The sequence below is a fragment of the Aquibacillus albus genome (assembly GCF_016908325.1).
Classification (GTDB): domain Bacteria; phylum Bacillota; class Bacilli; order Bacillales; family Amphibacillaceae; genus Aquibacillus_A; species Aquibacillus_A albus.
This window is the reverse complement of sequence record NZ_JAFBDR010000003.1, coordinates 230,686-288,356: the sequence shown is the minus strand read 5'-3', so window position 1 is coordinate 288,356 and position 57,671 is coordinate 230,686. Positions and strand designations below refer to the sequence as shown.

Sequence of the window (57,671 nt, the reverse complement as noted above, 5' to 3'; positions counted from 1 at the left end):
TATTTGAAAGTGAATCGTTATTAAGATGGAAGCAACTTTTGGATAATAAAGCGATTAAAGGGCATTTTCCGATTACTTATAGCATTTACGCTGTTGAGATGGGCTATGATTTATTTACAACCATGCTAACCTTTATCTATTCATCAACAGTGGGTTTAGTGCACAATGCAGTGCGAGCCATACCTTTAGGTCAGAAGGCAGGTATTCAAGTCATTCATCAATTAATTCCGGAAATATCGTACGGAGCAAAAAACGCAATGGATAAACAGTTGAAGGATCTATCTAATCACGCAGTCGGTTTAGAGCTTTCATCGATGCAGCACAAATTTTTACAATCTAGACTTTTTATTTCTTAATTTTAGTACAAAGAAAGGGGAATGAATTATGAAGCCAGTGATTGTCGGAGTTGGGGGACCAGTCGGATCTGGAAAAACGTCCCTTGTTGAACGTTTATCAATGGAAATGCATGAAAAGTATAGCATTGGGGTTATTACGAATGATATTTATACAAAAGAAGATGCTGAATTTTTAATTAAAAAAGGAATTTTACCAGATGACAGAATTATTGGTGTGGAAACAGGTGGATGCCCACATACTGCAATTAGAGAAGATGCATCGATGAATTTTGAGGCCATTGATGAGTTGAAACGTAGATTTGATGACCTTGATCTTATTTTACTGGAAAGCGGTGGAGATAATTTGTCCGCAACCTTTAGTCCAGAGTTAGTTGATGGATATATTTATGTTATTGACGTTGCTGAAGGTGGGGATATTCCTAGAAAGGGTGGTCCTGGTGTAACGAGGTCTGACCTTCTTCTAGTAAACAAAATTGATCTAGCTCCATATGTTGAGGTTGATTTAGATAAAATGAAAGAGGATGCCAAAATTGCTCGGAAAGAACGTCCGTTTGTTTTTACGAATGTGAAAAAGGGTGTAGGTACCGACCAAGTGATTGAATGGATTAGACACTACATGTTACTAGAAGGAAGCGAAGAGGAAAGCAATGCAACCATTAGTCAATAATGCAAAAATCCCATTATCAAAAAGTAATGGTAAGCTAGATTTATCGTTTGAACAAAAAAGAGGGAAAACGATGATGGTTGATTGTTATCAGCATCCTCCATTAAAAGCTAGTAGGGGATTATATTTAGATGGGTCTAGTCATGTAACCGTCTATTTGATGGAATCATCAGGTGGACTCGTAGCTGGTGATCGTAATGATTTTAATATTCAAGTAGGGCAAGGAGCAAATGTCACGCTAAGACCGCAATCAGCGACAAAAGTGTATCCTGCATTTAACAATCAGCCGAGCTCTCAGCAGATAAGTATAAACCTTGAAGCAGGTGCAGAGCTGGAATGGGATCACGAGGAAGTCATTCCATTTAAAGATGCAAGCTTTGAGAGCAAAACTTCGATCCAAATGACTCCAAGCTCTTCTTTGTTATGGGGGGAAATTCTATATCCGGGTAGGGAAAAACGAGGAGAATCATTTGTATTTGATAAATGTCAAACCCATTTAGAAATTTGGGTGGATCACCATTGTATTGCCTATGATACGCTACATCTCAAACCATCAGAACAAAACTTAAAAAAGTTAGGGGCATTGGAGACGTATAATTTTATAGGAAGTCTATGGTTTATTTCACCTAAGCTAGAGGGGAATGACTGGAATGTTGATGGACTGCTGGAGCAGCATGACAACCATAAATCTGGAGTCTCAACATTAAACGGGAATGGAATACTCATTCGTTGGTTATCCAACCGTTTACCGTTATTGAAAAAAGAATTAGAGAATCTATCAAACTATTTTAAAGAAATAGAGAATACAGTTTAGGGGATTTAAATATACTTAGTGTAGATGGACGCTCCACACAAGTTGTGGGGGCTTACCTGTGAAGGAAGTGGAAGAAGAAGCGGAATACAAGAAATATTTGTAAAAATTATGTTGACAGTTATAACCAGTATCTGGTAACCTTAATCCAACAATAAAGATTTTAAATTAAATATCTATTTTTCTTATCCAGAGAGGTGGAGGGACTGGCCCTTGGAAGCCTCGGCAACAGACTTATGAAGAACTGTGCCAATTCCAGCAATTATGATTGATCATAATTGATAGATAAGAAGAGTTGTATGATGATACATTACCTGTAAACTCTTCTTAATTAATTAAGAAGAGTTTTTTTGCATCAAAAAAGTTAATTTTTCCTATTTTTTCCAAAAAAGCATTGCTTCATTTACCAGAAAATGGTAATATGAATTCAAATAAAATAAATCGTGTTTATTCTTATCCAGAGAGATGGAGGGACCTGGCCCGTAGATGTCTCAGCAACCAACCTATTTATGGTACGGTGCTAATTCCAGAAGGCTTTAATGCCTTGAAGATAAGAAGATAGTTTTGATCGTTAAGGACTTTCTTCTTATGAAGGAGTCCTTTTTTTTACGTTAGGAAAGTATAAAATTTTAGCGCTGAAGTTAATCGACGTAGTAAAAATTTTTAGGAACTAAGTATAAGCGCAACTAGGCAATCGCCTGCGCCTAGAGGCTTGGCGCTAGCCTTTATTTTTTAAAAAAGTTGGAAGCTTTTGTTCATCAGGACTTTCCTTAGATAATTTCAAGTTGAGAAGGATGAATGCTATGACAAAACGGAGTATGGAAACCAATTTGGTTCAGCTTGGCAATAAGAGTGATCCGGTTACTGGGGCAGTTAGTCCACCGATTTTTTTATCAACCGCGTATCAGCATGAAAAGCTTGGACAGTCGACAGGGTATGATTATACGCGGACCAAAAATCCAACGCGATCCATCTTAGAAGAGGGAGTGGCACGCTTAGAAGTAGGAGACGCGGCCTTTGCCTGTAGTTCCGGAATGGCTGCCATTCAGTTAATGCTATCCCTTTTTCAATCAGGTGATGAGTTAATCGTGCCTAGAGACATTTATGGGGGAACCTACCGACTGTTTGAGTTTTACTCAAAGGCTTATGGAATAAAAACGTCCTATGTCGACTTTGATGACGTAAGCACGGTGGAATCGCTAATTTCGCCAAAAACGAAGGCGTTGTTTATTGAAACACCTACGAATCCGTTGATGCAGGAAATTAATATTGAGCAATTTGCAGCGCTTGCTGAACAGTATGATTTGTTATTTATCGTCGACAACACTTTTTTAACACCATATTTTCAACAGCCACTTCAATTAGGTGCCGATATCGTCGTACATAGTGCAACGAAATACATCGGTGGACACAATGATGTACTTGCTGGAATCGTTGTTGCTAAAGGAGAAGAACTAGCTGAAAGATTAGCTACTATTCACAATGCTTCAGGTGCTGTTTTGTCTCCGCTTGATTCGTGGTTATTAATTCGAGGGCTGAAGACGTTACCACTACGGATTGAAAAACAGGAGGAAAATGCCAAAAAAATTGTGGAGTATTTAAAGAGTGAGGAAAAAGTTAAAGACGTTTTATATCCAGGAAAAGGAGGTATGCTCTCGTTTCGAGTGAAGGAAAGCGTATGGGTAAGTCCATTTTTGGAGCACCTGCAATTGATTACCTTTGCGGAAAGTCTCGGAGGAGTGGAAAGCTTTATTACGTATCCTGCAACACAGACCCATGCAGATATTCCAAAAGAAGAACGGGAAAAACGCGGGGTATGTGATCGGTTATTACGGTTTTCGGTAGGAATTGAGCTGGTTGATGATTTAATTGCTGACTTAAGGCAGGCCTTTATTGCCTTAGAAAAGGAGGAGTCGTAGGATGGCCTTTAAAAGTGAACATGTAGAGACGAATTGCATACATCCTTTGGCAAGTAAAGCTGGTGATCCAAAAACGGGTGCAGTCAATGTCCCTATTTATCTATCATCTACGTATCATCAAGAAAGCTTTGATGAGTTGGGAGACTTTGATTATAGTCGTTCTGGCAATCCAACTCGCCTTGCATTGGAGCAGACAATCGCTAAATTAGAAGGGGGTGAGCGAGGCTTCGCATTTGCTTCCGGTATGTCTGCAATTGCCTCCGCATTTATGCTCGTTTCTGCCGGAGATCATGTCATTATATCAAGAGACGTTTATGGTGGGACTTACCGATTTATCACAGGAATTTTAACAAAATTCAACATAGGCTACTCGTTTGTGGATATGACTAATCTCAGTGAAATTGCTGCTGCCATCCAGCCTAATACAAACGTGATTTATATCGAGACACCATCTAATCCTTGTTTAAACATTACAGACATTGAAGGAGTCGTAAAGCTAGCGAAGGAGAATAACTGTTTAACGTTTTTAGACAATACATTTATGACACCCTTGTACCAGCGACCGCTTAGGTTAGGTGTTGATGTTGTCCTCCATAGTGCAACGAAATTTTTATCTGGTCATAGTGACATTATTGCAGGCTTGGCAGTGACAAAATCAACGGATCTTGGTGAAAAATTAGCGTTTGTTCAAAATACCTTTGGTGCGATTTTAGGTGCAGAGGATTCCTATCGGTTACTTCAAGGCATTAAAACGTTAGGTGCTCGTGTGAATCAATCATCGGCTGCTGCAGAAAAAATTGCCTGCTACTTACAAGAGCATCCATTGATTGAGGAAGTATTTTATCCGGGCTTGAACACCCATCCAGGCCATTCGGTTCATTTAAGACAGACGAAGGGACATGGCGCTGTTCTATCCTTTCGATTACCTAATCGAGCGTTGACAAAGGCATTCGTGGAAAACATAGAAGTTCCCGTTTTTGCAGTAAGTCTTGGAGCAGTTGAATCGATTCTATCCTATCCAGCAACAATGTCACATGCTGCGATGCCTAAGGAAGAAAGGGAAAAAAGAGGGATTACTGATGGCTTATTACGGTTATCCGTGGGCCTTGAGCATGTAGACGATTTAATTGCGGATATGGATCAAGCGCTGACTACTGCAGCAGTAGTGGGATCGCAAGCCATTGTTAAATAAGTTAGCAGAATAATTAAATATAAAAGATGATGAAAAGAGAGGGAGATATAACATGTCAGTAACATTAACAAAAGCACCATTTAAAGCAGATCACGTCGGGAGTTTACTACGTCCAGACAATTTACACGAAGCAAGGCAGGATTTTAAAGACGGAAAAATAACTGCAGCTCAATTGCGTGAAGTTGAAACGAAAGAAATTAAACGAATTGTTGATAAGCAAATTGAGGTTGGGCTAAATTTAGTAACGGACGGGGAATTTCGTCGCACATGGTGGCATTTAGATTTTCTAGAACATTTAAATGGATTAGAGGGATATGTTCCAGATACTGGTTATTTATTCCAAGGAGGCGTGGAAACAGAGCGTTATAACGTACGCAATACGGGAAAAATTTCATTCAACCCAGACCACCCTTTTATTAAGGATTTTATCGAGTTCAATCAAATCGTTGATGGTAGGGCGGTAGCGAAACAAACGATTCCAAGTCCGAACCAATTATTTAATGCTGGTATTCGCGATGAATCCATTTATCCAGATATTGAAGACTTTGCTGCAGATGTAATTCAGGCTTACCGTGATGCATTACAAGCATTTTACGAAGCAGGGGTTCGTTATTTGCAATTAGACGATGTTTATATCGCAGGACTTTCTGCACCAGACATTCCATTTAATGATACCGGACTTTCTAGGGAATATTTAATTGATTTAGCACTGCGTGTTGTTAACGGAGTATTAGAAGGAAAGCCAGATGATTTAAAGGTAACCACTCATTTATGCCGTGGAAACTATCAATCTACTTGGGCGTTTGAAGGAAGTTATGCGTTAATTGCGCCAACATTACTGGCAAAGGAAAAAGTAAACGGCTTTTTCTTGGAATACGATGACGAACGTTCAGGTGATTTTAAGCCGTTGCAGCACATTCCAAAAGGTGGACCACAAGTTGTATTAGGGGTAGTTACATCAAAATTTGGAGAGTTAGAGGATAAAGAGAAAATAAAAGCACGAGTAAAGGAAGCATCCAACTATGTACCACTTGAGCAGCTGTGCTTAAGCCCGCAATGTGGATTCGCATCTACCCATCATGGAAACAAGTTAACGGAAGAGCAGCAATGGGAAAAATTAAAGTTTATTGTAGATTTATCTAAAGAAATTTGGTAAAAAGCGTTACAAATTTGAAAACTATAAGTATAATAGGAGTAAATTAGGTAAAATTCCACAAAGAATGAGAGTAACTTTATAATATGTGGTAAGTACTCCTATTCACATTTATAAGGGGAGTAAATAGTACAAATAATTACTGGGTGGCTCAGTCCACCCTGCTTTCCATTATTAGAAGGGAGGTAACACTTTGCTGTTGTATGACAATTTTACTGGCGATCCATTTAAGGATTGGAAGCCGACAGATGATACGAAAGGTGCTAGTGAAGTATTGAAGTGGGCGTATCAATCATATGGTGACTCGGTTGTATATGCGTGCAGCTTTGGAGCAGAAGGAATAGTGTTGATTGATTTGATTTCAAAAATAAAAAAAGATGCAAAAATCGTCTTTTTAGATACGGGTCTTCATTTTCAAGAAACATACGAGTTAATAGAAAAAGTGAAACAAAGATACCCAGATTTACAAATCAATTTGAAAAAACCTAATTTAAGTGTAGAAGAACAGGCGCAGCAATATGGTTCTGCATTATGGAACAGGCAACCGGATCAATGCTGTTATCTACGAAAAATCAAGCCTCTTGAAGATGCGCTTCGAGGAGCTACTGCTTGGATTTCAGGTCTAAGAAGAGAGCAATCACCACTAAGGAGTAAAACCAATTTTGTGAATAAGGATGATCGATTTCAGTCGATTAAAGTGTGTCCCTTGATATATTGGTCATGGGATAATATTTGGGACTATATCCGACTAAACGAGTTGGATTACAATGAATTGCATGATAGCGGTTATCCAAGTATAGGGTGTATTCCGTGCACATCAGCAGTGGATGAACAGGGAGACAGTCGTGCTGGAAGATGGCAAGGAACAACGAAGACAGAGTGCGGGCTTCATACTCCAGGAAATTAACAATAAGCGTAAGCACATGAATCGTGAATGTTAAAAGAAAATCTGCATACAAAGTAAACAAAGGCCTCCATCAATGGAGGTATGCCAATTTAGGGAGGTGGGTAATTTTGCAATTACAAGTAATGAACAGTCCTTTTAGTCAAGAACAAGTAGAACTACTAAACCGTCTGCTACCGACCCTGACAGAAAACCAAAAAATTTGGCTGAGTGGTTATTTGGCTGTACCTCAGCCGGGTCAATCTGAAGCAGCAGCAACAACCTTAGAGGATGCAATCGAAGCAGAGCCAACTACTTCAGCTAACACGGAGGTAGAAACCCGAGAAGTAACGATTCTCTTTGGTACGGATACTGGAAATGCGCAGGCGCTGGCGGAGGAATTTTCACAAAAGCTAGAACAACAACAGTTAAAAGTAACTGTATCCTGTTTTGATGATTTTAAGCCAAAAGCTTTAAAGAAGGTAGAGGATTTACTAATCGTAACAAGTACTCACGGAGATGGTGATCCGCCAGACAACGCATTGTCTTTTTATGATTTTCTTCACAGCAAAAGAGCACCAAAGTTAGAAGGTGTTCGTTTTTCCGTGCTTGCCCTCGGTGATAGCTCTTATGAATTCTTTTGTCAAACAGGGAAAGATTTTGATAAACGTCTAGAGGAATTGGGAGCAGAGCGAATTTACCCTCGCGTAGATTGCGACTTAGACTTTGAAGAGCCAGCAGCTGAATGGTTTGAAGCGGTCTTTGATAAATTAGGAGCAAGTAGCAGCAGTACACAAGCATCTGGAATAGATCAGACGGCTGTCGATGATGACCAGCCGAGTTATTCAAGGTCTAACCCATTCAGGGCAGAGGTGTTAGAAAATATCAATCTGAATGGACGTGGCTCGAATAAGGAAACGCGCCATGTAGAGTTAGACCTCGAGGATTCCAATTTAGTATTTGAACCAGGGGATAGTTTGGGTGTTTATCCGGAAAATGACCCTGATTTGGTCGATGAATTGATCGAGACAATGGGGTGGAATGCAGAAGAATCCATCCCTATCAATAAACAAGGTGATTTGTATTCCTTGCGAGAGGCTTTGACCTCTACTTTTGAAATCACCACTTTAACCAAACCGTTACTTGAGAAAGCAGCTCAGTTGACGAACAATGAAGAGCTGAAATCACTTATTCAACCAGAAAATAAAGAAGCATTAACCGCCTATATAGAAGGTCGCGACCTGATTGATTTCGTTCGAGATTTCGGACCATGGCAGGCTTCGGCAACTGATTTTATAAATATTCTTCGGAAAATTCCTGTTCGCCTTTACTCGATAGCAAGCAGTTTAAAAGCGTATGAAGATGAGGTCCACCTAACGATTGGAACGGTGAGATATCATGCGCATGGACGTGATCGAACTGGCGTCTGCTCTGGTCAATGTGCGGAACGAATAGAAGTTGGGGATTCCTTAAAGGTTTTTGTACAGAAGAATCCAAACTTTAGACTTCCAGAAAATCCAGATACACCAGTGATCATGATTGGACCAGGAACAGGTGTTGCACCTTATCGTGCTTTTCTCCAAGAACGAGAGGAGATCGGTGCGGAAGGAGATAATTGGTTGTTTTTCGGTGAACAGCATTTTATGACTGACTTTCTATACCAAACAGAATGGCAGCAATGGCTCAAGGACGGGGTTCTTTCAAGAATGGATGTCGCGTTTTCGCGTGATACAGATGAAAAGGTGTATGTCCAACATCGTATGCTAGAAAAAAGTCGAGAATTTTATCAGTGGCTGGAAGCTGGAGCACATGTGTATGTATGTGGAGATGAAAAGCATATGGCGAAGGATGTTCATGCGACGATTTTATCGATTCTTGAAAAAGAAGGTGGCATGAGCCAAGAGGAAGCTGAAGCGTTTCTAACAGATATGCGTAAACAGAAGCGCTATCAACGTGATGTTTATTAATTTGGTAAACATATTTTAATAGGAAAGGAGTTTTACCATGACAAAAAAATTTCCATATGATGCAGGGCCGCCAGATGCGATGGAAAGAATTAAAGAGGAAAGTAACTACCTCCGAGGTTCACTGGTAGAAAGCTTTGCAGATCCGATTACCGCATCCATTCCTGATGAAGATGCAAAGCTGTTAAAGTTTCACGGCAGTTACATGCAGGATGACAGAGATTTGCGAAATGAACGTAAAAAACAGAAGCTCGAACCCGCCTATCAATTTATGATTCGTGTTCGTCTTCCTGGAGGAGTTGCTGAACCGCAACAATGGTTGACAATGGATGATATTGCAAACCAATACGGAAACGGCACGCTTAAATTAACGACAAGACAAACGTTTCAGATGCATGGGATTTTTAAGTGGAACATGAAAAAGTCGATGCAAGAAATCAATCAGTCGTTGCTAGATACGATTGCAGCATGTGGAGATGTCAATCGGAATGTAATGTGTAACGTGAACCCAGATCAATCAAATGTTCATGCTGATGTACAAAAATGGGCCCAAGAAGTCAGTGACCACTTGTTACCAAAAACAAGGGCTTATCATGAGATATGGTTAGAGGATGAAAAAGTAATCGATAGTCGTGGGAATGAAGAGGAAGTCGAGCCGATTTATGGTGAGCTTTATTTACCTCGTAAGTTTAAAATTGGAATTGCCGTACCACCTTCGAATGATATTGATGTTTATTCGCAGGATATTGGTTTTATAGCGATACAAGAAGACGATAAGTTAATAGGTTTCAATGTTGTAGTAGGTGGAGGCATGGGAAGTACGCATGGAGATACGAGTACTTACCCTCAAGTGGGAAAGGTGATTGGTTTTTGCCCGGCTGAAAAAATTGTGGACGTTGCCGAAAAGATTCTTACGATTCAGCGCGATTACGGTAACCGTTCCAACCGTAAAAATGCCCGTTTCAAGTACACAGTAGATCGATTAGGCAAAGAGTGGATACTTAATGAATTAAATAACAGGTTAGGATGGAATTTAGAAGAGGCTCGTGATTTCCACTTTGATCACAATGGCGATCATTATGGATGGGTGAAAGGAAATGGTAAATGGCACCTTACTCTGTTTATTCAAAATGGCAGAATTGCCGATACAGATGATTATAAGTTGAAGACAGGGCTACGAGAAATTGCAAAAGTTCATACTGGTGATTTTCGCTTGACCCCAAATCAGAACGTGATCATTAGTAATGTCACGAACTACATGAAGCCTAAAATTAAAAAGCTAGTAGAGGAATACGGGCTGACAGATGGAAAGCAAAATTCAGCCTTGCGAAGAAATTCGATGGCATGCGTTGCGTTTCCTACTTGTGGGCTAGCCATGGCTGAGTCGGAACGTTATCTCCCTTCACTTATAGATAAAATCGAGGGAATTCTTGATGAAGCTGGTCTTCGAGAAGAGGAAATTACGATTCGGATGACAGGGTGTCCGAATGGTTGTGCTCGTCCCGCTCTCGCAGAAATTGCCTTTATCGGGAAGGCACCTGGAAAATACAACATGTATTTGGGCGGAGGCTTTAAAGGAGATCGCTTAAACAAAATGTACCGAGAAAATATTGGCGAAGAAGAAATTTTAGCCGAATTAAAGCCAATCCTGTTCCAGTATGCCAAAGAACGAAAAGAAGGAGAAAACTTCGGAGACTATGTCATCCGAGCCGGCTATGTCGAAGAAGTAAAATCAGGATTAGATTTCCATAAAGTACCAGCAAGGTAAGGTGGTGCCTGGCACCAATCGAAATTTGTCGAATGGGACTTGGTGCCTGTTATGACCTGAATTTGCATAGTATGAAAGCATAAATTTTAGCAAAGAAGCTTACTGACGCAGGAAAAAATTTAGGCGCTAAATATAAGTGTAACTAGATATTCAACTGCGCCTAAGGCTTGCACTAGCCAAGGTTTTCTAATCGAAAGAATGGAGGTTATGATCATGGCAATTGATGCACATGGAGGAAAACTTATAAATCGTGAGTTAACTGGGAGTGAAAGAGAGCAGGCTTTAGAGAAGGCTGCATCGCTTACCTCGTTAACGTTATCTGATTGGGCAATTTCAGATTTAGAATTGATTGGAATTGGTGGATTCAGTCCCCTTTCAGGATTTATCGGGAAAAAGGATTATGAAAGTGTTGTTCATAACACACGCCTTGCAGATGGAACGGTTTGGAGCATTCCTATCACACTATCCGTTTCAGATGCAGAGGCGGCCAACTTTCAAATCGGAGATAGTATCGCACTAAAAGGACAAGATGGAAAGATTTATGGAACGCTTAAGCTAGAAGAAACATACAACTATGATAAGCAACTGGAAGCCAAAAAAGTATATGGCACAACAGATGAAGCACATGCTGGTGTCAAAAAACTATATGAGCGTGGAGATGTTAATTTAGCTGGTCCTATTACTCTATTAAATCGCCCAGATCATGGTGATTTTGAAGATTTTTACATGGATCCTAGTGAAACGAGAAAAATGTTCGAGGACTTAGGCTGGAAAACAATTGTCGGTTTCCAAACAAGGAATCCAGTTCATCGTGCACATGAGTATATTCAAAAAAGTGCACTAGAGGCTGTAGATGGCCTGCTGTTAAATCCTCTTGTTGGTGAAACAAAGTCCGATGATATTTCAGCAGCTGTTCGAATGGAAAGCTATCAAGTTATTCTAAAAAACTATTATCCTGAAGAACGAACAAGACTAGTCATTTATCCAGCAGCGATGCGTTATGCAGGCCCGAGAGAAGCAATTTTGCATGCAATCGTGCGGAAAAACTATGGCTGTACACACTTTATTGTCGGACGTGACCACGCCGGTGTCGGTGACTACTATGGTACGTATGAAGCTCAAGAGCTTATTAGTCAATATGAAGATGAATTAGGCATTCAAATCTTTAAGTTTGAACACGCTTTTTACTGCACGAAGTGTGAAAATATGGGTACAGCAAAAACATGTCCACATGATAAATCCAATCATGTTCATCTAAGCGGTACGAAGGTGCGTGAACTGCTGCGCAATGGCGAAAAGCCACCGAAGCAGTTTTCTCGTCCAGAGGTTGCAGAAGTGTTAATTCGAGGAATGCAGGAAAACGAACCTATTAAATAAATGCTAACAACAGACCTTCACTAGTTAATAAAGGATGTTCAAAAGGTCATCCAATAAGTGGTGCTTCTCTTCGTGGGCTCGTTCTTCTTTCCGTCATCATGTAGGGAAAGATGCACGCCAGTCCTTAGAAGCTTCACCGCTTGGATCTGCTTGCTTTTAATATACCGACTTGTTGAACACGCGCTAGTAGAGAAAAAGTTTTTCAGTAAAGGGGGAGATAAAATGAGTCATTCGTCGAATATAGTATGGCATGATTCAAAAGTTACGAAGCAGGAAAGACAACAAATGAACAATCATAAAAGTGCGGTTCTTTGGTTTACTGGACTGTCTGGTTCCGGAAAATCAACTGTATCTGTTGAGTTGGAAAAAAAGCTGTACGAATTAGGTGTTCATACCTATCGATTAGACGGTGACAATGTCCGTCATGGTTTAAATAACAATTTAGGTTTTAGTCCGGAAGACCGTACAGAGAATATTCGTCGTATTGGTGAAGTATCAAAGCTAATGGTTGATGCTGGTTTACTTACGTTGAGCGCTTTTATTTCACCGTACAGAGAAGATCGTGATAAGGTTAGGCAAATATTGGATGAAGATGAGTTCATTGAGATTTTTGTAAAAGCAAGCGTTGAAACGTGTGAGGGTCGTGATCCAAAGGGGCTTTATAAAAAGGCTCGTGCTGGCGAGATTAAAGGATTTACTGGGATTGACGCCCCTTATGAAGAACCATTAAACCCAGAGTTGACTATAAATACCGATGAACAAACCGTTGAAGAATCAGTTTCTGCGATTGTTCATTATTTAAGAGATAAAGGGTATCTAGACTAATTACTATAGGCTTCGACCTAAGCGAAGTGCTCATTTAATTCCGAGTTAATCGATTGAATTAAAAGGAAAAAGGTAGTGAAAGGGGGGCTTTGATGACTTGGGAAATGTTGTTTACTTTTATCGTAGTAATTATTATGATGGTTTGTCTCATTAAAGAAGTTGCTCGTCCCGATATGATTGTATTTGTTGCACTAACAAGTCTGTTCGTTACAGGTATCTTAACACCAAAAGAAGCTGTCGCTGGTTTTTCCAATGAAGGGATGTTGACGGTCGCCTTGCTATTTATTATAGCTGGGGCGATTCAGAAAAGTGGTGTTGTAGAATATGCAATCACTTACTTATTGGGAAAAAGTAAATCGGAAAGGTATTCCTTGATTAAACTTTTAGTGCCAATTACTGGTGCGTCTGCTTTTCTAAACAATACACCGATTGTTGTGACGTTAACACCGATTATTCGAAAATGGAGTGAAGAAAACAACATTTCACCATCAAAGTTTTTAATCCCCCTTTCCTATGCTTCGATTTTGGGTGGAATATTGACGTTGATTGGTACGTCTACGAATCTTGTTGTTCATGGATTAATGATAGAAAGAGGAATGGAAGGCTATTCCTTGTTTACTTTAGCTGCAGTTAGTTTGCCAGCTAGTGTATTAGGTCTTATCTATCTCGTTACCTTTGGCTATAAGTTGCTTCCTAATTATAAAACGTATGGGGAAATAGCTTCTAAGAAAAGTAGAGAATACTTAACAGAAATGATCGTTGAAGAAAATTATCCATATTTAGATAATCCATTAGTCAACAAAACTGTGGAAGAAGCAGGACTTCGAGGGTTAGAAGGCGTATATTTGATTGCCATTATTCGGAATGGCGAGAAAATTTATCCGGTCAAACATTCTACAAAAATAAAAGCAAACGACCAGTTGATTTTTACAGGTGTTCTTTCAAAAATTGCCGAGGTTCAAGACAGAAAGGGATTAACATTAAAAACTGGTACAAACAACACGCTAGAAACACTAAGGAATGGCAATGGACAATTAGTCGAAGTAGTCATTTCACATCAGTCATCACTACTCTACAAGCGGATAAGAGATTCCCAGTTTCGAGCAAAATATGATGCTGGTGTAGTAGCAGTTCATCGAAATAATGAACGAATAGAAAGTAAAATTGGCGATATTGTTTTAAAGCCTGGGGATACACTGTTATTATTAGCGGGCCCAGACTTTGAAGAAAGATCTGAACAATCGAATGATTTTTATGTAGTTACACCAGTAAATAATCATCCGTTGTTAAATAAGATGGATAGGAAAAAGGCATGGTTCTCTGTTTTGACATTAGCATTGATGATCATTTTCGTAAGTATTGATTTACTTTCGATGTTTAAAGCAATGACGATAACAGTAGTTGTTTATCTTTTATTTAAAATTATTACAGCAGATGAAGCGAAACGCCATGTGCAATTTCATGTTTTGTTATTAATCGCAAGTGCTTTTGGTGTCGGGCAGGCACTATTTAAGACCGGAGCAGCCGAATGGTTGGCAGATCAGTTACTGCTTTTATCCGCTCCATTTGGCGGGATAGGTGTTTTAGTCTTGTTATACCTTTGCACGATAACTTTAACTGAAATGATTACAAATAATGCCGGCGCAGTTCTAATGTTTCCGATAGCAATAGAAGCTGCAAACAGGTTAGGAGAAGACCCAATGGCATTTGTCATTTTAATAACAATTGGCGCTTCCGCCAGCTTTTTATCTCCGATTGGCTATCAAACAAACTTAGTAGTCTATGGCCCAGGTGGTTACAAATTTATCGACTACCTAAAAGTAGGACTCCCATTAAGCTGCATAGTCATGCTTACAACCGTTGTGATGGTGAATTGGATATGGATGTAATGGTGCTGTCACCACCTGAATTTTGTCGAAACAGAAAGATGGAGGGATGAACGTTGGGGAAAGTGTATATTGTAGGGGCAGGGCCTGGTGATCCAGACTTACTGACTATTAAGGGTTTAAAGGCAATCGAACAAGCAGATGTGATTTTATATGATCGGTTAGTCAATGAAGAATTACTGGCATATGCACCTGAAAAAGCTGAGCTTATCTATTGTGGGAAAAGTCCTGGCAATCATCTAATCCGACAAGAACAAATTAATGAGTTACTGTGCACTTATGCGGACCAAGATAAAGTGGTTGTTCGATTGAAGGGTGGCGACCCATTCATCTTTGGAAGGGGCGGCGAAGAGGCAGAGGTATTACGTTCGCATGGAATCCCTTTTGAAATTGTACCTGGTATTACATCCGGGTCTGCTGCACCTGCTTATGCTGGCATTCCACTGACCCATCGTAAAATAAGCTCGTCAGTGACCTTCATTTCTGGATATAACCCGGAAAAAGATACACCAGAGTACTGGCAAAATCTTTCAAGCAGTGTGGAAACCCTTTGCATTTATATGGGAATCAAACGTTTCCCGAGTATTTGTGAACGGTTATTGGAAAGTGGAATGAGTCCCGATATGCCAATCGGTATCATTCAATGGGGAACAACAGATCATCAAAAAACAATAACAGCAACATTAGGAACGATAACAGATCGATTACATGAAGTGGAAAACCCATCGATGATTGTTATTGGTGAAGTTGTTCGGCTAAGAGAACAGCTCCAATGGTTTGAAGAACGTGGCTTGGCTGCAATTGAGATGGTGTAGGACTGGTGCCAGTCGTATTTTGCCGAAATGAAGAAGGTTATGTATCATTACAGAGCTATCATTGATTATGGTAGCTCTGTTTAATTTGTCTGTCACTATTTAAAATCACCCGGTTTATACAAAAATCTTTATTCCTCTAGGAGTATGTTTTGGTTAATGTTACAGATAATACAAAAAAGTCATTTTTGAAAGAGGAGGTAGGTGTTACGTATGATGAGATTTTTCAACAAAAACAAGTTATTATTTTCTTCCTCTCAAAATGGGTCTAAGCAAAGTAAGGTCAATAATCACAAAAATAGTCAGAAAATCGAGAAAAAATTAGAATCCAATCTAAAAACAATACAACAAACGTTTAAAAATAGTTCTGATTTGCAATTTAGAGAATTTGAGATTTATAACGCTAAACCGGTCAAAGCTTCTATTTGTTTTATTGAAGGATTAGTAAACGAAGACTATATTAATTTACATATTATGAAATCGTTAATGGAGCCTAATTTTTTACATGAGACGAAAAGTTTACCTGCTAATAATTTACTAACCATTGTGAAAAATAGAGGATTAAGCTCTTCTGGTATGGCAGAAGTTCAAACAATGGACGAAGTAATTAATGGTGTAATAGTTGGAGAAACGGCTGTTTTTATTGATGGCTTTAAGTCAGCACTTCTTTTAAGCACACAGGGTTTTGAATCAAGAAATGTAGAAGAACCTGAAACGGAAGCGAATGTTAGAGGGTCACGGGAAGGCTTTAATGAAGTGTTAAAAGTAAACACTTCGTTAGTCCGCAGAAAAATAAATAATGCCAATTTAGTGTTTGAGGATATGAAGATAGGAAAACAAACGAAAACTACGATACGAATTGGATATTTGGATGGTCTTGCAGATTCAAAAATTATTGAGGAAGTGAAGAATCGATTGCAACGCATTGATACAGATATGATTTTGGAATCAGGATACATTGAACAATTTATTGAAGATCATCCATATTCAATCTTCCCTACCATTGGAAATAGTGAAAAACCTGACAAAGTGGCCGCTAAAATTTTAGAGGGAAGGATTGCCATTTTTTGTGATGGTACCCCTTTTGTTTTAACAGTACCACATCTATTTATTGAAACGCTACAAGTGCCAGAGGATTATTATTCGCGACCATACTTAGCATCGTTAATGAGACTATTCCGAATACTTGCGCTGTTTTTAACGATATCTACACCAGCAGTTTTTATCTCTCTTTCATCCTATCATCATGAAATGGTTCCAGCATTACTACTTACAACCATGGCAGCAGCAGAGGAAAAAGTGCCCTTTCCTGTTTTCATAGAGGCATTGCTAATGGTCATCACTTTCGAGTTATTAAGAGAAGCTGGTGTTCGAATGCCACGTCCAGTAGGTTCGGCGATTAGTATTGTTGGAGCGTTGGTCATTGGAGAGGCCGCAGTTTCAGCTGGTTTAGTCAGTGCACCAATGGTAATTGTAGTATCTCTTACAGCGATAACAGGTTTTGTTGTGACTGCTTTAAATGATGCAGTTATTTTATCAAGATTTTTTCTGTTATTTTTAGCTGGAGGCTTTGGGTTTTACGGTTTGTTGATGGGAACATTGATATTAATTGGCCATTTATGCTCGTTACGTTCCTTTGGAACTCCATATTTAACTCCAGTAGGCCCGATATTTTTTAGTGAGTGGAAAGATGCGATTATTCGCATGCCATTATGGTTCTTGAAATCAAGGCCTCAAACAGTGAATTGGCAAGAATCAAGAAGACAGGGTAATCAAAATAAACCAAGGAGTCCTAAAGGAGAGAGACAAAATTGAAGGTATGGATCATTGTTCTCTCACTTATTCTATTAACCGGTTGTTGGGATAGAAGAGAATTAACGGAAGTGGGAATTGTTGCAGCAATGGCTATTGATATGGATCCTGAAACAGGTGAATATATTCTTACATCACAGTATTTAAGACCTGCGGCAGAGAGCACACAAACTCCAACTCCTGATCGGCCATATTTAATGGTATCTACAACTGGTAAAACAATTTCAGAGGTGATGCGCAAAGCGAACGAAACAATCGATCGGAAGAGTTTTTTTGCTCATAATAAAGTCATTGTTATTAGTGAGGAGATAGCTAAAGAAGGGTTGATTCCAGTTATCGATGCGTTTCAACGTGGAAAGGAAGTCCGTGGCTATGTGTGGCTTACCATTGCAAAAGGTTCGAGTTCGAAAAGTATTATCGAAACAAAAGCAAATAATATTTCGCGTATTCCGGCTGATTTTGTACATGCGTTAATTGAGAATGCAGAGCATAATGCTGCTTTTACAGATGTTCTCAATTATTACAAAAAAGTTTTGGGAGCAGGGATTGATCCGGTAGCTGGGGTATTAACTCGAATAGTAAATAACGAAGAAAAGGCACCTCCTGAACTTGTAAAACTTTCTGGTGGTGCAGTATTTAAAGAAGACAAACTAGTAGGTTTTTTAAACCAAACAGAAACAAGAGGCTATAACTGGGTAACAGCAGAAGGAGAATTTGGAAATAGAGGTGCCTTAATTCTTCCGTCTTTATTAGAGGAAGACAAATATGTAACTATTTTAATGCAGGAATTACATGCTGAAATTAAACCACAAATTGACAATGGGGATCAACCAACTTTCACTATTCAAGTAGATCAGAAAGCACGTGTGACTGGGCAAGAGGCAACTGGTGAATTTAAGAGTCGAAAAGAAGTTACAGATTATTTAAAGAAAATAGAAAAAGAAGCGGAAAAAGAAATCGAAAAGGAAATAAAAATGGTTGTAGATAAAGCGCAGCAGGATTTAGAATCCGATATTTTTGGATTTGGGAGAGCATTAAATAAGAAATATCCAAAGGAATGGGATAAATATAAGGAAAATTGGTCTGATAAATTTGTAGAAGTTGAATATACTCTCAATGTGAATGTTGATTTAGTAGGATCTGGATTAATACAGGGTCCGTTTAAGCCTCAGGAATAAAAATAGGTTGGATGCAAAAGTCCGCTATCTATTGTAGCGGACTTTTACATATTTATATTCGATGTTAACGATTTAACAGTAGCTTAAATAAGTAAAAGATAATCATCAATAAAAGAATTAATGCATAGAGACTACCGCCGATTAACAAAAAAGCTAACAAAGGATCTGCTTTTAAAACTGATACAAAATCGTTCAACAATCTCAATCTCCTTTCGAAGAGATTTTTCTTTTTATTATAATAAGCAATAGTAATAAAACGGGAAGAAAAGAAAAGAGTAAAATACTGTAAATAACCCCCTCTAACCCTTTCCATCTTTGGTCGTCCAATCCATTAAATCGTAAAACAGAAATCAATGGTAAAAGAAGACCAAGAAGAGAGACAATCCATGTGTGATTTTTAACTTGGAGTATCCACTTTATTGCTAAGCAGGACCCAAAAAAATGTAAAGCAGTTTTAAAAAAACCACCAATAAATATAATAAAAACACCAATGCTATCTAAGTTTGTAATAATATTAGCAATATTTACGGAAATTAAGGTTTCTAACAAAGGGATTTCTGTATTTGCAGCTAATTCTGGTCCTAAAACAGAAATAATTACGATTAAAGAAGTGATAAGTAGAAGTGTAGATACACTAACAGAAAGAACTGCTACCTTACGAATGGCTTGTTGTTCTCGAACGTAGTGCCAAAACATGAGAAACAAAACCATTTCTCCGAATGGAAATGCAATTACTGTATGAACCTCTCTTAAAAGAGGTTTAATTCCATCACCTAAAACAGGTAGTAGATGACCAAGATCAAAGTTACCGGATAAAACCATAATTATATAAGTAGCTATTAAGAACAGCAGTAAATAAGGGACTAAAATTTCTGCTGTTCGTGCAAGAACTTCAAACCCTAGACTAAGGATATAAATGACGACAAAAATAAACAAATATAAAATAACTAATAATGGAGTTCTAGGTAATGCCGTCATATTAATCAGTGCACCAAATTCATAAAAATTGTGCGTTGCAACACTTAAGAAATATAAAGCAAAAAGAAAAAGTAATGGTTTGGCTACTTTTGACCCTAGTGCATCATTTAATATCTCAGCAAAGTTTTTATTCGGGTAATATTTAGCGATTTGCGTATAAACCACTAATAGGCATAAACCAACAAGAAATGCGAGCAGAATGACAATCCATGCATCTTGCTTTGCCCCTATACCTAAGGCAAATAAGGTTGTACTGCCGACCTCAAAGGCTAATATGAGTGAAAATAATTGTATGCTTGATATTCGAATCATGGCATCATTTCTCCTTTGGGAGGATAGGGGACTTTTCAATCCGATATCTAACGGTTAAAAATTCTTTACCCACCCACTTAACATTTTCTCCACTATTGTAAGGAGTTATAACAAACTACCTTTCAACGTTTAATAACAACATCATACTCCTTTCGAGGAGGTTTTTCTTTTTAGCATAATAAGCAATAGTAATAAAACAGGAAGGAAGGAAAAAAGTAATATACTCAAAACTCCCCCCTCCAAGCCTTTCCACCTTTGATCATCAAGTCCATCAAATCGGTAAACGGAAAATAGTGGCAAAAGAATGGCGAAAATAGTGATGACCCACCTTTGGTTTTTGTTTTTATGATTAAACAGCCAGCTGAACGCTAAACAAAACCCTGAAAAGTGCAGGGCAGTTTTAAAGAAACCACCAATAAATATAATAAAAACACTAATGCTATCTAAGTTTGTAATAACATTAGCAATATTTACGGAAATTAAGGTTTCTAACAAAGGGATTTCTGTATATGCAGCTAATTCTGGTCCTAAAACAGAAATAATTACGATTAAAGAAGTGATAAGTAAAAGTGTAGATACGCTAACAGAAAGAACTGCTATTTTACGGACGGCTTGTTGTTCTCGAACGTAGTGCCAAAACATAAGAAACACAACCATTTCTCCGAATGGAAATCCAATTACTGTATGAACCTCACCTAGAACAGGTTTTATTCCATCACCTAAAATAGGTAGGAGATGACCAAGATCAAAGTTACCGGAAAAAAACATAATTATATAGGTAGCAACTAAGAAAAGGATTAAATAAGGGACAAAAATTTCTGCTGTCCGTGCTAGAACCTCAAACCCCAGACAAAGAATATAAATAATGACAAAAATAAACATATATAAAATGACTATAAGTGGAGTTCTTGGCAATGCTGTCATTTTGATCAGTACGCCAAATTCATAAAAATTGTGGGTGGCCTGACTATAGAAATATAATGCAAAAAGAAAAAGTAATGGTTTTGCTATTTTCTTTCCCATGGCACCTTCTAATATTCCAGCAAAATTTTGATACGGGTAATATTTAGGAAATTGCGTATAAACTATCAATAGAATTAAACCAACAAGAAATGCGAATAAAACAACAATCCATGCATCCTGTCCTGCCCCTATACCTAAGGCAAATAAAGTGGTACTGCCTACCTCAAAGGCTAATATGAGTGAAAATAATTGTATGCTTGATATTCGAATCATTGCATCATTTCTCCTTTGTGATGGGTAAAAAGGGGACTAGTGGAAAAAGCATTATTCTAAAATATCTAAAGTTTAAAAATTCGTTAAGAAACTTTACCACCCACTTAACATTTTCTCCACAGTTGAAAGCATTTATAACAAGGTGGTCAAGAAGCCTACTCGATAAATAGCGGATAAATGGGGTTAATCATTCAGTGAAAATTAATTTTAAAACGGCAAAAAGACTCGCAGTTAACGAGTCTTTCCATTTAAGTAACTATATCTTTTGTTTCGTATTCTATCTCAAATCCTAAGTCCTTAATCATTTGGTGATCTGTCGTACCTTCTTGACCGCTTGTTGTTAAGTAATCGCCAACAAAAATGGAATTGGCTGCATAAAGACTTAGAGCTTGTAGACTCCGTAAATTAACTTCACGTCCTCCTGACACTCGAATTTCTTTGGTAGGATTAATGAAGCGGAATAGACATAACACCTTTAAACAATAATTTGGCGTTAGCTCATTTGTTCCCTCTAATGCAGTCCCATCAATGGCGTGAAGGAAGTTGACAGGAATCGAGTCAGCATCTAGCTCTCGTAAGGCAGTCGCCATTTGAATGACGTCGTACTTAGATTCTTTCATTCCTACAATAACACCCGAGCATGGAGAAATCTTTACATCTTTTACTTTGCTAACCGTGTTAACTCTGTCTTGGTATGTATGTGTAGTAGTAATCTGATCATGGTGATTTTCTGAGGTGTTTATATTGTGGTTATACCGATCAACACCAGCATCCTTTAATACTTGAGCCTGTTCCGTGTTTAACAGTCCTAGACAGGCACATATTTTCATGTTGTAGTTTTCTTTAATTTCCTTTACTGCAGCTGTTACTTCCTTTAACTCACGATTTGTGGGGCCACGTCCACTTGCAACAATGCAGTACGTACCTGCGTGTAGCTGATGAGCTTGTTCCGCTCCCTTAACAATCGAAGCTTTATCCATCATACGGTATTTTTGTATTGGAGCTTTTGAATCAATAGATTGTGCGCAATACCCACAGTTTTCAGGGCAGAAACCCGTTTTCGTGTTGATAATCATATTCAGCTTTACTTTGTTTTGAAAATAATGCTTCCGAATTTTATAAGCACTAGTTAACAAATCAAGCAAATTTTCATCTGGACATTCTAGTATAGAAAGGGCTTCCCTTTCATTTAATTCATATCCGTTGATAACGCGTTCAGCAAGGACAATCCAATTGTCGTTTTTCTGCATCCTTAACTAGCCTTTCCTTGTAAGCGGAACTTACTACGAGATAGAACTCTTTTCTCCAGGCGAAATGCAAAAATACCAGCAAAAACAGATAGAATAATGTCCTTTGGAAGAGGAGCGACCATCCATGACCAAACCAAAGCATAGGATAATCCTTCTGGCGCTTCAAACCATAAACGATATGCCGCATACATCCAGTTTGTTCCGAAAAGATAATTGATGACCATTCCTGTTAGTCCAGCGATGATGTACATACGAAATCCACGATTTGATTCAATTAGCTTACCAACTATAAAGGCAACAAGAATAAATGATAGAATAAATCCGAATGTTGGTGTTAAAATAACAGATGCTCCACCTTTAAATTGAGCGAAAATGGGAGTCCCTGCTAAACCTAATAGCATGTAAACTAACATCGAAAAAGCACCTAGGCGACTTCCGAGTACAAGTCCTGCTAAAATGGCGAAGAACGTTTGTAATGTAATTGGTACTCCACCTACAACCATAAACGGTGCAATCGATGTTATGTTTGCCCCTACTGCCATCATGGCTACAAAAAGACTTCCCATCGTTATTTCTAGTGGTGTAATTTTTTTAAAAGTCAAAACAATTCCCTCCTGAAAATTTTATGTAACTAAGTATGTTAACCAATAAAAATTTTAGTTAACATATTAGAATTTGTCAACTATAAATGGTAATCGCTAGGTAATTTTTTTGCAGTACATGACATTTGTCATGCATGCTTACTGACGAATATGACTTCTTTCCTTTGCTCCTTTCTTCTATGATGGAGATACTTACAACTAGGATGTGTAGGAGGCTAAAACATGAGTAAACAAAAACAATTAGAATTGAAAAAAAATATGAAACCTTTTGAAAAAGCTAATTCAAAATCGAGCATCAAACAACTTTTTAATACGATACCACCATTTTTCTTGCTTTGGTTCCTTTCCTATCAAAGCTTAAGTATTTCGATTTGGTTAAGTCTTGCCTTATCATTTGTTGCAGCAGGGCTTATCGTGCGAATGTTTATTATTTTCCATGACTGTGCACATCAATCTTTTTTTAAAAATCCAAAAGCTAATCGAATTCTTGGGACAATTACTGGGATCATCACTCATTTTGCTTTTGAAAAGTGGAAACGAAGCCACGCAATCCACCATGCAACGAGCGGTAATTTAGATAAACGAGGTACAGGAGATATTTGGACTATGACGGTTAATGAATATATCAACGCGTCTTTTTGGACAAGGTTATCCTATCGTCTTTACCGTAATCCGGTTGTCATGTTTGGATTAGGCCCAATCTTTCTTTTCTGTGTTGAAAATCGTTTTAATCGAAAAGGTGCGAAACGAAAAGAACGGATGAATACCTACTTCATTAATGTTTCGATTGTTCTTATTTATGCACTATTGATATGGACGATTGGTTGGCAGGCGTTGTTAATGATCCAGCTTCCTATTCTTTTTGTATCCGGCGTCCTTGGAATTTGGCTATTTTATGTTCAGCACCAATTTGAGGATTCTTATTTTGAAAATGAAGATGAGTGGGACTATGTAAAGGCTGCTGTTGATGGTAGCTCCTATTACAAGCTGCCAAAAATCATGCAGTGGCTTACAGGTAATATTGGTTTCCACCACGTGCACCATTTAAGTCCGAGAGTACCAAACTATCATTTGGAAAAAGCACATGAATCTACTCCACCATTACAAAAGGCTACGACAATCACACTTGCGTCTAGTCTTGAGTCTATACGTTTTCGTTTATATGATGAAAAGAATAAAACATTTGTAAGTTTTAGAGAAGTGAAAAAGTTAATGGAAAAGCCAAGCTTACAACCAATATCAGATAAGTAAACCCTTCGTTTTGAAGGGTTTTTTTCTGGCGCTGTGATATAGTATAGTAAAATTGTTATTTAGTAACGCGTTCGAAGCTGTGAGTAAAACCTTTAACCGTGCGTATATTACACTCAAAGTTTTAAAAAATTCGGTGCCTTAAAGGAGATTCCTATGCAAAATTGGTTTCATATCTTTCCTAAAAATACAGGACTTAGCTTTTACATATGGCTCATTTTTTGTATGCTGCCATTTTATTTTATATTTCGAGCATCCTCTACGTGGGAAATTGTTTTTGGAATAGTCATGACCGTCTTATTTTTTACATCCTACCGGTTATCGTTTCTTTCTAGCGGTTGGTCGGTATATTTATGGGTTAGTATCGATATGTTAATTAATATCGTGATGACATGGGTTTTTGGTTATGTTTATTTCTCGTTGTTTTTAGCGTTTTTTATTGGGAATGTCCAAAACAAAGCTGGTTTTCTTACTTTATACGTCATCCACCTTGTTACGACAATTACCGTTATTGGAATTGGATTCTTTGTCCAAATGGATATGTACTTTCAACAATTACCTTTTATTATTATTAGTTTAATTGGTGTCATTTTGTTACCGTTTAACATGTATAATCGAATTAAAAGAGAAAAGCTTGAAGGTCAATTAGAAGATGCTAATGAAAAAATTTCACAATTAATGGTCATTGAAGAGCGGCAGCGAATTGCACGCGATTTACATGATACGCTCGGACAAAAACTTTCCCTGATTGGCTTGAAAAGTGATTTAGCTAGCAAATTGGTGACTGTAAATCCGGTTACAGCCAAAAATGAAATTAATGATATCCAGCAAACAGCTCGAACTGCTTTAAAGGAAGTCCGTGAAATGGTATCTGATATGAGAGGGACAGGGTTAGAGGATGAGCTTGTTCATGTGAAACAAATTTTAGATGCTGCACAAATTGGTTTTGAGGTTGATGGAGACACAAATCTAACGGAAACACCACTATTTGTAGAGCATGTACTGAGTATGTGTTTAAAAGAAGCAGTAACGAATGTCGTCAAGCATAGCCAAGCGACAACTTGTCATATCATTATTAATCAATCACTAGATGAGTTATTGATCAAAGTAAAGGATAATGGTGTTGGTATGACTACTATTGAAGAAACTTCCGATGGCCATGGGCTTAGTGGTATGAGAGAGCGATTGGAATTCGTGAATGGTAGCATGGACATTTCTTCATCTTCAGATGGGACAACTTTAAACATTCACGTCCCAAATGTTATTCAACAAACTTAGTCATTAATCCTGAGTAAAAAAGGGAGGGTTTTTGTGTGATTCGTATTGTTATTGCTGAGGATCAACGATTGTTACTTGGAGCATTAGGGTCTTTGCTTGATTTGGAAGAAGATATGGAAGTTGTCGGAAAAGCAAATAATGGGGAAGAGGCTTTAAAATTAGTTTATAAGCTGCAGCCAGACATTTGTATCATGGATATTGAAATGCCGATTAAAAGTGGACTGGATGCAGCAGAAGCGTTGAAGGATCATCCATGCAAAGTAATAATTTTGACTACATTTGCAAGGTCCGGATATTTTGAACGTGCTCGTAATGCTGGGATTAGCGGTTATTTGTTAAAAGATAGTCCAAGTGAAGAGTTAGCTAACTCGATTCGTGTCATTATGGACGGTAGGAAAGTGTACGCTCCTGAATTAATCGACTTGGCATATCATGATGAAGCGAATCCTCTTACAGACAGGGAAGAACAGGTTATCAAATTAATGGCGGATGGTAAAAATACGAAAGAAATTGCAAACGAGCTATCTATTACCAATGGAACTGTCCGTAACTACATTTCCGTAATCCTCGACAAATTAGAAGTCACCAATCGAATCGAAGCGATTTCCAGGTTTAAAGAAAAAGGCTGGTTTCGATAACATTTTCATAGGTTCAAGTATTTCAAACTAGAGCATACGCTGCCCTAGTTTTTTATTATTTAATGCACAATACAGTGAAATTAAAATTAGTGCTAGGATATCGCTTCGGCAGCGTTAAATCAAATGAAGAAAATTGATCTTTATTTCGAGTAGTCTACGTGTATTTCCTACGCTGTATAGTGGATTTATATATTCGTGTAAATCATCAAGGAAAATGAGCAGAAACTAAACAAAAAGCTGACATTCGTGTAAATCATCAAGGAAAATGAGCAGAAACTAAACAAAAAGCTGACATTCGTGTAAATCATCGAGGAAAATGAGTAGAAACTGAACAAAAAGCTGATATTCGTGTAATTCATCGAGGAAAATGAGCAGAAACTAAATGAAAAGCTAATATTCGTGTAAATCATCGAGGAAAATGAGCAGAAACTAAACGAAAAGCTGATATTCGTGTAAATCATCAAGGAAAATGAGCAGAAACTAAACAAAAAGCTGACATTCGTGTAATTCATCAAGAGGCTGAGGTCGTGACTGCGGAAAGCGGCTGCCCGTAGCGGAAATCAACATATCTTTTGTTGCGCATTATGTGTCAATTGTGCAAATAAAAAAGCAACAATCACTTAGAAAACAGACTTTGATTTTGTACAAAATGTTAGTAAAAAAGTATGTCTTGTTTGTTCTGACTTATCAAACAAATGGGCTATTATTACTGGTACAATTTTACTCTTTTACCAATATTACCAAAAACTTTGTTTATTCACTAGATAAATTAAGTTATCCTAGTTATACTGTAAGTGCTTACATATTGATAGAAAAAATACAAATTATGTTAGTTGTCATTATGTAAGTAATCAATGTAAAAAGGAGGTTTAGTTAGAACAGTTTTTGAAACTCTTTTTACAAAAAGTTAACGAAAGGAGATTTAAAATGTTAAAAGTTCTACGAAAACCTATTATTTGTGGATTAGCATTATCCCTATTATTACCTGTAGGGATTACCAATCCGATTGCAGCCGAAAACAAACCAGATAAAAAACTTGATGCATTGCACGTAGCACCTCTCAAGAATAAGTATAAAGAGTCTTTTTCTATCGGTGCTGCAGTGGAACCATTTCAATTAGAAGGAAAGAGTGGAGAGGTATTAAAGCGCCATTACAGCAGCATTGTAGCTGAAAATGTGATGAAGCCTATCTCGATTCAGCCAGAAGAAGGCGAGTTTAATTTTGAGGAAGCTGATAAAATTGTAGAGTTCGCCAGAGAACATGACATGGATTTGCGATTCCACACCTTGACATGGCACAGCCAAGTACCAGATTGGTTCTTCCAAGACGAGGATGGTAATTCAATGCTCAACGAAGAAGATCCTCAAAAACGAGAAGAAAATAAAGAGCTTTTATTAGAGCGTTTGGAAAATCACATAAAAACAGTTGTAACGCGTTACAAAGATGACGTAGATGCATGGGATGTAGTCAACGAAGCAATTGCCGATGGCCAGCCAAACGAAAGAGGCCTACGCGAGAATCAATGGTATCAAATTGCCGGAGTAGATTATATAAAAACAGCATTTGAGACAGCAAGAAAATATGCTGGTGAGGATGCAATGCTATACATCAACGACTACAATACAGAAGTAGAATCAAAAAGAACGAACTTGTATAACCTAGTGAAAGATTTATTAGATGAGGGAGTACCTATTGATGGAGTTGGACACCAGTCACACATTCAACTTGGGTGGCCATCGATTGACGATATGCGTACATCATATAATATGTTTGCAGACCTTGGTCTAGATAACCAAATTACAGAGCTTGATGTTAGTATTTATGGATGGCCTCCAAGCGGTGAATACAATACTTATGATGAGATTCCTGAGGAGGTATTAGAGCAACAAGCAGACAGATATAATGACTTATTTAATTTGTATGAAGAGCTAGATGACAAAATTAGTAATGTAACATTCTGGGGAATCGCTGATAATCATACATGGCTTGACAACCGTGCAGCAAACTATAGTGATGATGGTAAAGGAAAAGATGCTCCGTTTGTATTTGACCCAGATTACAAAGTAAAGCGTGCTTATTGGGAATTAATTACAGATTAAAAGTCTTATGAACGGTTTCAGTTATTTATAGTTATCATAAGAGGAACGAATCCTAATCGGGTTCGTTTCTCTTTATTTATTAGCAAGATTGTAAATTTCAACTCATTTCATACAAAATACTAAGTCAATAGTCTTAGTAAATATAAATAAAATTTGTTGTCGCTTACAATCCTCTCTGATATACTTAAATTATCTGAAAATTAAGGAATGATTACCTTTGACTAGGGACATCGGTAGTATTATGCATTTTTCTAAGGGAAAAGCAATCGAAACTAGAACAATTAAAGGGTTGACTGTTTCTCTTCTTGCATCAGGGTTTGGAACCGAAGTTATTCATCATGCCTTAAAGAAAGATTCTAAATGGGCATTAGGACCTGATGAAGGCTGGCAGGCACTTGAAGTTGTTTTTATTCTAAAAGGTGAACTGATTTGGCATCAAGCTGGGAAAGAGGTACGAGTTAGGGCTGGTGAGACGCTGTCGATGCAACCTATATTACAGGATGCATTTTTTTCAGCAAAAGTAGATACAGAATTTTTATATGTTACGTCAGAACCAGTATTTCATCATTATAGCCAAGCTGTTCAAGAAATGATGAACTTAGCAGTAACTGTCGAAGAAAAAGATGGTTACACCGCGGACCATTGTGAACGAATTAAAGACTTGTCTATGATGATTGGCACCGAAATGAAATTAAATTCGCAAGAGATGTACGAGCTAAATTTAGGTTCTTTTTTACATGACGTTGGCAAAGTGAAAATACCTCATTCTATCCTTAACAAACCAGCTAAACTCACTGACGAAGAGTATTCCACCATGAAACTTCACACTGTATATGGGGCAGAAATGTTAGAAGAAACAGGACTGCCTAACCTCGTTTCAGCTGCTTACATAGTTAAACATCATCATGAGCGCTTTAATGGAAGTGGTTATCCATATGGGTTAAAGGGAGATGAAATTCCTATTGCAGCGGCTATTGTAGCGTTTGTGGATTCGTATGATGCCATGACTACTGAGCGGGTTTACAGTAAGGCAAGGCCAAAAGAACAAGTACTAGAAGAATTGCAACAAGAAAAAGGCATTCTGTATCATCCTGATGTAGTTGATGCATTTTTATCAATAGCTAATAAAAAATGATAAGAGGAGGAGTTACAATGAAGAAGTATTTACTTTCGATTGTTATGTTAGGATTTCTTGCGTTATTTTTGTTACCTATGACTAGTTTTGCAGAATACGACAAAAGTGGAGACATTACCGTTAGTGCTACGATATTAGAGGATGAAATAGAAACTTCTGATGATACTGGAGATGCGACATTTGAATTACAGGAAGACGCACATGAAACATTGACTGATACAACAGGTGAAGAAGTTGACCACTCCTATGTTTGGGTGGAAGTTAATGGTTCGCGTGTACTTGCAGTTGATCCACCAAAGCCATGCTATTAAAGGGTTGATAATAGATTCAGATAAACTAGTGCTGATAAGCTCTAGTTTATTTTTTTTAGGCTCTTTTTGTTGTTTTTTCGATACAGTTGACATCTAGTGCTGCATAGTGAAAATTCTTTTTCGTAGCGATGTATCTCATTTTGATGATGATCGACATTCGTTTTTTGTTAAATTCCCACTAATCTTTGTGAATTTAATTAACAATGTTAGACGTTCGAATGGCAGTTTGTTATTATGAAATAGTCAAAACAATTGTATTTAAAAATGTGAAATAATTAACATGTGTAATAAGATTATTTATTTGGGAAAAATAACTATTGTTAAATTCAGCTGTTAAAGAAGCAAACGTAAAGGTTTGTGGACTTACATAGAAAATTAAATAGAGAAGGGTGGGTTCTAAATGACTGCAAACAAACCTAAAGTTGTTATACTTGGTGCGGGTTATGCAGGCATGATGACAACGAAAAGACTTACACAAAAATTTGGAACAGAGGAAGTGGAGATTACATTAGTAAACAAACACAATTATCACTATCAAACGACCTGGCTTCATGAGGTGGCAGCCGGGACGATTGAACCGAATCGTTCCAGAATCATGATTAGTGATGTAATCGACACAAAAAGAGTCAATTTGGTACATGACACAGTAGTAGAAATTAAAAAAGATGAGCAACGAGTGGTTTTAGAAAATGATGAATTAGAATATGATTACTTAGTAATTGCTCTTGGCTTTGAAAAAGCAACCTTTGGTATTCCTGGGATGGAGGAAAACGCTTTTTCCATTGAAAGCTTTGATAAAAGTCGGTTGATTTGTGAACATATTGAATATCAATTTTCTCGCTATAAAAATGAAGAAGGTAATGATCATCTTCTAACAATTGTTGTCGGTGGAGCAGGATTCACTGGAATTGAATTTGTAGGTGAACTTGCTGAGCGTGTACCAGAGCTGTGTAAAAAGTATGACATTGATAAGCGTAATGTTCGCATCATTAATATAGAAGCAGCACCATCTATCTTACCTGGTTTTGACGAGGAGCTCGCAGACTATGCTCGAAAATCATTGGAATTCAGAGACGTTGAGTTTAAATTGGGAACAATGATTAAAGAGTGTAAAGCCGATCGTGTCATTGTTGGTGATGACGAAGAAGAAATTAAAACAGGTACAATCGTATGGACTGGCGGTGTTCAGGCAAATTCAATCGTTGGAAATTCAGGATTTGAATTAACAAAAGGGAGAGTAACCGTTGATAGCGATCTACGTGCACCTGGACATGAAAACATTTTCATACTTGGTGATTGTTCCTGGGTAATGGACGAAGAGAATGGACGTCCATATCCTCCAACTGCACAATTGGCAATGCAAGAAGCGGATACATGTGCAAACAATATTGCTGCTCTACTGTATGGTGGGCAATTAGAAGATTTTGTTTTTGATCATAAAGGAACAGTTGCTTCCCTTGGTGGAAAGCATGCGATGGGAACTGTGTTTGATGATAAAAAATTATACGGGGTTACAGCAAAGGCAATGAAAAATGTGATTGACGACCGGTACTTATTTTTACTTGGCGGTCCAAGACTTGTTCTGAGAAAAGGGAAGTTTCGTCCATTTTAAGCTTATCACGTTGAAGTTAGTAGTTGGAATATGAAGGGAAGCTTTCAGGATACAAGGAGGGATAGTTATCATGAAAAATACATTGATTGTAACACTATTTACACTATTATCAGCGGTAGCATATGTCATTTTTTCACGAAACATAGAAAACACGAGAGATTTTCGATAAAATAATACCTCTATTTGGGGTGATTCCCAGTAAAAAAGATCTAACTGCTTATTCGCGTTTGTGATAGGCTGTTAGATCTTTTCTCTATCTCAATGTAAGTTTACCATTTCTACATTTTGTTCTTTTAGGAACTCGATTATTTGTGGAAGTGCATCTACTGTTGCTTGCGTTTCATGAAACAAATAAATGGATCCAGATGGGTCTGTATTGGCGACCTCCTGGTAAATTTGATCCGCACTTTTTATATCCCAGTCCTCAGGATCTTTGTCCCATAATACAACTTTCATGTTTTGTTGTTTAATCGTGTCACTTACTTTTTTGTTATTTGCGCCAAAAGGAGGACGAAATAATCGAACTGTTTTTTCCGTAATTGCTTCAATTAATTGGTTGGTATTTTGTACTTCTCTGATTATGTTCGTTGGTGACAATTCGAGAAAAGATGAATGAGAATAGGAATGATTGCCTATCGAATACCCATGTTCATCTACATAAGAAACGATGTTAGGATATTTCTCGACGTATAATCCTAAAAAGAAGAAAGTTCCGCCGACCTGGTACTCTTCTAGAATTTCAACAATTTCTTTCGTGAAACGTGATGGTCCATCATCAAACGTAATCGCAACTTTATTGTCTGGAACGTAAAAATTCACCAACTCATTTAACTCAGCAGCAGGTAACAAGGATGAGGAGGTTTTTTCTGATGAGCTAACCTTTTCATTATACTGAAAGACCTGTAAATCAGACTTCATACTTAACGTTTTTGAGCTGTTGACATGATGGAGAACAGATACATTTGTGGAACTAAATGTATATCCAGAAAATACGATAAGTAAACAGATAACAATGGAAACGAATAGACACATTCCAATTACTTTTGTTAGTAATCGACCCCGATTAGATGAAGCATTTGTTTGAAGAATTTCTTGTTCAGCTTCTGTTTGTTGTTCTTCTTTGGCTTGGGCAGCAATGCTATCAAGAAATGTTTTCAACTCACTGGATGACTGCATTCCTTTTATGTAATTTAAATTCCCTACATACATATCGGAACATAGGAAGCTTAAACGTTCCGAACCATCCGCGTTAACTTTTGTTACAGTACTGACGTAACTATTTTCGTTTTCATCCCAATGACTTTTTAAAGACAAACGGTATTTACAATTTTTAGATTGACTTTGTAAAACTTCTAACAGTGCGTTACTTGTTTCCTTATCAATTTTCCATTTGAAGCTAGCTGATTGATTATTGAACGTTATTTTTACGTGCAAACAATCATTTTCTAATGAATTTATAGAGAGTAATTCAATCAGCTTTCCACCAATTATTTTCATACTACCGTCTCCGTTACAAATTAGCTTTCTTCCATATTTGGTACTACTTTTGCATCTGATTGTGTTTTTGCGGGTTGTTCATAGGAAGTGTCTGTCATTCTACTTGTGAAATCATTGATTAATTGAAGTAATTTGTTCTTCTCTTTTAATGTTGCATCAAAGCGCTGTTCCAATGTTTCATTGTCTACTTCTAATGTCCGTATTTTTTCTTCTAAGTCACGCTTTAATTGTAATGAGTCTTCTTGGTAGGTATGAAACTGTTGCTGAATTTTGGAATACTTGTCCTGTTCCTTGGAAATCTCTCTTTTTAGGCTTTCTATCTGACTTTTAGCATTACTTTGGTAATCCTCGTAATCTTCTAATAGCTGATCATAGTTTAATTGTTTATTCATTAAACGATTCTCAAAATCTCTGATTGTTCTTTCTAAATTAGAGATTTTGCGGTCGCGCTGTTCGGTTTCAGCCTTTAAATTGGAAATATAGTTCATGTTGTGATCAACTTGTTCTTCTAAGTCAGTGTTTTTTGAAATGATTAACTGGCGATTATGTAAGATTTGTTCAACAGAATTCATTAGATCCATCGATACACGATCCTGTAAAAGTGCATCAAAGTTAGTTGTCTCATGACTATTTGGTAGATGAATAGCCGTATCGTCGTCTTTTTCTTCTTTTTCAGTTTGTTCTTCGTATTCCTCAATAACTCTATCACTTTCTGATTCCGTTTTTTTGAACCAATTTATCAATTTACTATTTCCGTTATTTTTCGACATAATATCCCTCCTTGCACTGCCTTTAGTTGAGTGTAGCTAAGTAGGAATACATTGTCAATAAGATGATAGAAAAGTTCTATGGAATATGTAAAAAGTACGTATAACAAGGGCTGTAAGGGCATGTTTAGTTATGGGGGAGGAAGAAAAAAGTATGAGGAAGGTGATTCGTATGAACGTACTCATTGCTTTTGATAGATAGGTATTTTGTCGTAAATCATCGACAGCTGGTGACTAATTTAGAACTGATTGCAATTACACAAAAGTGATGTACTTCTTTTAAATTGTCTTTAATAATCAGAATTTTCAATGATTTTTTGGCTTGGTTGTGATATTGTAACTATTGAACTAGAGAAATGATAGTGGTTGTTATTATGAAATTTAATCTAAGGAGGAGATATATGTGAAGACCGAGAAGACGAGATGGGGAATATTAAGTACAGGTGGAATTGCAAATCAATTTGCGATGGATATCACTTTTGCAAAAAATGCTGAATTGGTGGCAGTTGGTTCGCGAACAAATGAAAGCGCTACAAAATTTGCGGAAACACATGGGATCCCACGTGCATATGGAAATTATGAAGAACTGGCACAGGACCCAGAAGTTGATGCCATTTATGTAGCAACACCACATCCCTTCCATAAAGAAAATGTTATGACTTGCTTACGAGCTGGAAAAGCGGTTCTTTGTGAGAAACCGTTTACGGTTCGTGCTGCTGAGTTGGAAGAGCTTATTACATTTGCAAGAGACAAGAAGCTCTTTTTAATGGAAGCAATGTGGACTCGGTTTCTTCCTCCTATTGTTAAGGTTAGGGAATGGATTAAAGCAGGTAAAATAGGCGACGTCCGTCTAGTAAAAGCTGAATTTGGGTTTAAGGCACCATGGGATCCTGACTGGAGACTATTAAATCCAGAATTAGGTGGAGGAGCACTATTGGATGCAGGGATTTATCCAATATCGTTTGCGTCCATGATTCTTGGGGCGCAACCGGAAAAGATAGAAAGTTCTGCTTTTATAGGCGAAACAGGAGTAGATGAACATTTTTCAATCTTTTTATCCTATCCTTCCGGGAAGACAGCCATGTTAAATGGAGCCATTCGCTTAGGTTTAACAAATGAAGCTTACATACATGGCACGGAGGGTTATATCCGAATTCCTTCATTTCTAAATACCAGATCGGCTACTTTGTATATCAATAATGAAGAAGTAGAGACATATAGTGATGATCGTGTGGCTAAGGGCTATGCATTTGAAGCAGAAGAGGTAGGAAGATGTTTGCAGGAAGGTTTGACAGAAAGTTCCGTTATCCCACTCAATGAATCGCTGGAAATACTAAAAATACTAGATGAAGTAAGAGAACAGTGGGGATTGAAGTATCCGTTTGAATAAAAAAATCGGGTGGTGCCAGGCACCACCCGATTTTTGTCGAATGATTAGTTTTTTGCGTTCTGGATAATGTTTTTCATCATGTCTATATTGGGGTAGTTTACTTCCTTATATTTTTCGATTGTCTTTTCATAGTCGTAGCTTACTCGTTCAATTGAGGTACTCACATGTCCATCATTAATATTGACAATTGCATAGGATGCTTTCGTTATGCCATCAAATGGTAATCCAACGCTCCCTAAGTTGACAACTGTTTTTCCATTGACGTTCCGGATATAGGACTTATGAATGTGTCCATAGAGATAGATGTGAGCTGCTTTCTCAGCCATAAGCTTCGATTCTAATTCATTGTCGTCTGCATTAGGGAGGACAACATCAAATAAACTCGTTGGTGTTGCGTGAAAGGCATGAAAAGTTACACCTTGTTCCTCGAAGGTCAATTCTGTTGGTAGATTTTCCAAATAGTCGATATCAGTATCGGATATTCTAGAAATAATCCAATCTCTCTCTTGATTCATCAATTCTAGAGCGTGATCGGGAACTTCTCCTTCTTTCACACCGCGTACGACCCACTCATCTGCATTACCTTTTATAACCGTTGTATGTAGTTGTTGAACCATTTCTATCGACCGCTTTGGTTCAGGTCCTCGATAAGCAATATCACCTAATACTAATATTTTATCGACTTTCTTCTTATTAATATCTTCGAGTACTGCTTCTAATGCATTTGCATTTCCGTGGATATCAGAAATAAATGCTATTTTCACCTATACCACTCCCGTGTTTAAATTTTTACTACTGAGTTACGACCGCCGATGAAAGTTCAATCTTTATCATAACATGTATTTTTGTAAGGCTTAAATTTTCTGTTCATGGAAAGTTTCCGGCATTTTTAGTGAGAATAATTAACATGTGAAAGTATTATGTTATGAAACTAACAAACGGCACAAATTCATTGTGCCGTTTGTTCACTAGAAAAATTATTTCATATATTTCCCGCGTTTTTTTAGAAATTCAAAATAGGTTTGAGCAGCTTGAGCGCGTGTTACTTCATGATCTGGACGGAAATATCCATTAGATCCAATCATAATACCAAGGTGACTGACGATGGAAACTGTACCAGGATTTTCAATCTCAGCTGCATCTTTAAAATCAAGGTTGAACATTTCATCGATCTCTGCTAACTTATCATATCTTAATGCTCGAACGATCATGTCTGCCAATTCTTCTCGAGAAACAGTTTCTTCTGGATTAAATTTCTCCTTGCTTGTATCGATGATCCCTTGTTGAACAGCTGATTCTACATATGGGAAATAAGCTGAATCTGTACTTACATCTGCAAAGGAAGCATCTCCGGCAGCGGCTCGTAACGACATTTCCTTATAGTAGTAAGGATTTGGATTCGTGGACAGCATGAGCATTTTAACCATTTCCCCACGTGTAACCTTCTCGTTCGGTAGCACTTTTCCGTCATCTTGTACTTCGATTGCCTGGTATTCAATCATTAAGCGTAAGGCTTGCTCAGCCCAATGCCCGTTTATATCTGTTGGCTCAGGTGTATCAACAATAGGCTCTCCTGTTTCAGCTGAAACCCATTTTCCTTCCATTGCGTCCAGAAAGACTGGTTCAGAAGTTTGGTTGACTCGGAAAGTATAAGCCAATTTTGCCTCTACTTCTTCATCCTCATCATTTCTAGTGTCAGCCGGATGGTATGGAGGCTCTTGTTGTGGAACTATATACACAAGGTCGATGTCAGCAGCATCGAAGTAGATATTCTTTCCTTCCTCTATTGAAATAACATTATTTGCTTCAGGGAACTGAGCATCCACATCCCAATTTTGGTGGAAGCGTATAAGTGTTCCATCCTCTGCAGAGAAAGTTAGGTAAACATTGTGATTAGGTACTACAATCCCGTTTACTAGGCGATTAAAATTAAACGTAAATTCACGCCTTTGCTCTGGTTCCTGTGGTTCTCTATTTCTAGCAGGATCCAATCCGAGTTGATTTGCTTTCCAAGGTACAAGTTCTTTAACTGTTTCTATTGCTTTTTCTTTTGCTTCATCGTATGTGATTACTTGTTCTACCTCTTCACTAGAATTATAGTGTCTACTGTAATTGCTATATTCGATGATTTCCCCAGTTTTAGCATCAATTCTTCCATGTGTAGAGGTGGAAGTATTTTCATCTCTCCAATTAAAATTCCAATAAGCGTTTCTTCCATTTCCGGCATGCTCGTTGTAGCTGGCATGTTCTAGTGTCATGTTATCGGAAATTTCAAATTGATTTTTAAATACTTCCAACGCCTGTTCCTGTGATAATTCTTTATCACTAGTTGAAGGGGCTTCACCTAAAGCTTGACTGGAAATTGGTTCAATATCACCCGCAGTTGACTCTATCTGATTACCATTAGAATCAACCCATGCACCTTTTTTAGCATCAAAGTATGCGCCAAAGCCGAGGTTAGTATATGCGAATTCCAGAGCATATTGATCTTTCTGTTCGTCTGGGTTAACCTCTGCGTAAGGCTGGACACCTCGAATTATCCGGTATTGTAGTCTTAAAGGAAGGGTTTCCTTAAGCTTACTTTCTGCATTCGCTTGTGAAATTACTCCGTCTTTGGAAGGGAAAATAACGTCCTTGTTCCAACGATAATCTAGACCTACTAGATCACCATTTCCATTGATGCGAATCATAATAAAATTTTGTTTAAATGGAACGTTGTTGATAGTCCTGTCAAAACGAAGGTTGTAAACGACGTTTCCTTGTAAAGGAGTTCTTTGATCTACATCATCATATTCGACCTGATCTGCTAAGTCTGGGAACTGCTCTTCAATAAGTGACAACGCAATTTCTTTTGCTTCACTACGATCCACTTTTGGAGGGTAGGAAGCCTCTAACTCCGGATCAGACGTATTGCGGTTCATTGCAACAATGTCACCAGAATTAGCATCTAATGTGACACGTACGTAATCATACGTTCTTTCAGATTGTTTTCTCCAGCTTACAGTCCAAACACTGCTTTGATTGATATAATGGTTGGTTCGAAAGCTCACATTCTCCTGGTTGTAATCATCGGAAAGATTGACAAAATCCTGTGCTATTTCAATTGCTTTTTCTTTGCTGATTTGTGCTTCCTCCATCAATTGCTGTTGCTCTGCTACACTAACATCTTGGCTGGAAGTGCCTTGGTCGGTTGCTTCATCACTGAATGCTTGCTCTGAATTTGTTCCATAGATACTGCTAGTTGCTTGTACTACATTGCCACTGTACCCACCTATTAAGCCAGGTACTACTAACATAGTACCGAGCAGTGAAACTGTCTTTTTCTTCATGTGAAAAATTCCTCCTTCTCCCATTTCATTTTCTATTCCATTTATGGAAAATATATCTAATCATTTAGACGATTCAAAATAGAAAACGTTTCACTTTTTGTAAAAAAAATGAAAAAAATCTAAAAAAAGAAAGTTGAACTTTTGTCATGATCTGATTGCTATGAGATTCACATACCTAGTTACATATTCTCGAAAATCGACTTTTTCGAAAAATTTCCTTTCTATTTCCACAATATTAGTTCTTGCAGACTACGTATTTAAATTTTTTGTTGGGAAAAATGTCGGAATTTTATAATACAAGCTATTACCTGGAAGAATTTTCTGCTAGGATGAATTTGGGTACAGCCAAAGAAATTTGGCGTCACAAAGCAATAGGGGCTAAGGGATTACCTATGCCAGCCTGCTGCCGTTACTACAAAAATAGGAGGAATAGTAATGAAAAGAAGCGTGTTAAGATTATTTGCAATTATTACGGTCGTGACTTTCGTATTTTCAACACCAGCTTTAGCTGCAAAGCCAGATCATGCTGGTGGTCCGAAAGACAAGGTGGAAAAAGTTGGCAAGGAGAAAGCGGATAAACAGCCAAACGTTGGAAAGCCCGAAAAAGCTGGTAAACATAAAGAAAGAATAGATAACAAGGTTGGTAAGAAGCTAGATGAAATTGCAGACAAGATAGCAAGAGGAAAGGCGAAAGGCCAAAACAAAGGTGTCGATAATAAAATAGAAAATATTACGAAGCAGCTTGATAAAATTGAGGAAAAAGTAAATGGAGTCACAGCTTCTGCTAATGACTATTTCGAAATAAAAAATGATGAATCTGATGAGGAAGAATCCGAAGAAAATGCTACCGAAGAAACTGAATCGACTGATGAGGAACAAACATCAGATGAATCTTCAGAAACAGAAGAATCAAGTGAGTCAGAAACAGAAGAAGCGGTAGAAGACGATTCTGAAACAACGGAAGAAGAAAATACAGATGAAGGTACGGAAACTGAGGAAGAGAGCACTGAGCCTGAAGAAGAGGGTACAGAAACAGAAGAAGAACGTGTAGAATCCGAAGTTGGTACAGAAGAAACCGAGGAAGAGAGCACAGAAACAGAAGAAGCTGCCGATGAGGAAGATAGTACAACGGAAGAGGAGTTAGAAGAAGACGTTGTTGATAGCTTTTTCGGTAAGTTAAAATCTCAAGGTAATTACTTAAGAGCGGTAAAGAATCAGCTAATTGTGTTAGATTTTCGTGTTGATGATGACGAAGCTTTAGAACCTCTATACGAAAGAATAGAAAGCTTACAAGCCCTGATTCAATCTGAAGTGGAACGAATCGAACAGCTTCAAGAAGAATCGACAGCTGAAGAAAGTGATGAAGCGTCAGAAGAGGCAGACGAAGAGTTGGAAGAGGACGAAGATGAAGTGTCAGAAGAAGATGAAGATGAGCGTGAAGAGCAGGATGATAGTCTTGAATCAGATGAAGAAGAAAATGAAGAAGAAGTAGAATAATAGCATTAAATCCCTGAATTTCATTTGGAATTCAGGGATTTTTATATGTAATAAAATTCAAGGGTGATCTAGCATGATTGAGTTTATAGAGTAAAAACGAGGGTTGAACTCATTCAAAGTTTTAAAAATGATGAAAACAACTGTCATTTTTATAGCGCTTACATCATAACGGTGATACGATAGGATTAAGAAAAAGGAGGGTTTGTATGTCATTCAAAATTACTTTTATTGGTGCTGGGAGTATTGGATTTACGAGAGGATTATTGCGAGATATCCTTTCAGTTCCTGAGTTTCAGGATATTGATGTTTCATTTATGGACATTAGTCAAAAAAACCTAGAGATGGTTACACAGCTTTGCCAACGTGACATTGATGAGAACGGTCTCAATATTACCATTCATTCAACAACGAACCGGAGGGAAGCATTAAAAGGTGCGAGATACATCTTTAATGTTGTACGAATTGGGGGATTAGAAGCTTTTGAACAAGATATTGAAATTCCATTAAAGTATGGTGTTGACCAATGTGTCGGGGATACGCTAAGTGCCGGCGGTATTATGTATGGACAGCGTGGAATTGCGGCAATGTTAGATATTTGTAAGGATATAAGGGAAGTGGCAGAAAATGATTGCCTTCTATTAAACTATGCCAATCCGATGGCGATGCTTACGTGGGCATGCAATAAATATGGAGGAGTTAATACGGTAGGACTTTGTCATGGAGTTCAAGGTGGCCATAGGCAGATTGCTAACGTACTAGAAAAAGAAAAGGAAGAGATTGATATTGTTTGTGCTGGTATCAACCATCAAACCTGGTACATAAAGGTTGGTCACAATGGTGAGGATATGACGAATCGTTTATTAGAAGCATTTGAAAATCATCCAAAGTATAGTAAAACGGAAAAAGTTAGAATCGATATGCTTCGGCGGTTTGGCTATTACAGTACAGAATCTAATGGTCACTTAAGTGAATATGTTCCGTGGTATCGTAAACGCCCAGAAGAAATAAAGGAATGGATTGACCTAGGTTCATGGATAAATGGGGAAACTGGTGGATACTTACGTGTCTGTACAGAAGGTAGAAACTGGTTTGAAACGGATTTTCCGAATTGGTTGAAGGAGCCTGCTTATGAATATAAGCAAGAAAACCGTGGGGAAGAGCATGGTTCCTATATTTTAGAAGGATTAGAAACGGGAAGAGTGTACCGTGGACATTTTAATGTTGTGAACAATGGTGTTATTTCAAATTTACCGAATGATGCGATTATTGAAGCACCAGGCTATGTCGATCGAAATGGCATGAATATGCCACAGGTTGGTGACTTACCAATGGGTTGTGCTGCTGTTTGTAATGTTAGTATATCCGTACAACGACTCTCTGTCGAAGCTGCTGTTCATGGAGATGAGCAATTGCTTCGCCAGGCGATGATGATGGATCCATTGGTTGGAGCAGTTTGTAATCCAAAAGAAATTTGGCAAATGGTCGACGAAATGCTGGTAGCAGAAGCAGAGTGGTTACCGCAATATACAGATGCAATTGCTGAGGCGAAGCAACGACTTGAAGATGGCCCTCTTTTACCAACAAAACAAACTCGTGGAGCAGCTAGGTTAGCGGTGAAAACAGTAGAAGAAATGGCGGAAAATAGAGAGCAAGCAAACCAAAATGCGGCAGAAGCAGATAAAGCGAAGGAAAGGCCAGCAAGTTTGTAGATGTAACAGATTAAATCTAAGGAGGGGAAATTTGATTTCCGCTCCTTAGATTTATCCAAATGACAAACAAAAAACAATATAGATGATACAGTTCTAATGTTATAATTTTTAATAACAGTATTTGGAGTGATGGTGGGGGAAGAGGGATGAACAAAAAAGTTGTAGTAATGGTCGTTGTCTTATTTTTATATTTATTGGGAAATCAATCAATCGTTCATGCAACGGAATCAAATCGTTGTACAACTAATGTTAATAATCGAGAAATCCTTGTTCAATTACAGGAAACATCTTCGGTTAATGATATTTCGTTACGAGAAGTTCAAGCAAGCGAATTTTTAACGAAAAAAAATATACATATCTATCATGTGCCAGCAAATATGGACTATCAACAAGTAATAGAGCAGCTTCAAAGTCGCACAGATGTCATTCATGCAGAACCAAACAATCATCGCTGTACGACAAATCTATTAGATGAACCAGACTTTTCCAAACAATGGTATATGGAAAAGATAGATATAGCAAAAGCATCTGAAATTACTAGAGGTTCAGAGGATATCACCATTGCCGTGTTGGATACAGGTGTAAACGCAAATCATCCTGAATTAACTGGTAGAGTTTTGCCGGGGTATGATGTCGTAAATAGTGATGAAGATGCGGAGGATCATAACGGGCATGGTACGTTTGTTGCTGGGATAATTGCAGCAAATATTGATGGTACCGGGATTGCTGGAATGACGGATGATGTGAAAATATTGCCTGTTAAAATAGGTAAAGACGATGGCACGATGGTACATAGTGATATTATTGAAGGAATTTATTACGCCATAGAACAAGATGTCGATATTATTAACATGAGCTACACAGGTTCCACAGTGAATTCATTGGAGAAAAAAGCATTAGAGGAAGCACATGCTAAAGGCATTATTTTGGTCGGAGCATCGGGGAATTATGGTGACACGAGGCAAATGTATCCTGCATCTTATCCAATGGTCATTAGTGTTGGAGCAACAAAAAAGCTAAAGGTAGATACATATATGCCAAAGCTTCTCCGGGCAGGTTTTTCCAACTATGGCCCAAACATTGATGTTAGTGCCCCAGGTGTAAATATTTATAGCATCTATCATGATGGAGGATACCGCAGTGATGATGGAACTTCCTTTGCTGCTCCTCAGGTAAGCGGTTTGGCGGCATTAATAAAGTCCTTGCATCCGGCTTGGGAATCGGAAATGGTGGAGTGGGCAATAGAGCAGGGGGCAATGAATGGAGGTCAATCAGCTGGCTATTGGGATGAACAGTTAGGTTATGGAGTAATTAATGTGTATGAATCCCTGCAATTGACGGAAGCTGATTTGTCTTCAGATATTTCAGAGGAGATGGATGACGCAGCGACTGTACAAGTAAATCAAACGGTGAGTGAAGCAATTCGCATGCCGGGTGATGTAGATTGGTTTACCTTTGCTGTAACGAAAGCAGCAGAAGTTGATATTGCATTGGATCCAGCAGACACGAAATTAAGTCTTGATCTGGCATTCTATCATGCAGGTCAAGAAGATCCCATCTATAGAATGGATAAACGAAAAGAAAATGAACGGAAAACAATGCATCTCAAAACTGGTACTTATTATGTCAAAGTACATGACCGTGATCATCATTGGTCAAACAGTAAATATCAATTAAGTATTTCCTCTGATCAGCTCCCGACTCCTAAACTAGAGTTGCTGGAAGTATCACAGGTTTTTGAAGCAAGTCATCAAATCACAGGGAAAGCTACACCGTTTTCTGTGATCCAAGTAAAAGGGACGGAAAGCTGGACAGGTTATACGGATAAAAATGGTGATTTTGTGATTGATATCCCACAGATGAAAGCTGGTTCGAAAGTTGTTGTATCTGTGACAGATGGTTTTGGTAATTACGTATCTTCTGAAGAACGATTGGTGACACCTTTTTACGATGACGTAACGATGTATTCGGATCAGATTCGCTTTTTAAGTGAAAGGGGTATTTTGCGCGGATACCCAGATGGAACGTTCAAGCCTTCCCAATCAGTCACTCGATTGCAGGCTATTCAAGTCATGTTAAACGAACTTGGTGTTGAAGTTAAAGAAGAAAAGAAAGAAGAGGGAGAGTCGATTCTTGGTGTGAAGCCCGGTGCATATGGCTATGAATTTTTAGTAAAAGCCAAGGATGAAAATTTATTGATGGGATTGAAAAGTCCAGCTTCTGATTCGTTAACGCGTGGTGAAATGGCAGTGCTGTTAGCTAATGCCTATCAGTTGAGTGGTGGAAACAATGAGTCTGTGTTTAAGGATATCGAAAAAGATACTTCTTTATTTAATGCCGTTAATGCGTTAGTTGCTAATAAGGTAGTTAACGGCTTTGAAGATCAAACGTACCGTCCAGATGAAGCGATTCGGCGTGACCATTTCGCTGTCTTGTTTAGTAAGGTGATGGAAAAGTGATGTTCAAAAAACAAAACGCATCGACTTGTCGATGCGTTTTGTCATTTGCTAAGCATGTACTACATTAACTATTATGAAGGATTCACTTCATCTTTGACACTTCCTTTTCTGAAAAGACCTAGTACTTTTTGTGATAGGTCATCCATCAATGTGTAAACTGCTGGGATCAGCAGGAGTGTGAAGATGGTAGAAACGCCAAGGCCGAAAATTACTACGATGGCTAGTGGTTGTTGGGTTTCTGTTCCTTCACCAATTCCAAGTGCTAATGGTGACATACCTAAAATGGTCGTTAAGGTTGTCATTAAGATTGGTCGCATCCTGCTTTTACCTGCTTCTAGAATCGCTTCCGTTCGTTCAATCCCTCTGGATCGTAAAATGTTCACGTAATCAACAAGTACAATGGCGTTATTAACCACGATCCCTGTTAGCATGATTATCCCGATTAAAGCAGTTATACTTAAAGTTGACCCTGTTATAAATAAACCACCTAATATTCCTACCACTGTTGCAGGCATGGAAAACATAATAATAAATGGATGTAGGAAGTTTTCAAATTGAATTGCCATTACAGCATATACGAGAAAAACCGAAAAAATGAGCGCAAGGCCTAGGTCCGTAAATGATTCCGTCATGTCCTGTGCCTGTCCACCGATGGAATATGAATAGCCATCAGGGAAATGTAATGTATCCAATTCTTCCTTAATATCAGCTGTCACGCTCCCTAAATCGCGATCAACAATGTCACTTGTTATATTAACTTGTCTTTGCTGATTTTCACGTGTGAGAGTTGCCGGACCTTGCACTTGCTCCAAATTAGCAACTGTTAGTAAAGGAATTAATCTCCCGTCATTTGTTTGAATTTGTAAATGATTTAAATCGCTAACCGTTTTACGGTCTTCTTCAGGAAAAATGAAACGAACATCAACTTCTTCAGCTGCCTCTCGTAATCTAGTTGCTATTTGACCATTAAAGGCCATTTGAACTTGTGACATTACTTGCTGATAAGTTAAACCATGTTGTGCTGCAATATCACGGTCGACTTGCACCTGCACCTCGGGCCGTCCCTCTTCGATTGAAGCCTCTGGATTGTGTATGCCATCAATATCATTCAATCGGTAAACCACTTGATCTGAAAGTCCTCTTAATACTTCGTAATCAGATCCGTTTAATTGAATGCTTACTGGTGAACCGCCACCTATTCCGGCTTCCATCGCACTAACCGTAATTTCTGCACCAGGTATTTCCTGTAGAGAATCGTTTAACTCTGTTATTACTTGATCGGTTGTCTTTGTTCGCTGATTGGATGGGATTAGCTGAATGGTATAGTTCGCTCTACTTGCATCTGTTGTTAATCCGGCTTCACCGCCACCTCCACCAATCGTTAAATAGTTTGATTGAATAATGCTTTGATAAGCTTCCAATTTTTCATTCATTTGATTTGTAATTTCTTCCGTTTCCTCTAATTGCGTTCCCGTGGCTGTTCTGACATCAATACTTATCTGTCCTTGATCACCGGACGGGATAAATTCTGTCCCAATCAATGGAATAAGAGATAAGCTCCCGATGATTAAAGCGATTGTGACAGCAAATGTTGTTTTGCGCCGATTTAACACCATTCGGAGTGTATTTTGATAACGGCTAGTTAGTCGGTTCATGAATTGATTAAACCAATTACGACGTCCTTCTGAACGGAAAGCTTTCCTTAGTAGCTTAGAAGAAAGCATTGGAATTAAAGTAATCGCAACGACTAAGGATGCAATTAAAGAGAAGGATACCGTTAGCGCCATTGGTGTAAATAAATCAGAGGCTATACCTTCAACAAAAACAATTGGTAAAAACACGACCAAACTGGTTGTTGTGGAAGCAATAATTGCTGGTGCCAGTTCAGACGCACCTCTTTTGGCTGCTTCGATTCTACTAAATCCTCGTTCGCGATAATCAACAATATTTTCCAAGATTACGATGGAGCTATCGACCATCATTCCAATTCCTAACGCTAAACCGCCCATTGTCAGCATGTTTAATGTGTTTCCGGTAAAGTACATGAGAGCAAAAGTAGAAATAACTGCTATTGGAATCGAAAAACCGATAACAATCGTTGCGCGTACACTTTTTAAAAATAAAAGTAAGATGAGTAGAGAGAAAATACCACCATAAATCATGTTCATTAATACAGATTGGATGGATTGGTTGATATATTCAGACGTATCTACGACAACTTTTTGCTCTACACCATCAGGTAGTGTACCTTCTAAATCGGCCATTGCATCCTGAACGTTGCTTGCTACTTGTACGGTATTTCCACCTGATTCCTTTAAAACAGATAGGATAACAGCGGGCTGACCATCGACCTTTGAGATGCTGGTAACTTCTTTAAATGTATCGGAAATCGTTGCAACATCTGATAGTTTTATTGGATCCCCTGTAGGAGTCAGGATAATTGTATTGCGAATGTCTTCAATTGATTCAAATTCTCCTTCCACCCGTACCTGAACGTCTTTATTACCCTTTTCTAATACACCAGCAGAGACTGACTGATTTGCGCTATTAATTGCTTGTACAAGTATAGATGGGGTTAACCCATACTGAATTAGTTCATTTTGGTTCATTTCCACTTGCACTTCTCTTGTTTTTCCACCTTCTACTGTTACAGAACCAACGCCTTCCTTTCTTTCAAAAGCTGGAACGACTAAATCCTCAGCAATTTGTTGTAAATCCTCAGAAGATTTACCGATTAGTGCTGTGTAAATGACCGGGGTTTGCTGTGGATCAAAACGTAAGACATTCGGTTCCCCTGCACCCTCTGGTAGCACTGCTTTGATTTGGTCGACTCGTTCACGTACGTTTAAGAGTGCATTATCTAAATCCGTCCCATTTTTAAACATCATAACAACCATGGAAGAATTTGGTTGTGATTGTGTCTGAACGGTATCGATTCCTTGAACTGTACTGATGGATGATTCAATTGGTTTACTAACTAATTCTTCCACCTCTTGTGGAGCTGCTCCTTCATATGTGGTGGTCACAACAGCGATGGGTAAGTCAATTTCAGGAAATAAATCAATGGCAAGGTTACGCAAAGAGATTGCGCCTAATGCGATAATTGCCACGACAATCATGATGACACCCACTGGCCGTTTTACAGAAATGTCTACGAGCTTCACTTAGTGTCCTCCTCTATAAACTATTACAATGAGACGTACAAAACGTTTTTTATCCTATTGTCTTCCCTTTTCCTAATGAACATAATCACTCATTACGAAATAATTGCTGAATGTGTGATAAAGTTGTCAACCTCATTGTCCGAAGAAACGTTGTCTCGAACATAGAAGTAATGGGTTCGCTGAAACTTTTTCACTAATTATTCGTACTAATTAATGGGAGGAGAGATTATCAAATGATATTTATCGGTTTTATTTTGCTGATTGGTTTTGTTGTGTTGGACTTCTATTTATTTAGGATTATTTTTCGTTCTTTTTTTGATGATACAGATCATTTTTTTGAATGTCTGAAGTTAGACTTTCGACCAAATATCATTTCATTTTTTAAGGGAGAACTAAGAAGAGATTGGGCAGCGGAATTTCGAATTGGGATGTTTTTCTTTGTATGTATTATCATTCTAATCTTTGAATTTTTGATATTAAGAGGCTTTTTTCAATAGAAGTGTGTTCAAAAAGTCGCTAATCATTTGGTGACTTTTTGAACATCCTCTTTAAGACCGCTGTCAATGAACTAAAATTCTAGTATAATAGACATGGATTAAAAGGGGGAAATAGATAATGAAAAAACTAGTAATTGTTCTCGTTTTCATTTTTGGTATCATCGGTTTAAAACAGTTACCTGTCCAAGCTAATGAATCTAACAATCTACCTATCGATGAAGTAAAAGAAAAAATCACAAATATTGCTCAACAATATGATATTCCACCAGAAATATTGAAGGCTATTGCATTTATTGAAACTGGCTATAAGCAGTTTCAAGAGGATGGTTCACCGATTGTATCAAACGATGGTGGTATCGGTATGATGCAAGTGACTCCAGGTAAAATCGATATAGAAGTAGATGAAGAAAAACTAAAAACCGACTTAACTTATAATATAGAAATTGCAGCACAGGTGTTAATTGCAAAATGGAATCTATCTTACTTACCTGAGATGAATGACCAAGATCGAACTGTTTTAGAAAATTGGTACTTTGCTATTATGGCATATAATGGATTGTCCAAGCAAAACGATCCAAATGAAAACCCTGATGAAGCATACCAAGAAAGAGTGTATGATCGTATGGAGGGTTCATCGTTGATTTATTGGAATGATCATCATTTTGATTTCCCTACGTTTGATATTCGCTATGAAGATAATAGTAACTCAATGAAATTTGCGGAGGGAAAGCATTATACAACGGAAACACAAACACCCTCACAGCAGCTTTTTGAACAAGGTGATCTCGTTTATATAGATGAAAGAGATGGCTCTGTTAGTTTAAGAAGCGCTGTAACGGAAGGAAATGTCGTTACAAAACTTTGGCCGTATACACCTTTAACTATTGTTGATGCACCAACAGAATCACCATCTATGGATAATGATTTTGTCTATTACCCAGTGGAAGGTGTTACTGTAGAAGGATTTGTTGCGTCCGCCTATCTAAATCAGGGAAAAGAGAGCATGGTTTTTTCTGACGCTGGTGATGACAGACGAGCAGCTGCACTTGGTTTTGTAGCATTAAATGATTTTGCCAATGGGTATCCAGGTGGAAGCTTTGGTTCACATGATCCGTTAAAAAGAGAGCATGTTGCGGTAATCTTAGATAATACGCTTCAATTAACGATGCCATCTGATTACGAAATGAAAGCAGATGATGTTGATCCTGGTAATGCTTATATTGAGCAGTTAGCAAAAGCTGAATTTAATGGCTTGCTTGGAGGGGGCGGGAAGCTTCGTCCAAAGGAATTTCTAACACGCGCACAAATGGCACAGGTAATGAGTGATGCTTTTGAGGATTATTTTGAAAAGCCAACCTCTACCCATACATTTAAGGATCAGGAGCATATCTGGAATCCAGAAGCGGTAAATTTAATCTATCATAATAATGTTACTGTGGCGGATCCTTTTCATCCAAATATAGATATTACTCGTTCTCAATTTGCCATCTTTTTGTATCGTACAATGGTAGATTTTTAGAAACGCAGGAGCCGTTAATAGATTAGACAAACGTAGACAGGGGATGGTGGAATGAAAGGGAATGTGAAAATAAGAGCTGCAATTGTTATTTTGATTATCAGCATGGTAATCATTCCCCAGGCAATAACAGCAACATCTATTAAACAATCAATTCAGAGAATGGATCCACTTCAGACGGAGAGGCAACAACACTCATCGCAACAGGTAACGCATCAAATACAATCAGAAAAGCTAAGTAAGACGGTTGATTTATCAAAAGTTAACCAAAGAAGACTGTTAATAAAAGTAGACCAAGATTCATCCTTTAATACAAAAGAATTTGGATTGAAAAAAATACCTTTATCACATCGGATGGAAAAAAAGGGGTATCAGCTTGTAGAAGTTCCACAAGAGAGGGGTTATACAGCAACACAGGCAGAGTTGTTGCAAACAAGTGGAATTCTTTCTGCAGAGCCAGATTACAAACGAGAACTTTCATATGTACCAAATGACCCATATTATAAAGAGCAATGGTATTTAAATCAAATTGACATGCCACAAGCTTGGGATGTGACAAAAGGCTCGTCAGACGTAACGATTGCTGTTCTAGATACGGGTATCAATCAAAGTCATCCTGATTTGGAGGGGAGGATACTTCCAGGATATGATTTTGTCGACGATGATGATGATCCTAATGATGATCATGGTCATGGGACCCATATTGCTGGTATGATCGCTTCCAATGCGAACAGGATTGGTGTAGTGGGCATTGACATGAATGCAAAAGTACTGCCCGTTAAAATTGCTGATAGTAAAGGGGAAGCATCTGTCACAGATGTTGTAGATGGGGTTTACTATGCGATTGAACAAGGCGCTGACATCATAAATATGAGTTTTGGAACCAATGAATATAGTGAATCCGAGGATGAGGCACTATGGGAAGCATACAATGAAGGAATGGTGTTGATTGCAGCTGCTGGTAATGAAAACACGACTGAATTAACCTATCCTGCTGCATACACGCCAGTTATTGCAGTAGCAGCTTCAGACCAAGGAAATGCTAGATCAACTTTTTCAAACTATGGAAATACAACAGATATTTCTGCTCCAGGACAAGATATTTTAAGTACTCACTATGAGGAAGGGTATGCATACCAGTCAGGGACTTCTTTTGCCGCACCAATTGTAAGTGCTGTTGCAGGGTTATTACGTGCTGAATTTCCTGACAGGAGCCCAGAGCAAATTGAGTGGGCTTTGGAATATAGCGCGGTTAAGCGTAGTGAAGATTTTTGGACGGCAGAAGATGGTTATGGAGTTGTCAATGCGATTAATGCACTTCAAGCATCCTTGCCATCAATGGAAGACGATGCTGGTGATTTTCAATCAGAGGCAAAAGTGGTTCGGATTGGCGATACTACCCAAGAAAAAATGGAGCTGCCAATGGATGTTGATTGGTTTCAATTTAAAGTCGACCAAAGAGCCGAGGTTTTGATTGAGTTGGAAAACGTGCCAAGTCATCTAGATCTTACAGCTATCCTGTATCATTACGTCAATAAAAAGCAAATAAGCGAGCTCGAGATTGATGAAAATGATATCGGCCAAGCAGAGCGTTATAGATTTACAGCAGAACCGGGTAATTATTATTTAGCTGTTTATGATATATTTAATCATTGGTCAGAGACACCGTATGACGTAACGATTGAAAAAGAAGATGAACCTGTATTCCCGGATGTAGAAAATTACGTAGCAGAAATTGAATACTTAACAGAAAAAGAGATTATTAAAGGTTACCCAGATGGAACGTTTAGGCCGAAGAATAAAATAACGAGGGTACAGGCGGTTCACATGATTTTAAATGAAATGGGTATTCATGTTGAAGGATCAACTGCTCCTGACCCTGGATTTTCTGATGTGGATGAGGAATCCTATGGATATAAAGCTATTGCGACAGCTGTGGAATTAGGATTTATAAGTGGAAAAGGGGATAATACTTTTGATCCGGGTGGGGATTTGACTCGAGGACAGATGGCGGCAATTTTAATGACTGCATATGATTTAGAAGGAGATCAAACAACAAATTTTCAAGATATACCAGAAGATCACTGGGCGTTTGAAGCAGTTGATGCACTAGTGACAAACGAAATCTCCAATGGATATCCAAATAATACCTTTAAACCCAATGAATCAATAAGTAGAGAACATTTTTCCATTTTCTTGTTTAATTATTTGACTAATGGGTAATAATATAATAAAGTAAGACTATAGATACTCTTAAAATTCTTTAATCCCTTAGTAATAAGATATATAGATGGAGCCTCATAAACATTTGTTTATGAGGTTTTTTCTTTCGCTTAAACAAATAAAAAGTTAAAAAATGGGAATAATGGTACTTTTTTTATGTGAAAAGCTCGAAAAATAGTAGTTTTTGTCCTTTCTTTTCCTACTTTCTATCGTTTACTATATAAATAGATAAGAATTGCAATTAGGGAGGACTAACTACATATGCAAAATAAATTAGTGAAAAAGGTTATGGTTACTACGATTGCTGTTACTGCATCGATATCGATGTTCGCTTCAAGCGCATTAGCAGCAACTAGTTTTAGTGATATTGAAGAAGGACAATCGCACTATGATTCTATTACAGCGCTTGCTTCAGCAGGGATTATTCAAGGATATCCGGATGGAACATATGGAACGAATGCTGAACTACAAAGACGTCATGGCGCTGTGTTATATCAATTATCATTAAATTTACCAGTTCCATCTGATTTTGGTTCTGTATTACAGCAATATTATTCAGATGTAGATGAAACTATGGATTATGCTGACAAAATTGCAGCGGTTACGCCTAGTATTTTCTCTGGGGCTGGTGGCAAATTTATGCCAATAAAAAATATGACTCGTGAGCAAATGGCGACAACAATGGTAAAAGCACTTGATTTACAGGATAATGGTAACTCTGTTGATGTTAATCTTGCTAATGTAGATGCTTCTCACAAGGACAATGTGAAAATATTTGCGCAATATGGGATTACAAATCAATTGGATGACTTTCGCCCGAAAGAAGCTGTTAAACGTGGTCAGTTCGCTACCTTCCTTCAGAAATCATTATTAGCTGCTACTCCACATAGCGTTACAGTTAATGAAGGACTTACGATTTTTGATCGTGTAGTAGAAGTGACTTTGGATGTTTCCGAACCAGAAAGCTACAAGGTCTATGTAGACGGCGAGGAACTAGCTTATAAAAGCGGAAAATATGTAGGGGTCGTGAATGTTACATCAGAAGAAGAAGTAAACAAAAGCTTAGTTATTATAAAGAAGTAAAAAAACAGACTGGAGGATGACTCCGGTCTGTTTTTTTAATATGAAAAGCATTTATTCTTGACTATTTTACTTGTCCCAATGGTAATAATTTGTATAAAGACCCCATTGAATCATTTCAATGGGGTCAGAAATTTAGTTGGTCGATGCTTCAGTTTCTTCATTCAATTCAAGATGGTTTTGTAATATTTCAGATTTAGCAGCTACATCAGCCTCATCTAATTGATAATAGTAAACATCACCAGGCCAATAATCGGATCCTTTTAATGTTAGTGCTTCAATATCTAATGAACGATAGGATGTGAAGCTTTTCATTTCATCAAACTCCATGTTTGTCTGCATATTTGCTCCAACTGCTTCAATAACGTCATCATATCTAAAGATAGAGTCTAAGGATGCAGCACGCTTTACGATAGCTTTAATAATGTCTTGTTGTCTTTTTCCGCGTTCAATATCATTATCTAATTTTCTTGTTCTTGCTAGTGCAAGTGCTTCTTCTCCATTCAGTTGCTGTTCTCCAGGTAATAGATGGATAGCATTTTTACGGTCATTCGAATCTTGTTCATAAAGTTCAAAAGGTACATCAACGGTTATTCCGTTTAGCGAGTCGACAACATCAATAAATGCCTCAAAGTTCAATCTGACGTAATAGTCAACCGGAATATCAAAAAGTTCTTCAACTGTCTCAATAGAAGCTTTTGCACCGCCATACGCATGTGCATGATTAATTTTATCTGAGTAACCAAGCTCTGGTATATAAACATAGGAATCTCTAGGAATACTTAATAGCTTTACGCTTTTGTCTTCCTTATTTAGTGTTGCAAGAATCAGAGCATCGGATCTGGCACTATCCTGATTGCCACGCTTATCACTCGAATCAATACCAATAAACAAAACGGAAACATTGTCCTTTTTTGGATCTGGAGCTTCTGTTCGTCTTTCTGATTTATCTCTTCCATCATCAACATGGGATTCATTCATTACTTCTTCTGCCTTGTTGTACAATAAAGCTCCATAAACAGAAGTTGCACCTAGAAGAAATAAGATCGGTATCAGAACCCATAATATTTTTTTACGATGGCTTTTCTTTATCTTTCGTTTTTGTATACGTGAATGATATCTTTTTGTCATTTAACATACTCCTTTTAAATATCCAAAAACATGCTATATTACATTTTACTATGAAACTTCAACTTCGTAAATTTATATTTATGTTACAAATGATGTCGAAATGATTAAAAATAGAATAATATGATGTTTAATTAACAGAGATTTAGTCGAAGAAAAGCTGAAAATCGTTACCTATTCACTCTATTATGAGTGGGAAATTTTAAAAGTATCTTTGCCTTTAAAATTATCTATTAAACCTTATAAATTGTCCATCCATTTCGAATAATGTAATAACCAAACATTAGGGGGCTATTATTGTGGATTTTAACTTCGATAAGAATGATAAAGAGAAACTTTTACTTATTTTAACGAAGGCATATGAAAAGGGATATAATGGAGCTACACTTCAAGAGTTAATGTTAGATATGCAAAGTCAATTGCAAAAAATAGTAAAAATGTAAAAAACATTCACAAGTGGGTTAACTAACAAAAAAATAGACACAAAAACGCATGGACAATAATGGAATCCATGCGTTTTAATTTCTTTTTTTAAATCGTTTTCTAGTCTATTTTAGAAAAGGTTAAAACCATCCTTTGCGCTTAAACCAAATATACATCATGAGTGCGATAAATCCCATTGATAAGAGAATAAAGAAGTACCCATACTGCCAATTCAATTCCGGCATATTAGCAAAATTCATTCCATAAATACCAACAATAAAGGTTAGTGGTGCAAATATAGAGGTGATAATCGTTAGCACTTTCATTACTTCGTTTGTTTGATGTGCGTTAATCGATAAGTAATTGTCACGTATATCATTAGTGATTTCACGGTTTGATGCCACCATTTCAGACAATTTCAATAGATGATCATATATATCTGCAAAATATTCTTTACGCTCTTGGATGCCTTTCAAGTGACTTGAGTTTAGAATACGGTAAAATAAGTCGCGAATGGGGTTAATTGTATGTCGAAGCTTTAATAGCTCATGCCGAATATCAAAAAGTTTATCGAGCAATACTTCCGTTGATTCATCATTCGTATTATTTTCTATGTCGTTTAATTCATCTTCAATCTCATAAATACTAGGAAAATAATTATCAACGATTTTATCTAGTATTTCATAAAAAATCCGATATTGATCCCAGGTGTTTGTGTGTTGAGTCTGATTGAAGCGATTCCACACCTGATTAATTTCATGCGAATCCTGATTGTGATAGGTTACTATGTATTGATCACCAATGAAAAAATCATGTTCTTTTTTTGACAAGTCTTCCCGGCTAATGGAATGGGTAATAAAGAAGGTGTAGTCATCGTAATAATCAAGCTTTGGACGTTGAAAGCTATGAATGCAATCCTCGATAGCTAGTGGGTGAAACTTTAATTTTTTATCTAATTGATCGGTTTCTTCTGTAGTTGGTTGGTTGAAGTCAATCCAGTACCAAGCGTAATCAACTGTTTTTAGCTGATCAATGGAAGATAAGCATACTTGTTTATTTTCTTTTGTAATGGCGATAATTTGTATCATAATCATTGCTCCTTTAATGACTAGTGTAAAGCAATTAGTATTTCATTCTCAAGTTTCACTGAATATATTTATCGCTGAATGAACAAGAGCAGTTGGCGTACGAAGCCTGTGTTCGTTTAAATGCAAAAAAAAGACGACATTTATTGTCGCCCACCTACTAAATCCGCTTGTTTATTTTGTGAATAATCCTCAAAGGAACTCATGTAATGGAAATAATCAAAATCTGCTGTAATGATTTTCATTCCATACGTCCGTTCAGTTGTTTTCTCTTGCATCCAAATAATTTCCCCAAAAATATTATTTGTTGATGAAAACAGTGGAAGAGCAAGAACAAGATGTTGACCAATGGAGAGCTCTGAATCAGTAGAAAAGGATAACCCATCAATACTAAGATTATTAAGGGTTATGGTTGTTTCCTCCTTAAACAATGTTAATCCATTAACTGTTGTTAAAGTTGTCTGAACGGTAGGGGGATGTTCAACGTCTACCCTTGAATTCAAACGCTTGTCCAACCTCATCATCTCCCTTTGTTAAAATATCTCCCAAAAACACCTGTTTTTACACTACTATTAATGATAAGCTATGTCAATATTTTCTGAAAATTAAAAGGGGTCTGACCCCTCATATGGACATGTGTCCTCTGTGCGTGGACACTGGGGGTTATGTACAGAGCCTGACCTTCTTCTATGAAGGCCAGGCCATTAAGAAGGTATTGTTTAGATTTCTGGCTCGAATGTTTGGCAATCTGTTTCTTTTTGGTTAGACGCTTGTTTACCTTTGTGGCTAATAACGTAAATGGCATCAGCATCACACTTATTTCCGTCTGCCCAATATTTACAGTTTTTCACTTCACATAGAACGTCTTGAGCCAATCTGCACACCTCCTATAACTATAGAGTTCCTAATTATTGATTGAAAAATTCATCGTATGTATGAATTTTTGAAGGATGATTGGGGGAGAGTAACAGTTGAAAATAAAAAACCAGTCCATTCAGACTGGTTTCTCATCCTAATTATTTTGTTAAAACGAACCATATCCAGCAAGGTGTTTACTCCAATAAGGATTACTTAAGCTTGTTTTCTTTACACCACTGGAGCTGGCATGGACGAAGTAGTTGTCTCCGATATAAATCCCCATATGACTAATCCCTGATTTATACGTGTTTTTAAAGAAAACTAAATCTCCAGGTTCTGGGTTTGAAATTTTCGTTGCTTTAGCATAATAATTAGCTGCCGATGTACGAGATATTTCAACACCAGCCTGGTTATGAACATAATGGATAAAGCCGCTGCAGTCAAAGCCAGATGCTGTAGATCCACCCCATTTGTAAGGTGTACCAATATGTTTCTTCGCTTCTTCAACTACAATCACTTCGTAGTTTACAACTGTTTCAGAAGCTATCTTTGTGTCTGGTTTAGAAGATTCGACTCCAGAAAGCTTTAGTACTTGTCCAACGTAAATCGCATCTGAAGAAAGATTGTTCCATTTTTTCAAATGTGAAACCGAAACATTATGATTATTTGCGATTAACCAAAGGCTGTCTCCTGCTTCTACAGTATAGGTGATAGCAGTTACTGTTGAATTATTTGCACTGGTAGTAATTACTTGATTTGGTTGGATTGTATTATTGTTTAATTTATTAATAGATTTAAGGTTTGAAATAGTAGTATCATGTTCTTGTGCTATTTTCCAGAGAGAATCTCCTGATTTCACCGTATAATTAGCTGCACTAGCTTGGGTAGAGAATCCAGTTGCAAAAGTAAGTGCTGTTACTACTGTTAAAATTGTTTTTCTAGTTTTTATCATTTCTAACTCACTCCTTGATGCCGTTTCATGTTGATAAAACGAGTATAGCATGGATATGCCGCCAATAATCATATGTTATAAACCTGTAAATTTACTTAATCTAGCTGTCATAATTGTGGTGGATTTTGGTAGATTTGGTATATTGCTGACTAACTCTACTGATTTATGTAAAACTTCTTTTATCCTAAACTAAACATTACTCTAGTTTAATCTTCCAAATGAATGAAAGTATTTACTCCAATAAGAATCATCCAAGCTTGTGATTCGAACACCACTAGAGCTGGCATGGATAAAGGAGTTATTTCCTATGTAAATTCCCATATGTGATATTCCAGATTTATATGTACCTGCAAAAAAGACAAAGTCTCCCACTTCTGGTGAAGTTACCTTTGTAGATTGATTGTAATAACCGAGGCTTGATGTTCGATCCAGTTTTTCGCCAGCCTGATTCAGGACATAATAAATAAACCCACTGCAATCAAACCCTTTTGGTGATGTTCCACCAAATACATATTTCGTACCAATTAATTTAGTTGCTTCATTTACTATACTATTCACTTCTTTATCTTCTTCTTTAGATAGTTGTTCAATATTAGAAGAATCACTTTTTTCCTTCTCTTCTACCTTAACGTTTAAGGATTGACCTATTTGAAGAGTGTTCGACGATAGATTATTCCATTTCTTTAGTTGAGAAACGGACACGTCGTACTTTTTGCTTATCCCCCAGAGTGTATCTCCAGCTATTACGGTATATGTACTTTGATTTATTGAAGCAATCGTTGCGGTTGATTTGCTAA

47 protein-coding genes and 3 riboswitches (2 of these 50 only partly in view) are annotated in these 57,671 nt (G+C 37.6%); of the genes, 31 read left to right on the top strand and 16 right to left on the bottom strand.

Translation table 11 applies throughout. From position 1 onward, the window contains the following. The 15 genes from JOC48_RS04655 to JOC48_RS04585 all read left to right on the top strand — a co-directional run. Nucleotides 1-356 carry the 3' end of an urease accessory protein UreF gene (locus JOC48_RS04655; protein WP_239584191.1) on the top strand. 379 nt of this gene lie to the left of the window's left edge, so the window shows 356 of its 735 coding nt (coding positions 380-735); the start codon falls outside the window, past its left edge; the stop codon is at nt 354-356. Between the two features lie 28 nt (nt 357-384). Further along, nucleotides 385-1,023, top strand: a complete 639-nt coding sequence (gene ureG / locus JOC48_RS04650; protein ID WP_204497884.1) for an urease accessory protein UreG — start codon at nt 385-387, stop codon at nt 1,021-1,023. After that, nucleotides 1,004-1,834, top strand: coding sequence for an urease accessory protein UreD (locus JOC48_RS04645; RefSeq protein WP_204497883.1), 831 nt, complete (start codon nt 1,004-1,006; stop codon nt 1,832-1,834). The genes ureG and JOC48_RS04645 overlap by 20 nt, the downstream gene beginning before the upstream one ends. A 179-nt stretch (nt 1,835-2,013) precedes the next feature. After that, nucleotides 2,014-2,123: riboswitch (SAM riboswitch) on the top strand. Nucleotides 2,124-2,281: 158 nt separating this feature from the next. After that, nucleotides 2,282-2,388, top strand: a riboswitch (SAM riboswitch). 246 nt (nt 2,389-2,634) lie between these two features. Beyond that, nucleotides 2,635-3,750 (top strand): methionine biosynthesis PLP-dependent protein, encoded by a 1,116-nt coding sequence (locus JOC48_RS04640; protein WP_204497882.1) that lies wholly within the window; start codon nt 2,635-2,637, stop codon nt 3,748-3,750. A 1-nt stretch (nt 3,751) separates the two neighbouring features. After that, complete coding sequence (locus JOC48_RS04635; RefSeq protein ID WP_204497881.1) at nt 3,752-4,942, top strand: aminotransferase class I/II-fold pyridoxal phosphate-dependent enzyme; 1,191 nt, start codon at nt 3,752-3,754, stop codon at nt 4,940-4,942. 52 nt (nt 4,943-4,994) lie between these two features. Beyond that, nucleotides 4,995-6,098 (top strand): 5-methyltetrahydropteroyltriglutamate--homocysteine S-methyltransferase, encoded by a 1,104-nt coding sequence (locus JOC48_RS04630; protein ID WP_204497880.1) that lies wholly within the window; start codon nt 4,995-4,997, stop codon nt 6,096-6,098. Between the two features lie 190 nt (nt 6,099-6,288). Continuing rightward, nucleotides 6,289-7,002, top strand: coding sequence for a phosphoadenylyl-sulfate reductase (locus tag JOC48_RS04625; RefSeq protein WP_239584190.1), 714 nt, complete (start codon nt 6,289-6,291; stop codon nt 7,000-7,002). A gap of 107 nt (nt 7,003-7,109) precedes the next feature. Continuing rightward, complete coding sequence (locus JOC48_RS04620; RefSeq protein WP_204497879.1) at nt 7,110-8,945, top strand: assimilatory sulfite reductase (NADPH) flavoprotein subunit; 1,836 nt, start codon at nt 7,110-7,112, stop codon at nt 8,943-8,945. A gap of 37 nt (nt 8,946-8,982) precedes the next feature. Continuing rightward, on the top strand, nt 8,983-10,710 hold the full coding sequence (gene cysI / locus JOC48_RS04615) for an assimilatory sulfite reductase (NADPH) hemoprotein subunit (RefSeq protein WP_204497878.1): 1,728 nt from the start codon (nt 8,983-8,985) through the stop codon (nt 10,708-10,710). Nucleotides 10,711-10,923: 213 nt separating this feature from the next. After that, the gene (gene sat, locus JOC48_RS04610; protein ID WP_204497877.1) at nt 10,924-12,087 is read left to right on the top strand and encodes a sulfate adenylyltransferase; all 1,164 of its coding nucleotides are present in this window, start codon (nt 10,924-10,926) and stop codon (nt 12,085-12,087) included. Nucleotides 12,088-12,309: 222 nt separating this feature from the next. After that, nucleotides 12,310-12,912: an adenylyl-sulfate kinase gene (gene cysC, locus JOC48_RS04605; RefSeq protein ID WP_204497876.1), complete on the top strand. Its 603-nt coding sequence runs from the start codon at nt 12,310-12,312 to the stop codon at nt 12,910-12,912. A 92-nt stretch (nt 12,913-13,004) separates the two neighbouring features. After that, complete coding sequence (locus JOC48_RS04600) at nt 13,005-14,801, top strand: SLC13 family permease (protein WP_204497875.1); 1,797 nt, start codon at nt 13,005-13,007, stop codon at nt 14,799-14,801. Nucleotides 14,802-14,854: 53 nt separating this feature from the next. Further along, nucleotides 14,855-15,613, top strand: a complete 759-nt coding sequence (gene cobA / locus JOC48_RS04595; RefSeq protein WP_204497874.1) for a uroporphyrinogen-III C-methyltransferase — start codon at nt 14,855-14,857, stop codon at nt 15,611-15,613. 210 nt (nt 15,614-15,823) lie between these two features. Continuing rightward, on the top strand, nt 15,824-17,425 hold the full coding sequence (locus tag JOC48_RS04590; RefSeq protein ID WP_239584189.1) for a spore germination protein: 1,602 nt from the start codon (nt 15,824-15,826) through the stop codon (nt 17,423-17,425). Continuing rightward, a complete protein-coding gene (locus tag JOC48_RS04585) occupies nt 17,422-18,600 on the top strand; it encodes a Ger(x)C family spore germination protein (protein WP_204497873.1) in 1,179 nt (392 codons plus the stop codon). The genes JOC48_RS04590 and JOC48_RS04585 overlap by 4 nt, the downstream gene beginning before the upstream one ends. 64 nt (nt 18,601-18,664) lie before the next feature. On the opposite strand, the gene JOC48_RS21475 is transcribed toward JOC48_RS04585, so the two are convergent. From JOC48_RS21475 to JOC48_RS04565, 5 genes are all read right to left on the bottom strand, one after another. Then, nucleotides 18,665-18,796 (bottom strand): hypothetical protein, encoded by a 132-nt coding sequence (locus JOC48_RS21475; RefSeq protein ID WP_275580700.1) that lies wholly within the window; start codon nt 18,794-18,796, stop codon nt 18,665-18,667. Between the two features lie 5 nt (nt 18,797-18,801). Continuing rightward, entirely contained in the window at nt 18,802-19,890 is a 1,089-nt protein-coding gene (locus tag JOC48_RS04580) for a GerAB/ArcD/ProY family transporter (RefSeq protein WP_204497872.1), read from the bottom strand. 141 nt (nt 19,891-20,031) lie between these two features. Continuing rightward, nucleotides 20,032-21,126 carry a GerAB/ArcD/ProY family transporter gene (locus JOC48_RS04575; RefSeq protein ID WP_204497871.1) on the bottom strand — a complete coding sequence of 365 codons (1,095 nt, stop codon included), beginning with the start codon at nt 21,124-21,126 and terminating at the stop codon, nt 20,032-20,034. 248 nt (nt 21,127-21,374) lie between these two features. Continuing rightward, nucleotides 21,375-22,376: a biotin synthase BioB gene (gene bioB / locus JOC48_RS04570; RefSeq protein WP_204497870.1), complete on the bottom strand. Its 1,002-nt coding sequence runs from the start codon at nt 22,374-22,376 to the stop codon at nt 21,375-21,377. 2 nt (nt 22,377-22,378) lie between these two features. Then, nucleotides 22,379-22,942 (bottom strand): biotin transporter BioY, encoded by a 564-nt coding sequence (locus JOC48_RS04565; RefSeq protein WP_204497925.1) that lies wholly within the window; start codon nt 22,940-22,942, stop codon nt 22,379-22,381. A gap of 258 nt (nt 22,943-23,200) precedes the next feature. Here JOC48_RS04565 and desA point away from each other — a divergent pair, with 258 nt between their 5' ends. The 7 genes from desA (at nt 23,201) to JOC48_RS04530 (ending at nt 31,300) form a co-directional block, all read left to right on the top strand. Beyond that, nucleotides 23,201-24,229, top strand: a complete 1,029-nt coding sequence (desA, locus tag JOC48_RS04560) for a Delta(5) desaturase DesA (RefSeq protein ID WP_204497869.1) — start codon at nt 23,201-23,203, stop codon at nt 24,227-24,229. A gap of 153 nt (nt 24,230-24,382) precedes the next feature. Then, nucleotides 24,383-25,504 (top strand): sensor histidine kinase, encoded by a 1,122-nt coding sequence (locus tag JOC48_RS04555; protein ID WP_204497867.1) that lies wholly within the window; start codon nt 24,383-24,385, stop codon nt 25,502-25,504. A 35-nt stretch (nt 25,505-25,539) separates the two neighbouring features. Next, nucleotides 25,540-26,142 carry a response regulator gene (locus tag JOC48_RS04550; protein WP_204497866.1) on the top strand — a complete coding sequence of 201 codons (603 nt, stop codon included), beginning with the start codon at nt 25,540-25,542 and terminating at the stop codon, nt 26,140-26,142. Between the two features lie 927 nt (nt 26,143-27,069). Then, on the top strand, nt 27,070-28,242 hold the full coding sequence (locus JOC48_RS04545; protein ID WP_204497865.1) for an endo-1,4-beta-xylanase: 1,173 nt from the start codon (nt 27,070-27,072) through the stop codon (nt 28,240-28,242). A gap of 217 nt (nt 28,243-28,459) precedes the next feature. Next, nucleotides 28,460-29,377: an HD-GYP domain-containing protein gene (locus JOC48_RS04540; RefSeq protein WP_239584188.1), complete on the top strand. Its 918-nt coding sequence runs from the start codon at nt 28,460-28,462 to the stop codon at nt 29,375-29,377. Between the two features lie 17 nt (nt 29,378-29,394). Beyond that, entirely contained in the window at nt 29,395-29,688 is a 294-nt protein-coding gene (locus JOC48_RS04535) for a hypothetical protein (protein ID WP_204497863.1), read from the top strand. A gap of 400 nt (nt 29,689-30,088) precedes the next feature. Further along, on the top strand, nt 30,089-31,300 hold the full coding sequence (locus JOC48_RS04530) for an NAD(P)/FAD-dependent oxidoreductase (RefSeq protein WP_204497861.1): 1,212 nt from the start codon (nt 30,089-30,091) through the stop codon (nt 31,298-31,300). 258 nt (nt 31,301-31,558) lie between these two features. On the opposite strand, the gene JOC48_RS04525 is transcribed toward JOC48_RS04530, so the two are convergent. Beyond that, nucleotides 31,559-32,797, bottom strand: a complete 1,239-nt coding sequence (locus JOC48_RS04525; protein WP_204497859.1) for a polysaccharide deacetylase family protein — start codon at nt 32,795-32,797, stop codon at nt 31,559-31,561. A 20-nt stretch (nt 32,798-32,817) separates the two neighbouring features. Continuing rightward, complete coding sequence (locus tag JOC48_RS04520; protein WP_204497858.1) at nt 32,818-33,567, bottom strand: hypothetical protein; 750 nt, start codon at nt 33,565-33,567, stop codon at nt 32,818-32,820. 400 nt (nt 33,568-33,967) lie between these two features. Here JOC48_RS04520 and JOC48_RS04515 point away from each other — a divergent pair, with 400 nt between their 5' ends. Next, entirely contained in the window at nt 33,968-34,954 is a 987-nt protein-coding gene (locus JOC48_RS04515; RefSeq protein ID WP_204497857.1) for a Gfo/Idh/MocA family oxidoreductase, read from the top strand. 44 nt (nt 34,955-34,998) lie between these two features. Here JOC48_RS04515 and JOC48_RS04510 read toward each other — a convergent pair whose 3' ends face one another. Continuing rightward, entirely contained in the window at nt 34,999-35,718 is a 720-nt protein-coding gene (locus JOC48_RS04510) for a YfcE family phosphodiesterase (RefSeq protein ID WP_204497856.1), read from the bottom strand. Between the two features lie 213 nt (nt 35,719-35,931). Next, a complete protein-coding gene (locus JOC48_RS04505) occupies nt 35,932-38,283 on the bottom strand; it encodes a YcdB/YcdC domain-containing protein (protein ID WP_204497855.1) in 2,352 nt (783 codons plus the stop codon). A gap of 328 nt (nt 38,284-38,611) precedes the next feature. Then, nucleotides 38,612-38,694, top strand: a riboswitch (cyclic di-GMP riboswitch). A gap of 24 nt (nt 38,695-38,718) precedes the next feature. On the opposite strand from JOC48_RS04505, the gene JOC48_RS04500 reads away from it, so the two are divergent. The 3 genes from JOC48_RS04500 (at nt 38,719) to JOC48_RS04490 (ending at nt 43,948) form a co-directional block, all read left to right on the top strand. Next, complete coding sequence (locus JOC48_RS04500; protein WP_204497854.1) at nt 38,719-39,780, top strand: hypothetical protein; 1,062 nt, start codon at nt 38,719-38,721, stop codon at nt 39,778-39,780. A gap of 206 nt (nt 39,781-39,986) precedes the next feature. Beyond that, entirely contained in the window at nt 39,987-41,489 is a 1,503-nt protein-coding gene (gene melA / locus JOC48_RS04495) for an alpha-glucosidase/alpha-galactosidase (RefSeq protein ID WP_204497853.1), read from the top strand. 146 nt (nt 41,490-41,635) lie between these two features. Continuing rightward, nucleotides 41,636-43,948, top strand: a complete 2,313-nt coding sequence (locus tag JOC48_RS04490; RefSeq protein ID WP_204497852.1) for a S8 family serine peptidase — start codon at nt 41,636-41,638, stop codon at nt 43,946-43,948. A 71-nt stretch (nt 43,949-44,019) separates the two neighbouring features. On the opposite strand, the gene JOC48_RS04485 is transcribed toward JOC48_RS04490, so the two are convergent. Beyond that, entirely contained in the window at nt 44,020-47,112 is a 3,093-nt protein-coding gene (locus tag JOC48_RS04485) for an efflux RND transporter permease subunit (RefSeq protein ID WP_204497851.1), read from the bottom strand. A gap of 233 nt (nt 47,113-47,345) precedes the next feature. Here JOC48_RS04485 and JOC48_RS04480 point away from each other — a divergent pair, with 233 nt between their 5' ends. From JOC48_RS04480 to JOC48_RS04465, 4 genes are all read left to right on the top strand, one after another. Then, nucleotides 47,346-47,609, top strand: coding sequence for a hypothetical protein (locus JOC48_RS04480; protein ID WP_204497850.1), 264 nt, complete (start codon nt 47,346-47,348; stop codon nt 47,607-47,609). A 118-nt stretch (nt 47,610-47,727) separates the two neighbouring features. Continuing rightward, nucleotides 47,728-49,128 carry an S-layer homology domain-containing protein gene (locus JOC48_RS04475; RefSeq protein ID WP_204497849.1) on the top strand — a complete coding sequence of 467 codons (1,401 nt, stop codon included), beginning with the start codon at nt 47,728-47,730 and terminating at the stop codon, nt 49,126-49,128. A gap of 51 nt (nt 49,129-49,179) precedes the next feature. Then, nucleotides 49,180-51,348 carry a S8 family serine peptidase gene (locus tag JOC48_RS04470; protein WP_204497848.1) on the top strand — a complete coding sequence of 723 codons (2,169 nt, stop codon included), beginning with the start codon at nt 49,180-49,182 and terminating at the stop codon, nt 51,346-51,348. A 261-nt stretch (nt 51,349-51,609) separates the two neighbouring features. After that, complete coding sequence (locus JOC48_RS04465; protein ID WP_204497847.1) at nt 51,610-52,431, top strand: S-layer homology domain-containing protein; 822 nt, start codon at nt 51,610-51,612, stop codon at nt 52,429-52,431. A gap of 132 nt (nt 52,432-52,563) precedes the next feature. Here JOC48_RS04465 and JOC48_RS04460 read toward each other — a convergent pair whose 3' ends face one another. Further along, nucleotides 52,564-53,559, bottom strand: a complete 996-nt coding sequence (locus JOC48_RS04460; protein ID WP_204497846.1) for an LCP family protein — start codon at nt 53,557-53,559, stop codon at nt 52,564-52,566. A gap of 296 nt (nt 53,560-53,855) precedes the next feature. Between JOC48_RS04460 and JOC48_RS04455 the strand changes: the two genes are divergently transcribed. Further along, nucleotides 53,856-53,999: a hypothetical protein gene (locus JOC48_RS04455; RefSeq protein ID WP_204497845.1), complete on the top strand. Its 144-nt coding sequence runs from the start codon at nt 53,856-53,858 to the stop codon at nt 53,997-53,999. A 120-nt stretch (nt 54,000-54,119) separates the two neighbouring features. Here the strand turns inward: JOC48_RS04455 and corA are convergent, their stop codons facing one another. The 5 genes from corA to JOC48_RS04430 all read right to left on the bottom strand — a co-directional run. After that, nucleotides 54,120-55,067: a magnesium/cobalt transporter CorA gene (gene corA, locus JOC48_RS04450; protein ID WP_204497844.1), complete on the bottom strand. Its 948-nt coding sequence runs from the start codon at nt 55,065-55,067 to the stop codon at nt 54,120-54,122. A gap of 140 nt (nt 55,068-55,207) precedes the next feature. After that, complete coding sequence (locus JOC48_RS04445) at nt 55,208-55,579, bottom strand: PilZ domain-containing protein (protein WP_204497843.1); 372 nt, start codon at nt 55,577-55,579, stop codon at nt 55,208-55,210. Nucleotides 55,580-55,783: 204 nt separating this feature from the next. After that, nucleotides 55,784-55,939, bottom strand: a complete 156-nt coding sequence (locus tag JOC48_RS04440) for a DUF1540 domain-containing protein (protein WP_204497842.1) — start codon at nt 55,937-55,939, stop codon at nt 55,784-55,786. Between the two features lie 149 nt (nt 55,940-56,088). After that, nucleotides 56,089-56,874 (bottom strand): C40 family peptidase, encoded by a 786-nt coding sequence (locus JOC48_RS04435; protein WP_204497841.1) that lies wholly within the window; start codon nt 56,872-56,874, stop codon nt 56,089-56,091. Between the two features lie 201 nt (nt 56,875-57,075). After that, nucleotides 57,076-57,671, bottom strand: the 3' portion of a protein-coding gene (locus JOC48_RS04430; RefSeq protein WP_239584187.1) for a C40 family peptidase. Its footprint extends 163 nt past the window's final position; only the last 596 of its 759 coding nucleotides appear in the window; the start codon falls outside the window, past its right edge; the stop codon is at nt 57,076-57,078.

Coding starts and splice junctions, on each gene's coding strand:
- JOC48_RS04460 (WP_204497846.1), bottom strand. CDS start 53,559: ATGACAAAAAGATATCATTCACGTATACAAAAACGAAAGATAAAGAAA.
- JOC48_RS04520 (WP_204497858.1), bottom strand. CDS start 33,567: ATGTCGAAAAATAACGGAAATAGTAAATTGATAAATTGGTTCAAAAAA.
- JOC48_RS04490 (WP_204497852.1), top strand. CDS start 41,636: ATGAACAAAAAAGTTGTAGTAATGGTCGTTGTCTTATTTTTATATTTA.
- JOC48_RS04465 (WP_204497847.1), top strand. CDS start 51,610: ATGCAAAATAAATTAGTGAAAAAGGTTATGGTTACTACGATTGCTGTT.
- JOC48_RS04575 (WP_204497871.1), bottom strand. CDS start 21,126: ATGATTCGAATATCAAGCATACAATTATTTTCACTCATATTAGCCTTT.
- JOC48_RS04480 (WP_204497850.1), top strand. CDS start 47,346: ATGATATTTATCGGTTTTATTTTGCTGATTGGTTTTGTTGTGTTGGAC.
- JOC48_RS04600 (WP_204497875.1), top strand. CDS start 13,005: ATGACTTGGGAAATGTTGTTTACTTTTATCGTAGTAATTATTATGATG.
- JOC48_RS04645 (WP_204497883.1), top strand. CDS start 1,004: ATGCAACCATTAGTCAATAATGCAAAAATCCCATTATCAAAAAGTAAT.
- JOC48_RS04535 (WP_204497863.1), top strand. CDS start 29,395: ATGAAGAAGTATTTACTTTCGATTGTTATGTTAGGATTTCTTGCGTTA.
- JOC48_RS04525 (WP_204497859.1), bottom strand. CDS start 32,797: ATGAAAATAATTGGTGGAAAGCTGATTGAATTACTCTCTATAAATTCA.
- sat (WP_204497877.1), top strand. CDS start 10,924: ATGGCAATTGATGCACATGGAGGAAAACTTATAAATCGTGAGTTAACT.
- JOC48_RS04475 (WP_204497849.1), top strand. CDS start 47,728: ATGAAAAAACTAGTAATTGTTCTCGTTTTCATTTTTGGTATCATCGGT.
- ureG (WP_204497884.1), top strand. CDS start 385: ATGAAGCCAGTGATTGTCGGAGTTGGGGGACCAGTCGGATCTGGAAAA.
- corA (WP_204497844.1), bottom strand. CDS start 55,067: ATGATACAAATTATCGCCATTACAAAAGAAAATAAACAAGTATGCTTA.
- JOC48_RS04590 (WP_239584189.1), top strand. CDS start 15,824: ATGATGAGATTTTTCAACAAAAACAAGTTATTATTTTCTTCCTCTCAA.
- JOC48_RS04530 (WP_204497861.1), top strand. CDS start 30,089: ATGACTGCAAACAAACCTAAAGTTGTTATACTTGGTGCGGGTTATGCA.
- JOC48_RS04555 (WP_204497867.1), top strand. CDS start 24,383: ATGCAAAATTGGTTTCATATCTTTCCTAAAAATACAGGACTTAGCTTT.
- JOC48_RS04630 (WP_204497880.1), top strand. CDS start 4,995: ATGTCAGTAACATTAACAAAAGCACCATTTAAAGCAGATCACGTCGGG.
- JOC48_RS04545 (WP_204497865.1), top strand. CDS start 27,070: ATGTTAAAAGTTCTACGAAAACCTATTATTTGTGGATTAGCATTATCC.
- JOC48_RS04435 (WP_204497841.1), bottom strand. CDS start 56,874: ATGATAAAAACTAGAAAAACAATTTTAACAGTAGTAACAGCACTTACT.
- JOC48_RS04505 (WP_204497855.1), bottom strand. CDS start 38,283: ATGAAGAAAAAGACAGTTTCACTGCTCGGTACTATGTTAGTAGTACCT.
- JOC48_RS04470 (WP_204497848.1), top strand. CDS start 49,180: ATGAAAGGGAATGTGAAAATAAGAGCTGCAATTGTTATTTTGATTATC.
- desA (WP_204497869.1), top strand. CDS start 23,201: ATGAGTAAACAAAAACAATTAGAATTGAAAAAAAATATGAAACCTTTT.
- JOC48_RS04500 (WP_204497854.1), top strand. CDS start 38,719: ATGAAAAGAAGCGTGTTAAGATTATTTGCAATTATTACGGTCGTGACT.
- JOC48_RS04635 (WP_204497881.1), top strand. CDS start 3,752: ATGGCCTTTAAAAGTGAACATGTAGAGACGAATTGCATACATCCTTTG.
- JOC48_RS04565 (WP_204497925.1), bottom strand. CDS start 22,942: ATGGGAAGTCTTTTTGTAGCCATGATGGCAGTAGGGGCAAACATAACA.
- bioB (WP_204497870.1), bottom strand. CDS start 22,376: ATGCAGAAAAACGACAATTGGATTGTCCTTGCTGAACGCGTTATCAAC.
- cysI (WP_204497878.1), top strand. CDS start 8,983: ATGACAAAAAAATTTCCATATGATGCAGGGCCGCCAGATGCGATGGAA.
- cysC (WP_204497876.1), top strand. CDS start 12,310: ATGAGTCATTCGTCGAATATAGTATGGCATGATTCAAAAGTTACGAAG.
- melA (WP_204497853.1), top strand. CDS start 39,987: ATGTCATTCAAAATTACTTTTATTGGTGCTGGGAGTATTGGATTTACG.
- JOC48_RS04640 (WP_204497882.1), top strand. CDS start 2,635: ATGACAAAACGGAGTATGGAAACCAATTTGGTTCAGCTTGGCAATAAG.
- JOC48_RS04580 (WP_204497872.1), bottom strand. CDS start 19,890: ATGATTCGAATATCAAGCATACAATTATTTTCACTCATATTAGCCTTT.